Raw genomic sequence first — 51,598 nt, 5'->3', positions numbered from 1 at the left:
CAGAGTGGTTTAAACATTCTGCTGGTGGCCGCAGTTTCAGACCGTGCGTTAATGAGCGGCGGTTTATCCCACCAACCGGGGGCGTATCCCCAGATCACTGGATCAAGATGCAGCTGCTCATCACGTTCGCTCAGAAGCAGAACTTTTGTTCCTGGCGCTACATTGAATCTTCCGATGGGTTCTGAATCGTATGGAATATCGCGTACTGATTCATCAGCGAGCAGGGCAAGATAATCTTCACGCATCATTGACTGTGAAAAGCGTCCACACATAGAAACCTCCAGCCATATGTCAGACTGAAAGTATAGGGCAGTAAGAAAAAATGGTGCGCACCGTTAAAGATTTAAAAGGAGCTTGTAAGGTAAATCGGAATGATGGTTTTGTGAATTGATGAATTCCGAAAGTGAAAAGGTTACTTAATCTTTGTGTGGTAGCGATCCGGGGGGACATTTGACGGGATTATTCCCCCGTAATTCCCCGTTGCTTCCCCGTTCAGAAAACAGGCATAAAAAAACCAGCCGTAACAGGCTGGTTCTTAGAGGATTTTTTGTCGGCACGAGAGGATTTGAACCTCCGACCCCCGACACCCCATGAGGGCGAGCTACCATCTTAAGGGCAGCTTTGTGCCACAAGGGGACAGTAGACGCACTAGTTTAAAATTTAAGCTTCACCCCACCTTAATAACTTTAATAAAATAGTACAATGAGCGATACTACATAGACTAATTAATTAGATTTATTTTTCCTTTTTAAGGTGGCAACATGATGACCCGTGATGAAATCTCAAAAATAGAAAGTGGTTTTTTCTTACCTGTTTACGATACATTCGTAAAAGGATTGGTAAAAATAAACTCCGCTATTGAAGAGGATGGCAAAAAAATATCCCTGCACATTGAGGATAATTATAAACTTAATGCTCACGCAAAAAAAATAGACAATAATTTCCATATTGTTTTATTGAGTGGGTTGATACCAATAACGTTTGACATTCTTTCTGAAAATGTAGAATTCTTCATGAAAGAATATCCTGACTTGAAAGAAAAGGAATTTCCAGTTGCCTTGGGGTGTGTTTTTATTTGGCACCATATTTTCGGTCATGAATTTGGACATGTCGCTCGAGGACACCTATCATTAGTCAAAAGTAAAGAAATCAATTTGGTAGGTGATTATCAGGTTTTTTCAATGGGATACAATGTAGTCGATGAGAGTTTTAGTGAAGATCAGATTAAAACACTAATGGAATACGATGCAGATGTATTCTCAGCATACTTTGTTGCTGATGTCATTTTAAATACAATAAAAAAAGCCCCAGAGGAACAAATAGAAGAAAAAACACTTATTGGGTTATCTTTAACATCAATATTTTTTTTCTTTAACTTCCTATGTAAACTGGAAGGAAAGAAAAGTAAATATCCTCCCGCAATGGTACGCGCAAATGCCTTACAGACACATATAATTAAGCATTTAAGTAAGAAGACTAAATTAACTGATGAAGAACTGAAAGATATAATGGATATCTCTATTTTTAATGCACACTCCTATTTAGTAGATAACAAAAGATTCTTTCAATCTATGGATGATGTTAGTTTAAATGATTTGTATGAGCGTGAAAATAAAATACTAAGGCAATACCCTGCCTTTGATAAAGTCCTTACTGAAGGATTAGTGCCACATAACAATATATAACCCTTATGACTCTTGTCTGTTTATGATCAATTTTTGTATGTCCGCTCCTTGCTCATAGCGGACATTCACACCTGTAAATTCTTCACCATTGAGGTTATCCATTAGTTATAACCTTTTGAATATGAAGGGATGACAACATTGAAGCTATTGGCGAAAAAATGATGTAACGTATTGATAAAGCATGATAACACGCATGATTTAAAATCCCTTGGTTGTGAAGGTGCTTATAGGCATAGGCAGTTGTTTTTGACCTCTAAAATGGTTATCAAAACCCAAAAACATACATTGATAATCAATAGGTTAGGGGGAAGAACAATGCCAGCTTATATACAATAAAATTATAATATTGTTGTTATTTATCAGAAGGTTGTATTTGAACCATCTAACTACTGCTGCGCCACATGGGGTGGGTTGAAGCGGCTGACCTGATTGTTAAAGGTATGGAAGGCGCAATCAACGCCAAGACCGTAACCTATGACTTCGAACGTCTGATGGAAGGCGCTAAGCTGCTGAAATGTTCAGAGTTTGGTGACGCGATCATCGAAAACATGTAATCCAGATTCTGGGTTGTGTGAGAACGGGAGCCGAGAGGTTCCCGTTTTTTATGCCTGCAACATTGTTTCCCCAAAACGTTTCCCCAAAACTTTTCCCCAAAAAACAGGCGTGCTCACCCTGTTTTTACTTCGACAACTATCCAATCCTTACCCCTGTCATTGTGATATTTGTCTGTCATTACTCTTGATTTATGTTCCAATAATTTCTGGATATCAATCCCTTGTGCTTTATATCTTCTTTCTGAAAGTGATTGTTGCTTGTGGTTCGTAGTATATTGAAAGTATTCTTGGTTATTCGGTGCTCTGTATGTCCTATTCCATCGGTGAATTTGCGCGGCTTTGTGGAATAACCGCCACAACGCTGCGCGCCTGGCAACGTCGTTATGGACTTCTCAAACCACAGCGTACGGAGGGTGGGCACCGGTTGTATAGCGATGACGATATCCAACAGGCGCTTAAAATTCTCGATTGGGTGAAAAAAGGCGTACCGATAAGCCAGGTTAAACCGTTGCTGTCCCGCCCTGGTGCCCGGCGAACGAATAACTGGCTCGCTCTGCAAGAGAGTATGCTGCAGCGCCTGAACGAAGGGAAAATAGAATCTCTGCGCCAGCTTATTTATGATGCCGGCCGCGAATATCCCCGCCCTGAACTGGTGAGCGAGGTGCTGCGCCCTCTGCGAAGCCAGGTCTCAGCTAACGTGCCGGCTATCATGACGCTGCGTGAAATCCTCGATGGTATTATTATTTCTTACACCTCGTTTTGCCTGGAGGGGGATAAGCGTGCGCCGGGCGATAACTACCTGATTACAGGCTGGCATCTTACCGACCCCTGCGAGATCTGGCTTGAAGCGCTTGGTCGCACTGGACAGGGACATCGCATTGATGTGCTTCCTGTACCGCCCGCGATGCTTGCGCCTGAAATTTTCCCCGATCGCAAATGGCTGTTGGTGACGTCCGGCAAACTCACCGTAGCGCGCAAAAAACAGATAGACCTCTGGCAACAGCAGGTCAACTCCCTCGAAGTGATCCCGCTTTAATCCTCTGTCATTACCTTTCTTGTGTGTTGATTGGCCACTACCTTAGTGGCTTACGAATAAATTCTCTCAAAAATACTAAATTTTAATTTGTTGAATTAAATGAATTTATAATTATTTTTTAGTATAAACTTGGACAAATTAAAGTGTTTGTGTAAGTTTTAATTATACCGCCTACGTAATGTGTTTCACAAAAGGGTAAGAGCTATGCGCGCACCGCCATCCGTTATCGACAGGTTTGTGGATTACTACGCCAGTTTGGATCGCCAGCCCGTCCCCGCGCTTGCCGGGTTGTACGACGTGCACGCGGTACTTGTCGATCCCTTCGGGGAACATAACGGGCTGTTTGCCATTCAGCGCTATTTCTCGCATCTCCTGGCGAATGTGAATGCCTGCCGTTTTGCCATTGACCCTCCACTGTGTGAGACCGGGCGGTTTGCCGTGACGTGGACAATGTACTGGTCGCATCCGCGTATTGCTGGCGGAGAAATACGATCTTTGCCGGGATGTTCAATGGTCGAGACACATGGCGAGAAGATTTTTCGCCAGCGTGATTATTACGATGCCGGTGAGATGCTCTATGAGCATCTGCCGCTGTTGGGTTGGGCCGTTCGCCACGTTAAAAGGAGGGTGCGCGCATGATGACTGTCCTCATTACTGGCGCAAGTTCTGGGATTGGCGCCGGGCTTGCAAAATCATGGGCCGATGACGGCTGTCACGTGATTGCCTGTGGCCGCAATCCCGAAAGGCTGGAACAACTGCGCCAATCCCACGCCAACATCACAGTACGCCTGTTCGATATGACAGACAGGGACGCCTGTCGCCAGGCGTTGGCGGACTGCAAACCCGAACTGGTTATTCTCTGTGCCGGAACTTGCGAATATCTCGACCACGGCTGGATAGATGCAGGGAAGGTTGAACGGGTGATGGCGGCGAATTATCAGGGCCCCATCAACTGCCTGGCAGCGCTTCAGCCGCAGTTAACTTCCGGTAACCGCGTGGTGCTGGTCAGTTCGATGGCGCACTGGCTGCCGTTCCCACGGGCGGAAGCCTATGGTGCGTCTAAAGCCGCGCTAACCTGGTTTGCCAATAGTTTGCGTCTGGACTGGGAGCCAAAAGGTATTGCCGTGACCGTCGTTTCGCCAGGATTTGTTGATACCCCGCTTACCCGTAAAAACGATTTTCCTATGCCTGGGCAGGTGAGTGTAGAGCAGGCGGTGAAGGCTATTCGCCGTGGCCTGGCGAAAGGAAAAAATAGTATTGCCTTCCCGACAGGTTTTGGCGTGTTGCTGCGTCTGTTGGCCGGGCTGCCTGAGAGTCTCCAGCGCGCGTTGCTGCGCAGGATGGTGCGTTCATGAAAATTGCTATCATTGGCAGTGGTATTGCCGGATTAACCTGCGCCTGGCGTCTGGCCGGACATCATCAGGTGACGCTTTTTGAAGCGGCGTCGACCCCGGGCGGCCATACTGCGACGGTAGATATAGCGACTCCACAGGGGAATTTCGCGATTGATAGCGGCTTTATCGTCTACAACGACCGAACTTATCCGCGTTTTATGGGCTTGCTGAGTGAACTCGGTATCCAGGGGCAAAAAACGCAGATGAGTTTTTCGGTGCATAATACGCAAAGCGGTATGGAGTACAGCGGTCATACGCTGACTTCCTTGTTCGCCCAACGTCAGAACCTGCTCAAACCCGCATTTTGGGGAATGCTGAAAGAGATTGTCCGTTTTAATTGCCTGGCGAAACGGGCATTGAATGATGTCGATGCAAACGCCACGCTACAGACCTTCCTCGACCAGCACCATTTCAGTACGTTCTTTGCGCGTCATTATATTCTGCCGATGGGCGCAGCCATCTGGTCATCTTCGCTACAGGAGATGCGCCGTTTTCCGTTGCCGCTGTTCTTGCGCTTCTTTGAACACCACGGCCTGCTGGATATCTGGCATCGTCCGCAGTGGTTCGTGGTGCCAGGCGGATCGCGCGAGTACATTCGCGTTATGCTGGCGAAGCTGGGTGAGCGTCTGGCATTGCACCTCAATGCGCCTGTTCAGCAGGTTATTCGTCACGACAGCGGCGTCAAAATCCAGTTGGCAGGATCAGTACAGACGTTTGATCAGGTGATCTTCGCTTGTCATTCTTCGCAGGCTCTGGTCGTGCTTGGTGATGCCACCCCCGCAGAACGCGACGTGCTGGGCGCAATTAGCTGGCAGCGTAACGAGGTCGTATTGCATAGCGATCGCCGCTGGTTACCGGTACGCGAACGCGCGTGGGCAAGCTGGAATTATCGCCTGAGTGGGCAAGATCGCGCCAGCGCCTGCGTCACCTATAACATGAATATTCTCCAGGGATTACCCGAAGGAAGCCCGCTATTCTGCGTGACCCTCAACCCGGACACCCCTATTGACGAGCGATTCGTCTGGCGACGCTTTGTCTACGAGCACCCATTGTTTAATCCCGACAGCTGGCGCGCGCAGGCGCGCCGCACTGAGATCAACGGCCTGCGTCGGACCTGGTTCTGCGGGGCTTATTGGTACAACGGCTTTCATGAGGATGGCGTGCGCAGTGCGCTCGATGTAGTACACGGCATTGCCGCAGGAGAGGGGGGCTAAGATGAACAGCTGCCTGTACCACGGTGTTTTGCGCCATCGCCGCCTCCAGCCAGCAACACACCAGTTTAGTTATCAGGTGTTTATGGCGTGGCTCGATTTAGATGAACTCGCACAGCTTCCGGGCGTGGGCGTGAAATGTAATCGCTTCGCCGCGGCCGCTTTTCATGATGCGGATTACCCGCTGGGGGCACCGTTAAGAGAGAGCGTGTTGAATAAGCTTGCCTGCCTGACGGGCGAACATCCCGGGGGGCGTGTAATGCTTCTGACACAGCTGCGCTATTTCGGTTTTCATTTTAACCCGGTCAATTTTTACTACTGCTATGACCGTTCACAGCGTCTGCGCTGGGTACTGGCGGAAGTCCGCAATACACCATGGAATGAGCGACATTACTACGCTGTAGACGCACAGGAAAAGCGTCCGTCGGAAAAAGCGTTCCATGTATCGCCATTTAACCCGATGGATATGGTCTATCACTGGCGATTTAACCCGCCGGGTAAAACGCTGCATATGCATATCGAAAACCACCAGGCAGAGAAGATTTTTGATGCCAGCCTGATGCTCAAACGCGAGCCGTTGACGCAGGCGAGTTTACGCGCGTTGCTGCTACGACTGCCGTTGATGACGCTGAAAACGGTGTTCGCGATTTACTGGCAGGCGCTACGCCTGTGGCTCAAGCGAGTCCCTCTCTACAACCATCCCGTCAGCAGGAGTGAACGATCATGACCGATCCCGTCTTTGCGCTTGAACCTGATGTTCCGCGCAACCTGCGTGTGGCGCGTTGGCTTCTTTTCCGCATGCTGAGCGGCCTTCGCCAGGGTTCAGTCACGGTGCGGGAAGGGGAGCAGACCTTGCACTTTGGTGATGTTTCAACTGAATTACGCGCTGAAGTACATATTCTCTCGCCCACGGTGTACTGGCGGGTGCTGAAAGGCGGAAGTCTTGCAGCGGCTGAGGCCTGGATGGACGGAGAGTGGGAAACGCAACAGCTCACGCCGTTACTGCAAATATTTGCGCTTAACAGCACCCTACTGGGACGCCTGGAAAGCGGTTTTCGCCTGCTTGGCCGACCCGCCGAGCGTTTGCGTCACTGGACGCGTCGCAACCATCGACAACAAGCAAGAGAAAACATTGCCGCGCATTACGATCTCGGTAATGCATTTTACGCGCACTTTCTTGATGAGGATTTACTCTATTCCAGCGCTTTATTCACCTGCCCCGAGCAGTCTTTAGCGCAGGCTCAGCAGGCCAAAATGGCGCGGCTTTGCGAACAACTGGCACTGACCGCGAATGACCACCTGCTGGAGATTGGTACTGGTTGGGGGGCGATGGCGGAATACGCCGCCCGCCACTACGGTTGCCGTGTAACCACCACGACCCTGTCTCAGGAACAGTTTGCCTGGGCGAAAGCGCGGATTGCCCGCGCAGGTTTACAGGAGAGAGTCAACGTCCTGCTGTGCGACTACCGCGACCTGACCGGGGAATTCGACAAACTGGTGTCGGTTGAAATGATCGAAGCGGTTGGTCAGCGTTATCTGCCGACGTTTTTCCGTACCTGCCAGGCGCGACTGCGTCGTGGGGGAAAACTGGCGATTCAGGCCATTACCATTCAGGATCAGCGCTATCGCGAATACAGCAAAAGCGTTGATTTTATTCAGCGCTATATCTTTCCAGGGGGCTTTTTACCCAGTATCACCGCGATGAGCGGCCTGATGACAAAGCATACTGACTTTGTGGTTCGTAATCTGTTCGATATGGGGCCCGACTACGCCCGGACGCTTGCGCACTGGCGACAAGGATTTGTTCACGCCTGGCATGACATTGAAAAACTGGGATTTGATGAGCGTTTTCGTCGTATGTGGCTGTACTACTTCGGCTACTGCGAAGCCGGTTTTAACGCCCGCACGATCAGCGTGGTGCAATTGACGGCGGAACGTCCATGAACCGCCATTTACAGGTCTTTATCCTGGCTGTCGGGTTAGATCTGTACTGGCTCATGGTGGTGTTATTTCGTGAGCGCGGCCTGGCGTTATGGCTTGGGCTGGCTATTCTGGCCTGCTTCTTGCTGCCGTCTGCGCAACGTCTGTACGCGTTAATGCTGGCAGCGGTGGGTAGTGGTCTGGATGCGCTGTGGGCGTTGACGGGGTTGATTAATTTTCACGGCGAAGCATTGTTGCCGTTATGGATGGTTGCGCTTTGGCTCATGTTCGCTGTCCTGTGGACGCACCTTACCTGCTCGACTACCTTGCCGGGATGGCTGCTGGCCATAATGGCCACCGGTGGTGGGCCGATCGCCTATGTGATAGGAGAGCGTTTGGGGGCCATTACTTTTCTGGAACCAACATTTATTGTTGTTGGCTTAATGGCGACGGGCTGGCTGGTGTTGATGCTGTTTTTTCATATTTTCATGGGGAAACACTAATGAAACCTGCCTTATTGATACTGCTGGGCGTCATGGCGACGACGCCTTTTGCCGGTGCCGCTGACTGGTTAAGCTGGCGGCAAGTCGGCGATGCGACGCTCTCCTGGGGACCATTCACGATCTATACCTCACAACTGCGCACGCCGGATGGGCGCTATCGCGGGCTGAAAGAGGATCAAGCACTGATTATCACCTATCAGCGCAATATTGAACGGCAAGAACTGGTTAATGCCACCCGCGATCAATGGCGAGCGCAGGGTATTCTCGGGCGGGAAGCGCAGAGTGAGTCCTGGCTTCGCATGTTGAGTGAGATATGGCCAGACGTCGCGCTAGGTACGCAACTGGCTTTTGTATTGCAAGATAAGCAGGGGAAGTTTTGGTATCGCGCTTCAGCGGCTCAAAGGCACTTTATCCCGCTTGGCCCACCGCAGTCGGCGGCGTTCAGCGAAAACTTTCTCTCTGTCTGGCTGGGTTCCCGCACGCAATATCCTGAGCTGCGTCAGCAGCTTACTGGAGGTAAAAAATGAAACGTTTATTGGCCCTGAGCCTGCCCTTGCTGATGCAGGTGGCTGGTTGTAGCGCTGAAATTGCCGACTATCGGCAACAGCAGCCGACGCTGGATATCTTTCAGTATTTTCAGGGAGAAACGCAAGCATGGGGGATGATTCAGGACCGCAGCGGTAAACAGCTTCGTCGCTTCCATGTCGATATTAACGGCGATGTGGTGGGAGACACATTGACCCTCAACGAACGCTTTGTGTACGACGATGGAGAGAAACAGCAGCGGGTATGGCATATCCGTAAAGTTAGCGCCGATCGTTACGAAGGTATTGCCGGTGACATTGAAGGCGTGGCGAAGGGGCAAGCATCGGGCAACGCGTTCAACTGGCATTACAGCATGAATGTGAAAGCCAGCGGCAGAACCTGGTTGCTGAATTTTGACGACTGGATGTACATGCAGGATGCTAACCATCTGTTTAATAAAACGGAGATGAAGAAATTTGGCCTCACCGTCGGTACGGTGACGCTTTTCTTCTCCCGTAAAACGCGATAGTGAGGAAGAGGTCATGAAAATGCAACCCATCGTTGGGATCAGCGGCTGTTTAACGGGATCTGCCGTCCGCTTTGACGGCGGGCATAAACGGGCAGAATTTGCGATGGAGAAACTAGCCCAGTGGGTGACTTTCCAGCCTGTTTGCCCGGAGATGGCGATAGGTTTGCCTGTCCCTCGGCCAGCGCTGCGCCTGGTGCAAACGACTGTCGGGGATATTCGCATGCGTTTTAGTCACGCACCTCACGAAGACGTGACCGACGAAATGGCTGACTTCTGCCAGCGGTATCTGGCAGGGCTGGACACACTGTCCGGTTTTATCGTCTGTGCAAAATCCCCCAGTTGTGGCATGGAACGTGTGCGCTTATATGACGATAAAGGCAATCGCGGGCGTAAAGACGGGGTGGGACTGTTTACCGCCGCGCTGATGGAGAAATATCCGTGGCTACCGGTAGAAGAAGACGGGCGACTGCACGATCCGGTCCTACGCGAAAACTTCGTCGAAAGGGTTTTCGCGCTACATGAGCTCAATATGCTGCGCAAAAATGGCCTGACGCGGCGGGCGCTACTGGATTTTCATAGCCGTTATAAATTGCAATTGCTGGCTCACCATCAGGCCGGATACAGGCAAATTGGCCCATTTGTCGCATCACTGCATGAATGGGAGGATCTGGAGGCTTTCTTTGCGGTATACCGGAATAATTTAATGACAATTCTGAAGAAACCCACCTCACGTAAAAACCACACAAACGTGCTTATGCACATTCAGGGGTACTTCCGTAATCAATTAACAATGCGTCAGCGCGGCGAGTTGCGCGAGGTGATCCTTCATTACCGCGCAGGACTACTGCCCATCCTGGCCCCGATGACGTTGCTGAAACATTATCTGGCGGAATACCCGGACGATTATCTGCTGACGCAGAATTACTTTGATCCCTACCCGCAAGAATTAGCATTGCGACTGAATGTTAATTGATCATGACTGATAAATAGAACCGAGCAGAGTGATAATTTATGTCGTGTTCGAATCTTTAATTACCGCTCTTCGCTCATAGTAGACGTCAGCTTTACCTTTATCGGTATTGTGTATGTCTATAATTTAATCTTATTTCCCGATAAGTGTTACTTTTAACCTTCGTGAAAAAGAAACAAAATCATTCCTGCCATACAGTTTAAACAAATTGAACCATCGGTTCTTACCGAGATGATTTAGTTTGATTAATTGAGGTTTATAATGGTAGCACATTATAAAAATACCCTGATCATCATCCACAATATTGTTTTTAAACGTTGTCATTTGGCACTGACAAACCAATTCATAAAATTCTTTCCATTTATTTTGTGTTGCAACAATGGCACCGCCAATAATATAAGAGCGATTATTAATCATGTGATCGAAAACCTGATGAAGCGTTTTGACAGTTAACCCTTTTTTTACTGTGAATAAGTTAACTTTGTTGACGTCAAAACGATAATCCCAGCGAGATAATCCATCTATTACTTTCGCATTACGACAGTAACCAAAATCAACCCATGCAACCATATTATTATTTACAAGGTTTAACTCTATTGCCTTATTTACAAAGTATGTCTTCAGGTTGCAAACTAGTACGTAGTCTGAGGACCAGTATTCAGGGTTTATTAGTTGGCGAGTTTCAAGTTTATTTCTAAACTCATCATTTCTCTGGATCTGAGAAATCCTGTTTTTAATGTGTTGAAATTTTTTATTAATATCTAAGGGGATTACAACAGTACGTTTACCATTTCTAATTTTTTCTATTTTTGGTTTAAGATCGCAGGATGTAAATATAACCATGTCATTATCTAACTCAGACAAGTTTTTAAAATAATCGATGTAGGTATCAGATGTTCTCTCTAGATGAGGAGAGAAACCTTTATCACTCGTCCAGTTTCCGCGTCCTATATCGAAAAATGCTGTAACGATGGTAATAGATGAATTCATTTCTATGTAGTCCGTTTTTCAATCCAATAACCATTTGATTATGGGAAATATATTTTTGATATCTGTAATAATACGGTATTCTAACAGTATCAATATGAAGCAGGAAGCATAATGTGCTATGTAAAATGATAAATAATTGTTACCAACCGCGCAGATTGTACTTCTCCGGCAGTGAATTAAGGCGTTTAATCTGAAAGCAGCCACATATCGGCTTCTTCAAACATTTCCTGAACAGTGCGACTAATCTGTTCTTTCTCGTGCTTACTGGCGTCAGTGTTGATCGCTGGGAGAGTCAGCATCGGTTTAACCCGGACATCAGCATCTGGAAAGATCCGCTGTACTCTCTTTCTCAATTCGCCCAGAATGATCTCATTTGCGCCTGGTAGACCATCAAAATTCCTTTTGTCATAAACGAGTTCCACGAACATTGTTACTTGCCTTTATCTGTATAAACATACAGTGCTTATACTGTGTTTTTATCTGATATACAAGTGGCGACGTCAATACGAATTGACGTCGCCTGGTGATGATAATGTAATGAGGAGAGAGAAAGAAACATAAGCATTATGATGACTAATAAATAAACTAATGCTTTCTTGGTGTTTTAGTGCCTATGTTTCTAAGATTATTATTTCAGGTGTTTATGCTCAGGCATCATTCGTAAAAGGGTATTGTCCTTCTGTATGGCATGATGAAATAATGCCGCACCCGCATGGGCAGCAATCAGGAAATACCCTACATTTGCCAGAGTTTCATGAATAGTTTTTATAACGGCCTTTATTTCACCGTTGCTATGAAAGAAGGCGGGAATGTTTAGCCCTAAAAAATACCAACTCTTACCGCCGTAAGCCATCGTCAAGATACCTAATAACGGTAGCGCCAGAAAAGAGACATAGAGCATGATATGCATTAATTTGGCTGATATCCTCTGCCACTGGGGGGGCGTAGGTATGATAGCTGGATCGTCATACTTATGTTTGAGAATTAAACGTATTATCATTAAACACCAGACAAATACCCCAGCATTATAGTGTGTTTCTTTCATCAACAGATAGGGAGTGCTGCCTTTGGGAAACCAGCCGCGAAATTCCATTGCGGCATAGGTTATCGCGATTAACACCAGAGTTAACCAGTGCAAGCGAATCTGAAGCCTTGAGAATCTGTTCATTATTTTTCCTCGAATGATACGCCACCACAACCGTATCGTATTAAGCTTAACAAATCCTTATTTTCATTAAGAGATTAGGGTTTCGTTATGTCTGCTTCGGGTAACACGATCGGATAGTTGATTGGTGTGTTCACTGTGAGTTTGTCACGATTCATTTTTTGACGAGATTTTGTACGGGAAAACGTGTAGAGCATTGGCAGCAATTGGGTAAACGCCGAGGCTTTCTGTTCTGGCCTTGATTTCCTCAAATGGGAGTGAAGGAGACGGTTCCCGTCCTCCCCAGAGATTGATCCCTTCCGGAATGTCGTCTCTGCCGTATTCCTCGGCGATCTCAATCGTTTTGCCGTTATTCAATTCGATGACAACGCTTTTTCCATCTACAGGGATCAGATTTCCGTCATTATCAGTAATAAATATTTTCATTTGCTCGCCTCCTGGTTATGCCTTCATATGATAGCGCATTAAATGCGCTGCAATACTGCTATTGCACTGAAAATACTCAATGATTATTTACTATTAATCAATACGTTATGATGTGATTTAGAAAATGTGATTGGTTTCATGGCGATTTATGTTGCGGTCTACCATGCTCAGTAGAGACAAACTTGACTCAGTCAACGTTCGTTTTACGGGTTCATTTTTCGCCACAGGATATAAGAATGCGCAAAGTACCGTTAACGATACTTGCTGCGATATGTCTGTTCGTAATCGGCGTTTTTATTCTCAACATGCAGCTTTGGTATTCCTCATCGATGGAAGCTCTTGGGGAAGCACGATATGCCGCGAAAAAATGGATAACATACTTAATGAAGCTTTCCAGGCAACGGATACAGCTAAGCGCATCGCTGAGAAGAAATGCGATCTGGAGAGCTAATATCAGCTCGGAACTGAAGCCGCGCTTCGGCCTTATCTACGAACGTTGATTATTATTCGGCAAGGGAGGGTTTGGTGCACCTCACTGCCTGGTAATCGGATCCTGCTGAAGCAAATTCCCGTGATACCTGATACAAATTTGCTGTTGGCCCCAGCACAAAATACGGTGAATGAGATACCTGTTCTGCTTTATTAAACTCATTTTCAAACAAGTAGCATCATTATCACAATAAGTGGTGTGCATATCCGGGGCGCATTGAATGTCCCATTTAAAGGACTGTCCTATTCGTTGCGGGTGGGCGACAAAGTACTTGATTCATTGATGGAAGTGAGAATAGGGTTGAATTGGCCGTAGAAATCCTGTGTTTTTCTTTATCGTGAGATAAATCTCAGATCGCGCTATTCAAAAAATATATCCTTAGTCATGTGGTGGTTATTTGCATTTTTACATACAGCAAACGGATAACAGCATGACTGATATAGCATTTACCAGGGCACGCGATTCAAATCGTGGAGTGAAAGTAGTACATAAGAAAAAATTGGATGTGCGCAGTAACGGTAAGTACACAAACCGGGACCAACTAGCAATCGCCGCTGTTCTGTTTTTAGGCGGTATCGCCGGAGCTATTGTTTTGGCAATGTACTTAATGATGCAGGAGGGCGTTTTTCTGTACTGATTGTTTAATTTTTCTTATGTTTTATTAAGGCGTGTATTGAGTCGCTACTACCATCTCTCAGTAATGTTCAATATTATTAACCATCAATTAAGTTAAGCAGGTATTCCTGAAAATACCTGCTTAAAATATCACTTAGAACAATACACTCTGGCTTCACGAGGGGTATAGATGCCAATCGTGATGATGCGCAAGAAAACATCCATACCCGACTCCTGAACTTCAGTGCGAACAACCTTGTCTGCACCGCCGCAAACAGAAGCTGCATCGATGGTTTGTGACTGGCCAATACCATTAATAAAAAAATTCTGTCTGGTTTCCTGTGTGGGTTTTTCTGCAATACCGTTGTTAATTTTAAAGGTTTGCTGAGCGCAACCGGATAAAGCTGTTGCAGCAATAATCGCAAGCATTAACTTTTTCATTTTTACCATTCTCAAGTGTTGGATACTGAGAAAATGATCTTCTTTAATGTCGCTGGTACATATCCGACCAGCGTTTATGCATGACAGTATTGTGCTGGCTGTTTATTTATTATTTAGTTAGATAAATTTTTTGTTTATGCTTTGTAGGTCATTGTTGATAACTTACGGTATCAACTCACATTTTATTAATATCAACATTAAGCACGCACAAAAATAGGGGTGTGTTAATGTTGTTTAGACGAGAATATCTAATTCATATACGCGAGGAAGATATCAGTTGCATATTGGAACAGGACTATCAGAGATAGTCCTGCCAATAAAACATTTTAAAATTAGAACTGATAGTTTAACGAAACCCAGTAGTTACGACCCGGATTTACGTAGCCGGTAGTGGATTGTGCAGTCTGATAGTAGTCACCTGCGTAGGTGCTATTGCGACCAACCTGATACAGTTTAACTTCGCTGAAGTCTTTATCCAGTACGTTATTGACTGCCGTATTCAGCGTCAGGTCTTTGGTCAGCTTATAAGACATTCCCATATCGAGAACGGTCCAGGCTTTTAAATTCGCGCCTTTGTCGTCATACACCGCCTTTTGTACCGCGCTGAGGTTCTCATAATTTTCGGTAAAGCGTGGCGCCTTACCGCGATAACGGGCGCTCAACCAGGCGTTCATATCTTCTGTAGCCTGCCAGTTCAGGCGGGCGTTAGCCATATGTTTGGGGGTATAGCTCAACGGTGCGCCTTTATTATCACCATCTTTTTGCTTGCTTTGTGTGTAGGTGTAGTTAAGAGATAAACTCAGTACGTCCGACCAGAGAGGGAAGGTGCTGGCGAATTCAATACCATCGGTCCTTGCCTTACCGCTATTGGTATAGCTGTTGGTATTATCATCGATAGAATACGAGACAATTTTATTTTTATATTCGGTATAGAAGCCGGTAACGTTGGCGTTCAGTCCGGCCTCGTTTTCATAATATAGCCCGGTTTCGTAGCTGATACTTTCTTCCGGCTTGAGGTCAGGGTTACCGACAGTATTAACAGTTCCTTGCGCAGTTACGCCGCTAATGCCGTTATGCAACTGGCTGAGTGAGGGCGCTTTATAACCTGTAGTGACACCGCCTTTGAGCGTCCACTCATCGGAGACATCCCAAACCATATAGGCGCGAGGACTCAGGTGGCCGCCAAACACATCATTATGCTCATAACGGGTACCTGCGGTTAACGCCAGTGAGTCTAGAATATGCCATTCATCTTCCGCATAGGCAGCCCACGTTTTTTGGTGGAACGTCTCGCCGGTATTGGCCAGTACGACACCGTCTTTCATTCGCGCATCCCAGTATTCTCCACCAAGAGTTAACAGGTGTGAGTCACCTAATGGCGTCAGTAGCACCGAGTCCAGAATGACGTTAGTGTTCTTGAGTTCTCGCGCATCACCGGCACGGCCCGCGTTTTCCGGCGTGAGCGCGGAGGAGACCAGTTGTCGGCCTTTGTTCTCGGTTTCATTCCAGCCGAGGGAAGATTTCCAGGTGCCGAACGTTAAAGCAGTATCGTGGCCGAGAGTCACTTTGTTGCGCTCATAGCGCAGCGTTTTATCATAACCTCCCGTCAGGTTGCCCAACTGTCCATCGTCATTGTCATAGCGCTGTCTGGCAGAGTCGAGATCTAACCACAACGTGTTGTTCTCATTGGTTTTCCAGTCCAGGCGCGTGCCGATATTATAGTTCTCAGATTCAGTTGGATAGGGTACGCGAGTAGAGGCGGTATCGCTCAAAGAGGTGACGCTTGAGCCCTGGCGCTGCGTTGTGCTCCCGCGAACCTGCATATCCAGCACGCCTGCGATTAACGGACCGCTGGACCAAAAGTTGGCCACCGTACTGTTACCCCATTTATTACTCTCTTGCAGGTTAACGCCGGTATTGATGGAGGTGCTCCATTTATCGGTACTTTTTTTGGTAATGATGTTCACCACGCCACCGATTGCGTCGGAGCCATACAGCGTCGACATTGGGCCGCGGATCACTTCGATATGATCGATTGCCGCCAGCGGAGGCATAAAGCTGGTATTCATGGCAGAGAAGCCGTTTGGCGTTACATCGCTGCTGCCGTTTTGACGAATACCGTCAATCAGGATCAGGGTATAGCTCGCAGGCATGCCACGGATGCTGATCTCCAGACCACCGGTTTTACCGGTGCTGCTTTCGACATCCACGCCCTCTACTGAACGCAGGGCTTCACCTAAATCATTATATTTATTGGTTTGTAACTCTTGCTGCGAAATCACGGAAACACTGGCTGCTGCATTGGTAATTTTCTTTTCGTAACCGGAGGCGGTGACTACCATGACATCTTCGGCAAAAACCAGGGGGCTGGTAAAACCCATACAGGACAGAACGACAGAGGCAATCGGTTTTAAACGCATAGTCAAACTTCCTTTGTTAAAATTCAAAGGCAGTAAGATAATTGATGAAAATGATAATACAAATAATTATCATTATAGATTTACATAACTTGTCATTTCTGGTGTTTTTCTTGAATAAATAGACATAAATTGTCATTGATTTAGCGTAAGGGAATGGTGGTTAAGATAATAGTCTTTATGGTAATTATTAGAATCGAATTAATATGTTATCGAATGAATGGTTGAATTTTAAACAATTTCTGGGGGTCACATCGTACTCATAACGGAGTATCAGAAAAAAGTATGATAATTTTAGAAAATCGTCATACTTTTCTGCGCCGCATCATTTTTTTCGCCAATTCTCTTCGCCATAATCCCTTTCCCAGGAGACTGCTTAACGACAATGCATCGTTAAGCGGCATAAACATAACGCAAATCTGGATAACATAATGATCAAAGGCAAGCTGGCACTCCTGACGTGTGCATTAACTCTAGCATTAACCTCACCACTCCTCGCCGCGCAGAATGCGGGCGCAGGTCAGACGTTAAAACTGGCGATTGGACCGGAGCCAACGGAAGGGTTTGACCCAATGTTGGGCTGGAGTCATGGCAGCTATTTGCTTTTGCATGCGCCGTTATTAAAACAAAATGCAGATATGAGCTGGGGAAACCTGCTGACGGAGAAGGTGGTGACCAGTGCTGACGGCAAAACCTGGACGCTGACGTTAAAACCTGACCTTAAATTTTCTGATGGGTCGCCGCTAACCGCTGAAGATGTTGTGTTCACTTATAACAAAGCAGCAAAAAGTGGTGGAAAAATTGACATGGGGAACTTCGCTCATGCCACTTTGAAAGATAACCGCACGGTCGAAGTGACGCTGAGCAGCCCGCAGAGCACCTTTGTGAATGTGCTGGGATCTTTAGGCATTGTTCCGGCAAAGCTTTATAACGAAAAAACATTCGCCAAACATCCGATTGGCGCAGGTCCTTATCGGTTGGTGAGTTTCCAGCCTGGGCAGCAGCTGATTGTGGAGGCTAATCCCTGGTATGCCGGTAAGAAAAATGATTTCAGTAAGCTGGTGTTTGTTTTCCTTGATGAAGATAACGCTTATGCCGCAGCACGCAGTGGGCAACTGGGATTAGTACGTATTGCGCCTTCGATGGCGGTCGCCCCTCAGCAGCAGAATTTGAAACTGTGGGTGCGTGACAGCGTGGAGAATCGGGGCATTGTGTTCCCGATGATTCCTGCAGGTAAAAAAGACGCCAATGGTTATCCGATTGGTAACGATATTACAGCCGATGTCGCGATCAGACGCGCCATCAATCACGCCATTGATCGTAAGCAGCTCGCCGATCAGGTTATGGAAGGTCATGCGATCCCCGCCTATAGCGCGGTTCAGGGCCTGCCATGGCAGGGGCAGTCAGTCGCGTTCAAAGATGGCGACAGCGAAAAAGCACGGACGATTCTGGAAGACGCTGGCTGGAAAGTGGGTAAAGACGGTGTACGAGTGAAAGATGGCAAAGAGGCGCGCCTGACTTTATGGTATGCCAGCGGTGACAGTACGCGTCGGGATTTAGCCGAAGCCGTACGTGCGATGCTGGAGCCTGTGGGTATCCAGGTATCATTGCAATCCGGAAGCTGGGAAACCGTTGAGCGTCATATGCATGCCAACCCGACGCTGTTTGGCTGGGGAAGCCTGGATCCCATGGAGCTGTTCCATCATTACAGCAATCAGGCTGCGGGCGTGGAGTATTACAACCCCGGTTACTACAGTAATTCTGTCGTTGAAGAGCATCTCAAACAGGCTATTGATGCACCGGACTGGCAAAAAGCGCTGCCTTTCTGGCAACAGGTTGAGTGGGATGGCAAGCAAGGCGCTGGTGTACAGGGCGATGCCGCATGGGCATGGTTATTGAATATTCAGCACACTTACCTGGCAAATCCATGTATTGACTTAGGCAAAGGCGCACCGGAAATTCACGGGAGCTGGTCACTGCTCAATAATCTGGATGAATGGACCTGGACCTGCCGTTGATGAAGTCTGTAGTGGGCCATTTTCTCCGGCTGATGGTGTTATTAGTGCTGGTTGCGGCTGGCACTTTTGTGCTGCTCAGCTTTTCTCCGGTCGATCCGATTCGTGCTTATATTGGCAACGATCTCCTGCACGTGCCACCGGAACAATATGCACGTATCGCCGCACGCTGGGGATTGGATCAGCCGCTGTGGGAGCGTTTTGGTAACTGGTTTATACGGGTATTGCAGGGCGATCTCGGCTACTCGATGTTGTTTAATGCGCCGGTTGCCAGCGTGATCAAGGAGCGCTTTGCTACCTCGTTTGCGCTGCTTAGCGGCGCATGGCTGCTCTCCGGTATAGTGGGGACGGCAATGGGATTTGTCGCCGGACGCTACCTGAATCGCTGGCCGGATAAAGCAATTTGTCGCCTCAGCTATCTGCTTTCCTCGTTACCGACCTTCTGGATTGGCATGCTGCTGCTGGCGTTATTTGCCGTTCGTTGGCCGATATTCCCGGTCTGCTGTGCGTGGGAGCCTGGCAACAACAGCGATATGGCGACACTAACCGAGCGTCTGCGCCATCTGGTGCTTCCCGTTTGCGCGCTAAGTTTACTGGGGCTGGGGCAGATTACGCTTCATACGCGGGAAAGTATCGCCAGCGTAATGAAGAGCGAATTTGTCCGTTTTGCGCGCTCTCAGGGCGACAAAGGTTGGTCACTGTTACGCCATCAGGTTCTGCGCCACGCTATCACGCCCGCGCTGTGCCTGCAGTTCGCCTCGCTGGGAGAACTGTTGGGGGGCGCGCTGCTGGCAGAAAAGGTCTTTGCTTATCCCGGACTTGGGCAGGCGACCATTGATGCCGGCTTGCGGGGCGATCTACCGTTACTGATGGGGATCGTCTTGTTTAGCACCGTGCTGGTTTTTATTGGCAATTCACTTTCTACCTGGTTTGTACACGTGTTGAACCGTGCTCTGGAGCGACCCGATGCTCTATAATCCGACGCCGACGCTTATTCGTCTGGTGCTCTCTTTTAGTTGTCTGCTATTCATTGCGGTTTATGGTGCGGCCACGCTGGATAACCCGTTGAATGTGAATCTGCTTGCCCGTCATCTGCCCCCTGATGCGCTGTACTGGTTTGGCACCGATAACCTCGGTCGCGATCTGTGGGTGCGTTGCTTTCAGGGGGCGTTAACCAGTCTGCAAATTGGTATTGGCGCAGCCTTGTGCAGCGGCTTCATTGCGTTAATGATGGCGGCGTTGTCGCGCCTGCATCCACGTCTGGACGTGCTTATGCGTCTGATAACTGATGCCATGCTGTCGATGCCGCATCTGCTGCTGCTTATTTTGATTTGTTTTACGCTGGGCGGTGGGAAAAGTGGGGTGATCATGGCAGTGGCGCTAACCCACTGGCCGCGCCTCGCACTGATTCTGCGTGCAGAGGCCGAACGTGTTGCCCATAGCGATTATCTGACGCTGACATGGCGTCTGGGACATGGTCATTTTTACTGCTGGCGACATCACTATTTACCGGCATTGTTACCCCAATGGCTCACGGGGACATTGCTGATGTTCCCTCATGCGGTGCTGCACAGCGCGGCGTTGAGTTTCCTCGGGTTTGGACTGGCGCCGCATGAACCGTCGCTGGGGCTGCTGCTGGCGGATGCGCTGAGGTTTATCAGTCATGGGGACTGGTGGTTAGTGCTGTTTCCGGGGCTGATGTTATTCAGCCTGGTGATGTTATTCGATCAGCTCGCGAGGGCAGTGCATCGTTTATGGTTGCGAGGTGACATATGTTGAGTTTAAGACAGGTCTCGCTGGACGTGGCGCGTTATCGTTGGTTCGGGGCGAGAAAATGGTCTCCGCTGTTGCAGAATATCTCTTTCGACGTTGCGCCCGGTCAGATGGTGGCCTTAGTTGGGGGAAGTGGTGAAGGGAAAAGTCTGCTCCTGCAATGTCTGCTCGATCTGTTACCGGAAAATTTGCGTCTGCACGGCGCCATAACCCTTGATGGCAAAATGCTGAACAGTCATGACATCCGCGAATGTCGGGGCAATACCTTCAGCTATGTCCCGCAAGGCGTTCAGGCCCTGAACCCGCTGCTCTCAATTGAAAAGCATTTGCGCAGAGCAAGTCAGCTCTCCGGCCAAACCTGGAATGCCGGAAAAATAGAAAAATTGCTCCAGCGCAGTCAACTGGAAACCAGCGTATTAGATGCCTTCCCGCGTCAGCTTTCAGGCGGTATGGCGAAACGTGTTCTGGCCTGTCACGCGTCGCTGAGTCAGGCCCGCTATATTCTGGCTGACGAAATTACCGCCTGGCTTGATGCGCCATTGGCTAATCAACTGCTTGAGCAGTTGCGTGGTTTATGTGAGCAAGGGGCTGGTGTTTTATGGGTGACGCACGATCTCACGCTGGCGGCCCAACATGCGGATCGCATCGTCGCGCTGTATCAGGGAAGCGTGTCGGATAACGTTAGTCGTGAACAGCTGTTGCGCGGGGAAATTAGCGAGCATCTGCAACGTCAATGGCGGGCTCTGCCTGAGAGAAATCAATTATTTGGAGTGCGCGATGCTGTGCTGTCGTGATGTCGTGATTCGCCAGGGAGGGAAGGTGCTGTGGCAAAACCTTTCTTTCTCTTTGTACCCCGGTGAACGTATTGGGATTTGTGCGCCCAGCGGAACCGGCAAAACGACGTTGGGGCGCGTGCTGGCGGGCTGGCAAAAGCCGACCTCGGGCGACATTCTTATCGATGACCAGCCGCTACCGATGCATCAATATTGCCCGGTGCAACTGGTACCGCAGCATCCGGAATTAACTTTTAACCCACGGCGTAGCACCGGCGATGCGGTTTATGACGCCTGGCGGCCCGGCGCGGAACTCCTTATCCGTCTGCATATCAAGCCGGAGTGGCTAACCCGTCGCCCCGGACAGCTTTCTGGTGGTGAACTGGCGCGAATCGCCATACTTCGCGCGCTGGACCCGCGGACCCGTTTTCTTATTGCCGATGAGATTACCGCCCAGCTCGATCCTTACATTCAAAGAGATATCTGGGGGCTGCTGCTCGAAGAATGCCAGCGTCGATCGTTAGGCATGCTGATTATCAGCCATCAGCAGGCGCTGCTTGATCAGATTTGCACACGAGCGCTACTCACGCCGTGATTTTCCCCGCTCCGGTGAGTGACGACGTTGATTAAATGGCTATGTTATATTATAACATTTCACTCGCAAACGATTTGAGGGTGAAATTTTGGCTATTCATTTTAAAAAACTGGCAATCGCTCTGGGGATGATTTTGGTCAGTGGTCAGGTTTTGGCACACGGTCACCATTCACATGGTGTTCCGATGAGTGAAACAGAACAAAAGGCGTCAGAAGGCGTGTTTGATGATGATCAGGTACAGAACAGAGCGCTGACTGACTGGGATGGCATGTGGCAATCTGTCTATCCGTATCTGGTCAGTGGCGAACTTGATCCGGTATTCAAAAAGAAAGCGGAGAAAGATAAAAGCAAAACGGCAGAACAGATTAAAGATTATTACCGTCAAGGCTATGCAACTAACGTAGACACCATCGGCATTGAAAATGGTGTGATGGAATTTCATACCGGTAATCAGGTTACATCATGCAAATACGATTATGCCGGATATAAAATCTTGCACTATAAATCAGGCAAGAAAGGTGTACGTTATTTGTTTGAGTGTAAAGCTGCTGATAGCAAAGCGCCTAAATACGTCCAGTTCAGCGATCATATCATTGCTCCGCGCAAGTCAAGCCACTTCCATATTTTTATGGGAAATACCTCGCAGGCAGCCTTGCTCGAAGAAATGGAGAACTGGCCTACCTACTATCCTTATCAGTTGAAAGGCGAAGAGGTGGTGGATGAGATGCTGCACCATTAATCCGGCCTAAGTTAACGGTACATACCCGCCGCCGGTGGCGGGTATTTTAATTAACAACCTTCTCTTTCCATCCCCCTGCGCATTCGTTAGCATATTGTCTTGCAGCAAGTGCATGTGTTTTTTCAGGAAGAGGTTAACGTGTTTGCAGAGTATGGAGTTCTGAATTACTGGACATATCTGGTGGGGGCTATTTTTATCGTGCTGGTTCCCGGGCCAAATACGATATTTGTGTTGAAGAATAGCGTTGGTCGGGGAGTGAAGGGCGGTTATCTCGCCGCAAGCGGTGTGTTTATCGGTGATGCTGTGTTGATGTTTTTGGCCTATGCCGGTGTTGCCGCCTTGATCAAAACCACGCCTGTTTTATTTAATATCGTTCGTTATCTCGGCGCTTTTTATCTGCTGTATCTCGGTGCGAAGATCCTGTACGCCACACTGAAATCAAAGGCAAGCGACGCCGCGGCTGAGGAAGTCCCGTTTGGCGCCATTTTTAAGCGCGCCTTAATTCTGAGCCTGACTAATCCGAAAGCAATCCTGTTTTATGTTTCGTTCTTCGTGCAGTTCATTGATGTCAATGCGCCGCACTCAGGGCTGTCATTCTTTATCCTGGCTATAACGCTTGAGATAGTGAGCTTTTTCTACCTGAGTTTCCTTATTTTTTCCGGCGCGTTTGTGACCCAGTACATTCGTACCAAGAAGAAGTTGGCTAAGGTGGGTAACTCCCTTATCGGTCTGATTTTCGTTGGTTTTGCTGCCCGTCTGGCGACGCTTCAGTCGTAATCATTGGCCCGCTGAATATGGCGGGCTTCAATATTAAGCTTTTCTTCCCCACACATATCAGCTAATGGTTATAACCAATAAATGGTATTTTAAATGTATATTTTGAGGCGTACTCTGTACACAGCAGCGGTTCAATAAGACTCGCTGGTTGTCGACTGGAAAAGGGAAGAAAAATGCTTCAAATTCCACAGAATCATATCCATACACGCTCAACTCCGTTCTGGAACAAACAAACTGCACCTGCCGGAATTTTCGAACGCCACCTTGATAAAGGCACCCGTGCCGGGGTTTATCCTCGACTGTCAGTTATGCAGGGGGCGGTCAAATATCTCGGCTACGCAGATGAACACAGCCCAGAGCCAGTAGAGGTGATGGTTATTGAGGCCGGTCAGTTTGGCGTTTTTCCGCCGGAAAAATGGCATAACATCGAAGTGATGACCGACGACACTTACTTTAATATCGATTTTTTCGTTGCCCCGGAAGTACTGATGGAGAGTGCAAATCAACGAAAAGTCGTGCGCACTGGCAAGGAGTAAATCATGGGCAAAGCAACCTATACCGTCACAGTAACCAATAACAGCAACGGTGTGTCTGTTGATTACGAAACCGAAGCACCGATGACATTATTGGTTCCGGATGTCGCGGCAGAAGTGGTCAAAGACCTGGTCAATACCGTCCGTTCATACGATACCGAAAATGAGCATGAAGTCTGCGGATGGTAGGGCTTTCACTTCTGATACCGTTTGAACTGATTGATTCTTAACTTGAAAACCGCACTGCATTTTGATAACGCAGGGCGGTTTTTTATTTGCGCCGGATAGATCGCAGTCTGGAAAAAGATTTCTTAAGAATACCTTAAGAAATTCGCATCGTTTGCTAATAGTTGAACATTCATAGGGGTTATGATCGTGAAATAGTAACAATACAGAACTTCGCGCTTATGAAATTGAATACCCGACTTACATTATCCGCATTCATTCTTGGACTGGTCCTCGTCGCGATCCCGTTCACCGCAAACTGGCATCTTCCTCTGCTCAATGGCGCGGTTGTCACATGGATTGAAAATGGCCAGGCGCTATGGTTATTGTTTGGTGCTGTATTTACTGTCTGCTACATCCGGCCTTTATCGCGTCCTGCAGGCGAGAAGCAATTTTGGCTTTGGGCGGCGGTATGGTGGCTGGTATTACTGGGCCGAAGCACCAGTTGGGGCCGTGATTACTTCCCGGAGCATCCTAAACTGCTGTTCAGAGCTATCTCAGTCGTGTTAATTGCGATGATTATTCTGCCGGTCCTGCTGTCGAAGCACCTACGCCAGGATATTGCCCGGCGCTTGCGTAATGAACCGCTACCGCTGTGGCTACTGGCGATCACCGTCTGCGCATTTTTGATTTCCGATACAGTGGAGCATCATCGCCTGCTGGCGCCTGTCTTTTTGCATAACGCCAGTTACGGCGATTTGATTGAAGAATTGTACGAACTGCCGTTTATGGTGGGATTGTTTCTGATGAACCTCGGTTTTATGCAGCGGGATAAACAGCATGAGCCTGCCGCTATTTGCTTCAGTGAACCGCATCTGGCGAAGTAGTTGGAAAAGGCCTGAGTCTGGAAGGCCAGACTCAGGCGGTCAGGACGATAATTTACGCAATGGCCTCACACAAGCGTGATTTCATTTCGCTGTACGTTTGTGCGGCATACTTCTCCGCCCATCCCTGATCGGTAATGTGCTCAATTTTGACAGCACAATATTTGGTTTCCGGCGTTTTCGAGATCGGATCAAGGTTATCCTGTGTTAGCTCATTACACGCGCCAATCCACCATTGATAGGTCATATACACTGTGCCGGCATTAATACGCTCGGAGACATCCGCACGGCTGATGACCTTGCCTCGGCGCGAGCTTACCCACACCAGGTCACGATGACGGATACCCAGTTTTTCTGCATCATCGGTGTTGATTTGAACATACCCTGGCTCATCAGCCAGCGCCTGTAATGCCGCGCAGTTGCCGGTCATGGAGCGGCAGGAGTAGTGTCCGACCTCGCGCACAGTACACAATACCAGCGGATAGTTCTCATCAGGGACTTCAGCAGGAGCGCGCCACGGAGCGGCAAACAGTTTGCCTTTGCCATTCGCGGTATCAAACTGGCTGTGTGCGTAAAGATACGGTGTACCCGGGTGATCGAGATCCGGACAAGGCCACTGAACATGGCCCATCTCACCCATTTTCTCATAGGTCACGCCATAGAATAGCGGGCACAGTTCGCGCATCTCATCCCAGATTTGCTGATTATTTTGATACTGCATCGGATAGCCCATTTCGCTGGCCAACAGACTGATAATTTCCCAGTCACGTTTAACATCCCCGTGGGGTTCAATCGCTTTCTCAAAACGCTGGAAACCACGATCGGCGCAGGTAAAGACGCCACCGTGTTCGCCCCATGATGTTGCAGGCAACAGGACGTCGGCCATCTCTGCCGTTTTGGTCATGAAGATATCCTGCACGACGATAAAATCGAGCGCGTTAAATCCTTCCCGGACCAGCCCCAAATCAGCCTCGGTTTGCAGCGGATCTTCGCCCATGATGTAGTAGGCTTTTATTTTGCCCTCAATCGCCAGATGCGGAACTTCGGTGATGCGCGTTCCGACCTTGTCATCCATCTGATTAACGTCAATCCCCCAGGCGGTGGCGAATTTCTCCCTGACGGCAAAATCGGTCACGTCCTGATACCCCGGAAACTGGTTAGGCAGTACGCCCATATCACATGCGCCCTGCACGTTATTTTGCCCGCGTACCGGGCCAACGCCGACGTTTGGACGTCCCAGATTCCCGGTCAGTAAGGCCAGGCTCGACAGTCCACGCACCACATCAACGGCCTGGCCAAACTGCGTGACGCCCATCCCCCACATCACGGTTGCCGATGGCGCCGCGGCAAATGTACGCATCGCCTGACGAACCTGTTGTGCAGGGACGCCGGTTAAATGTTCTACGGCTTCAGGGGCATAGTCCTTAACGGTTTCCCAGTATGTTTCCAGACCTTCGGCATGTTTATGCACGTACTCGCGATCGTAAAGCTGCTCTTCAATAAGCACATGGCCAAAAGCGTTGACCAGCGCCATGTTGCAGCCATTTTTTAACTGCAAATACTGATCGGCGATACGCGCGGTTTCAATACGGCGAGGGTCGCAAACAATGATTTTCGCGCCGTTCTGACGAGCTTTAATCACCCGACGGGCCACTATGGGGTGTGAGTCCGCGCAGTTATAACCAAAGATGAGCAGGCATTTTGAGTTTTCAATGTCGCTGATGGAGTTGCTCATTGCGCCATTGCCCAGCGTTTCCTGTAGACCCGCAACGGAAGGGCCGTGACAGACGCGGGCACAGCAGTCGACATTGTTGGTGTTGAGCACCCCACGGGCGAATTTTTGCATCACGTAGTTGGTCTCATTGCCTGTTCCTCGGGAGGAACCTGTCGTCATGATGGCGCGAGGACCATAGGTATTTTTGATTTCAGATAAGCGTTTAGCGGTGTAACGAATGGCCTCATCCCAGCTAACGGGAGTGAATTTTCCACCTTTTTCATAACGGATCATCGGGCGAGTCAGACGGGGAGTCAGAAGGCGGGTGTCGTTCAGAAAGTCCCAACCATAATAGCCTTTCAGGCATAACTGATTTTGGTTCGTTACACCCTCAGCGGCTTCGGCGCGGATGATTTTGTTATTTTCAACAACAAGCTTGAGCTTGCACCCGGCCCCACAGTATGGGCATACACTGGTGATTTTTTTCATCAATAACAGACCTGTTAAATGCTGAAATAGCGCGAATTGTAGACGAAGCCACGTGAATAGATATCACGGGCTACGATGTGTCGTAGTGACGGGTTGTTAAAGCATAAAGCATGCCAAAAATGAAAACCCAGCATTGGCAGGGGGTGCTGCCCAGAGAGCAGAGAGGAATGACTGTCGATTCGTCACTATTGACGAGAAGCGTCAAAAATATCACCGTTTTGTCGTTGGTCTAACTCTATGAAACATCAGAAAAAGATGAAAATTACAGGTGATGCCGATCACAAATTATAATTTTTCAGCGCTATGCTATGCTTTTATACAACGAGTCAATCGTTAACTTAGAAAACATAAGTGAGGAAAATAATGGGCATTATTTCATGGGTGATTTTCGGTCTTATCGCGGGGATTTTGGCAAAATGGATTATGCCGGGTAAAGATGGCGGCGGATTCTTTATGACCATTATCCTGGGGGTTGTTGGTGCGGTGGTTGGCGGCTGGATCAGTACCTTCTTTGGCTTTGGCAAAGTTGATGGTTTCAACTTCGGCAGTTTCGTCGTAGCGGTTATCGGCGCGATCGTGGTGCTGTTTATCTACAGAAAGATCAAAAGCTAACTCAATATACAGAGAGGAAAGGCCACTGATATGTGGCCTTTTTATTAGTTACCACCAGCCCAGTTCCGTTCCCAGAACCACGATGATAGCCACGCCAATCATTATGAGCGTTGTTTTTTTCATCGTTATGCACCCGGCGCAGCGTAGCCGCCAACAAAAAACCAGGATAAGAAAACGACAGCGGAAATAAAAATAATGACGGGGAAAATAATACCGAGTCGCATAGGATTATCTGCCAGAGTTATTTAAAGACGAGCCAGCATAGCAGGGCTTAATGTACGACAAAAGTGGTTTTATCCTGTCGCTTTTTATCTTTGTACATTGCGCTGTCTGCCATGTGGAGCGCACAGTTTACATCGGTCTCATGCGGATCAATTTCCACCACGCCCAGGCTGGCGCCAGGATAAAACAGATGGACGCTGCCCAAGTGATAGTCGCCGCAAATGCGCTGTTGCAGCTGATTTTTCACCTTTTGCAGGCGCTCACACCGATCGCTTTCATCTTCCGGCGACAGGCTAACGACTAAAAATTCGTCACCGCCCAGTCGACCAAGGATATCATTGTCGCTGCATTCGTGGAGCAGGCGCTGTCCGATCTGGATCAGGAACTGGTCGCCAACTTCATGACCAAAGCGGTCATTAATCAGTTTGAAATCATCCAAATCAATATAGGCAACGACGACCTTCTGCCGGAGATGTCGGGCAAGCGAAAATAGGGTTTCAACATTTTCAAAAATCGAGCGCCGGTTCGGTAACCCGGTCAGCGCATCGGTGTAGGAATACGCAATCAGCGCGGCGTTGGCTTCGCGTAACTGAGCGACCAGCGACTCTTTTTGAATAGACTGGGCGATCAGGCCGGCAAACAGATTCAGCACCTGTTCACCTCGCTCGCTCAATGCCTGCTGGCGGCGACTGGTGGCGCAGAGCGTACCGTAAAACGTTCCGTCCGGAAGATGAACAGGCGTGCTGAGAAACGTAGTGATTTCCAGCGCGCGGGCTGCGCTGCATTCCGGCCAGCGTGCGGGCACGTTGTCGCTATACAGACAGTTATCTTCGATGGCGCGTTTGCATAGCGTCTCATCCCACGGGACGGACAGCCCTTCCGGGATCTGCATTTGTTTGCTATTGCGCGCGTACAAAATATGCTGCAGGCGAGCATCTAAATCGACCTTGGTTAAATAGGTTGATTCCATCTCTGTCACCACCTCCAGCATCTCCAGAAGTTGCCGAACCAGACTCTCAACAGACTGCTCCGTGGCTAAGGATTGTGAGACTCTGGCGAGGATCATGTCCGACATGAGGTGTAAATACTCCTGAGTAATGACAAGGCTGGCGTTGCCCGCATGATAGAACATCAAGGTGAAAGATGAAACACGTGCTCCCGGTTAAAATGTAAACATAAAATTGAAGCCCGGTGGTAAAACATGGAGATATATGAGGAGTCGGGGTAATCTTGCCGGATAACGTTCTTAGCAGGAGTTGATATGAAACTGGCGTCTGTTATTTTGCCCGGCATGCTGGTGCTGGCAGGGTGTAGTGCCCCACAACCGGAAGCGCCAATGCCACCGAAAATTGGCATGGCGAATCCGGCATCGGTGTATTGCGAACAAAAGGGCGGCTCGCTGATTACGGTGCAGACTCCGCAAGGGGTAAGGTCTGACTGCAAACTCCCCGGAGGGGAAGTAATAGATGAATGGGAACTCTGGCGTAGAGATCATCCGGCAGCGGGGAAGTGATCCGCTGTTAGCATTGACGTAGCCATTCAGCCAGCACCAGCGCGTGGTTTTGCTGAGTATTCTTCGCCGCATACAGTAGCGTTAAGGTTTGCTGCCGGGCAATCTCTGCGAGGCGCTTCCCTTCCTGCTGCTGTTGGGCCAGTTCGCTACGGTACTGCTGGGAGAAGTGAGAAAAATCAATCAGCTCTGCGTGGAATGCTTTACGTAAATCTGATGACGGCGTCAGCGCTTTATTCCATTCATTGAAAGCAAGGTCGGTCTTTTTTATCCCCCGTGGCCACAACCGATCGACCAGAACGCGATAACCATCGCTTGTTTCTGCCGGGTCATACACGCGTTTACACTGAATATTCATCTTTTCATCCGCTCCATTAAGCCGCCGCGTTGGTATTTAGCATCATTTTTAGGACGGTTAAATAAGATCCTAAAACGTGACCATTATAGCATTTTGCCAGCCTGGACTCCCAATTTAAGGGATTGTGATACCGATGAAAAGTCGGTAGGCTGAGGCTCCTTATGTTGTCCCTTATTGTCTGGACATAAGGAAACCTTAATGGACATTTCCCCGATAAAAGATACGCTTCGCATTGCGCTGGTGGGCGATTACAACCCAGATATAGTGGCGCACCAGGCGATTCCCCTTGCCATTGATGATGCTGCTGCCGTGCTGGAGTTGGTGGCTGATTATGACTGGCTAACCACTTCCGATATCAACAGCAGCGAAGATCTGATTGGCTATGATGCCATCTGGGTCGTGCCAGGCAGCCCCTATCGACACCCGGAAGGGGCGCTGATTGCGATACGCTACGCACGCGAGAACAGCATTCCATTTTTAGGCACCTGTGGTGGTTTCCAACACGCCATACTGGAGTATGCCCGAAACGTACTGGGCTGGAGTGATGCCGCGCATGCTGAAACGGATACCGCTGGGCGAATGGTGATCGCGCCGTTGACCTGCTCGTTGGTTGAAAAAACGGATGATATTGAGCTCCGGGCCAATACGCTGATTGCGAAAGCCTATGGACGCGATGCTATCACGGAGGGGTATCACTGCAACTATGGTGTGTCGGACGCTTTTGCCACCGAGCTTGAGAGCGGCGATCTCCGGGTGACCGGTTGGGATGACGCCGGGGATATTCGCGCCATTGAACTGGTAACGCATCCTTTCTTTGTTGGCACACTCTTTCAGCATGAACGTGGCGCGCTGGCGGGAAAACCCGTGCCGTTAGTCCAGGTGATGCTCCGCGCCGCGCGGGGATAAAATGCCGGGCAGGAGGTTAGCTAACCTGCCCGCTACATTATGCGTTCGCGATCTCCCGATCGCGCCCAGCGCACAGACCAAACACGGCCATCAGCATCGCTAACGCGGCGACACCCGCTAATGGAATCAGCCAGCTACCGTTGAGGTCGTGAATTTTACCCATCAAGGGCGGCCCGCAGGCGGCCAGTAAATAGCCGACAGACTGCGCCATTCCGGACAACGCCGCGGCCTGATGTGCGGAACTTGCGCGCAGGCCAATGAAGGTCAAGCCGAGGATCATGGTCGCACCTGAGCCAAAGCCAAACAGAATGGTCCACAGTAAAGCCTGGTCGGGCATTATGGCGAATCCCGCCGCGCCAATGGCGCACATTACTGAAACCAGGGCGGCGATGGCACGCTGATCCTTAAATCTGTTCAGGACGAGGGGAATCAATAACCCTGGCGCGGCGGTCGCCAGTTGCAGCAAACCGTGCAACGAACCGGCCTGCGCCTCGCTGTAGCCGTGGCTGATTAAAATGGCGGGTAACCAGCCGATGATCACGTAATAGATAAGCGAGTTGATTCCCAGAAACAGGGTCACCTGCCAGGCGAGGCTGGAGCGCCAGATAGCACGGGAATGTAATGCGCGTGAGTTACTCAAGCTGGCATTGCCCGTCTGACGACATTGGGGTAACCAGATAACCAGCGCCAGCAGCGGAAAAATCATCAGTACCATCAGTGCGCCGCGCCAGCCAAATCCATTCAACGCCAGCGGAACAACCATGGCTGAACCCAGCGCCGCCGCTGCGCCCATGGTCAGCGAGTAAGCACCAGTAAGTTTTGCCACATGCTGGGCATAATCACGCTTAATCAGCCCTGGCAACAGGACATTTCCCAGGGCGATTCCGCACCCGATGATAGCGGTGCCGCTAAACAGCAATTCCGGTGAGGGCAGCGAGCGTATCGTAATACCTGCGCAAATCAGCAGCATAGCGGCAAACAGGCTGCGTTCGATGCCCCAGCGGCGCGCAACGGCTGCGGCCAGAGGGGATACCAGCGCGAAGGCCAGCAGCGGAAGGGTGGTCAACAGTCCCGTTTGGGCAGTGCTCAGACCGTAGTCGGCACGAATTGCATCTAACAGCGGGGCGGCGCCGGTAAAGGTAACGCGCAGCGTGGTGGCAATCATCAGGATACCCGCGATCAGCAAAGCAGCGTTTTTACCGCGGGAGGAAGGCGTATTTATCATTTTTTTCTCATCTTGTCAGGCGAGGCGATACCTTAGCGTTTTTACGCCATGAGTGAATCAAGCTAAAATGACAGTTTATCGCTAAAATCGGACATTCTTATGTTGGGACTAAGATTGGATGGGTATGAACCTGACCTTCACCATGATGCCGCGGTGGCGTTCTGCATTCAGGCCCGGGAAGATGAACTCTTTAGTCCGCTGCATCAGCATCGTAAGGGGCAGTTGATTCTGGCTTTGCATGGCGCGATTACCTGCGAGGTCGAAAATGCCATGTGGATGGTGCCTCCCCAATATGCGGTGTGGATCCCTGGTGAAATTCCGCACAGTAACCATGTAACCGTAGGCGCACAATTGTGTTTCTTGTTTATTGAACCTCATGCCGTCGTGATGCCTGAGCGTTGTTGTACGCTAAAGATATCTCCCTTGTGCCGGGAGCTCATTCTCTCGCTGGCGTCGAAAACGGACGACCAACGACTGGAACCGTCAACTCAGCGACTGACGCAGGTGTTGTTTGATGAACTCCCGCAGCAACCGCAGGAGCAACTGCAGTTACCGGTTTCCGATCATCCGAAAATCCGCAGAATGGTCGCGACAATGGCGCGAGAGCCTGCCCAATGGCAGACGCTGGGGCAGTGGGCCGACGTATTTGCGATGAGTGAGCGCAACCTTGCCCGGCTGGTCGTCAAGGAAACGGGATTGAGCTTTCGCCGCTGGCGTCATCAGCTGCAGTTGATTCTGGCGCTGCAGGCGCTGATCGATGGTCATAATGTTCAGCAGGTCGCGCAAATGCTCGGTTATGATTCAACCACCGCATTTATCACGATGTTCAAAAAAGGCCTGGGGCAGACCCCAGGCCGTTATCTGAGCTGACTTGCTACTGCTTCCCAACAATCAACGAGACCAGACCTGCCGCAATAAGCGGCCCCACCGGTACGCCGCGAAACAGCGCCACGCCCAGCACCGTACCGACCAGTAAACCGGCCACAAGCTGGGGCTGGCTGCCCATCAACGTGACGCCGCGCCCGCCAAGCCAGGAGACAACCACGCCGACGGCAATCGCGACCAGTGATTTCCAGTTTACAAAGGAGTGAATGAGCGTGGAGGGCGGTAGCGTTCCGCTGGCGATCGGTGCCATTACGCCGATAGTCAGAATAATAATCCCGATGGTCAGTCCCTGTTTTTCAATCCACGGAAAGAACGTATTCAGAGGGGTTACACGGACGATGATCAGCACCAGAATTGAAACAGCGACAGTGGTGTTGTGGCTGACAAAGCCCAGAGCTGCCAGTCCGAGGAGGATCAGCAGAGTGACATCAAACATCGTAGTTTCCTTGCCAAAAGAAAAAATAAGCCTGCTTACTGTACGCGTAAACGCGTGACGGAACAGGCTTTATTTAATAATTATGATTTTTTTGAGCTAATGCACGATGCGGCGTTATTTGCTGCTAACTCGGCTGTTATTGAACGCGGCGGAACGAAATTAATTCCGGTTGTGCAATTCGCAGGTAATCAGCAGTATCCATGATCACGGATTTTTCCAGCATTCCGGCATTGAACGCAATTTCAGTAAAACGTTCAAACAACAGCGGATCGGCGACCAGTTTGAGATTCGGATGGAAACTAAATGGTGGGATGGCGCCAAATACGCAACCCGTCAGTTCATCGACTTCCGCCGGGCTGGCGAGCGACGCTCTCAACCCGCCGATATGGCCGGCCAACAGGCTCAGGTCGGCCTGCTGGTCGGCAGAGAGAATCGCCAGAACATGCTGATTAACGCCGTTACCCTTTACTTTACAGACCAGCGCTTTTGCCCCCTGGCCCAGTGCAGTACCGCGAATTTCAGAGACCGCTTCACATTTGCCGACGGCTTCATGGCTAACCACGCGATACGTCGCGCCTTGTTCTGATAATAACGAAATTAAACGCTGATGCGTTGCGTTACCTTTGTTCACTTCCGTCATGACTTGCTCCTGGTACAACAATGAAAATCCTGGCTGAAAAATGATTACGCATCGGTGCGTTTTTTCTGTTTGTTCAGATAGAGTTGGGCATCCGATGCTTTGTAAGCATCATCAATGGTGTCGTTTGGCTGCATATTATAAATCCCGGCAGAGAAGCTGATTGATATATCTTGCGCAATAATTTGTAAGTTGTAGCGAATCCGTTCCAGCACGCGGTGCGTTAATTCACTGGGATGATTGATGAGGATAATGCAAAATTCATCCCCGCCGAGTCGGATGGCATAGTCGCTTTTGCGAATCGAGGTTTGAATGGCTTTAGCCAGAAGGGTGATAATGCGATCGCCTTCCTTATGCCCCAATGTGTCATTAATCACTTTAAGCTTATCGCAATCAATGGCGATAAAGGTCACGAGGGTTCCCGTGTTCACCAACTGCTGCAAACGCTGTTCGAGCATCGGCGTCAAAATTTTACGGTTATAGAGTCCAGTCATCGCATCGCTGATATTTTCCCGCGTGACGTTGTGATACAACCGAAAATGAGTTCTGACCATATTCAGCAGCAATATCGTTGCCAGAAGATAAAAGGCAAATATTTTCCATGATGAGACGATAAAGTACATAAAATCAAGAGATAACGTGACGCGTATGCCGCCAGGGATGTCCTTCTCGTAGTGAACGTAGCGGAATAAATGGGTCTCACTTTGGTGAACAATAATCTCTTTTCCTGAGCTGATATCCGAGAGCGTCACGTTAAGAAAACGCCAGACGAGAGGGCGATCGCTGGTATAAAAGATATTTTTTAAATTTTCTTTGTTAATATCCACCATCACCACGCCTTTTAGCTTACCGGCATAGTAGACCGGCGTTAAAAAGCTCATCACCTTTTTCTCGGTCAGGTTATCCTCATAAATACTGGAGATCACCGTTCGACCAGTGAAAATACCGTCAATATCATTCTGATCGATTCCCAGCGAGCCTTTTTGCAAAAATGTCCAGTTGTGTATCGCAAATTTCCGTGAGTCGATCAGGTCATAGAAATAGACGTAGTTATTTTTCAGATCGACGTAGTAGCGAAATTTATACTCCAGCGTCCCTAATCCCTGCCCATAATCCTTTTGCAGGCGATTGACGTTCACCGCCCGGTCAAAAGAGGGTAACAGGAATACGTCTTCAAGTTGCCCGCTACATTTCGTAGAGGTGGTCTGCAACGTACCGTGTAATGGCAGATAATTATGCGCTGTGAGATTGAGCCCATGTGTACCGTTAACGCTATCGAAAGCATCGCAGAACGCTTTTTGTTGTTCGACAGATGCGGGTTCCTTAGGGGATGAAAATGTGCGCATCAGATGGGCTGCAATACTCTGATTGGTGTACTTATCATAGAGAAAGGAGGAGTCGGCTTTCTCATTGATATAGCGCATATAGGCATTCATTGCCTTATCGCTGGCAATGAGTTCATAAACTAAAAAAGAAGATGTCAAAACAACAACGCTGACTGAGATAAAGAGCCTGAGCGCTTTATGATGCAACTTCATAATGAATTACAGCCCATAGGTTAGAGATGCGATTTTACCACATGCTCCACATTCGCTCTAACGAAGCGGCGGGATAAACCATTGCAAAATGTCACGATCATGATACAGGGTAATGTAATCAGCCGAAGCCTGAGCCTCGGCCGAAAGTGGTTACTTAATTATTGCTGGTGGTACTTTGCTTATGAAACAGTTCGCGGAATACCGGATAAATATCATCCTGATCGCGGATATGCTGCATCGCAAAATTTTCAAAGGTTGATTGCAGATGTTCATATTCACGCCATAAGGTCTGGTGCGCGCGGCGGGTAATTTCGATATAGCTGTAATATCGCACTACCGGCAACAGTTTTTTCGCCAGAATCTCGTGACACAACGGTGAATCATCCGCCCAGTTATCACCATCCGACGCCTGTGCGGCATAGATATTCCACTGAGCAGGGTCGTAGCGGTCTTTCACCACTTCATCCATTAACTTCAGCGCGCTGGAGACAATAGTTCCCCCGGTTTCCTGAGAGTAGAAGAACTCATGCTCATCTACCTCTTTCGCCTGGGTGTGGTGGCGAATATAAACCACTTCCACGTTCTTATAGGTGCGGCTTAAGAACAGATACAGCAGAATATAAAAACGCTTTGCCATATCTTTGGTCGACTGATCCATCGAACCGGAGACGTCCATCAGACAGAACATCACCGCCTGGCTGGAAGGATCGGGCCGTTTTTCATAATTCTTGTAGCGTAAGTCAAAGGTGTCGATAAACGGCACGCGTTCGATTTTTGCCCGTAGTTCGGCAATTTCTTTGCGTAACCGTTCCTCTTCCAGCAACTGAGCCGGTTCACTTTTCGCGATGGTCTCAAGATCCGCTTCGAGCGCATGCAGTTCGCGACGCTTACCTGCCGTCATTGCCGTGCGACGCGCCAGTGAATTTTGCAGGGAGCGCACCACGCTGATGTTGGCCGGCACACCGTTAGAGGTAAAACCAGCCCGGTGCGTTTTGTACTCCGTTAGCTGACGCTGCTGATTCTGTTTAAGGTTTGGCAGTGCTAAATCTTCGAAAAGCAGATCGAGATATTCATCTTTAGAAATCTGGAAGACGAATTCATCCTGACCCTCGCCATCCTGACTCGCCTGGCCTTGCCCGCTTCCCGAACCGCCGCCTCCGCCCTGTGGACGTTCAATACGGTCATTCTGCACAAAATGGTCATTACCCGGATGCACACGATGGCGCAAGCCACCGCGCCCCTGATGAAACATCGGTTCGCTAATATCATCAGTCGGAATAGAGACAGATTCGCCGCTATCCACATCAGTCACCGAACGCTTGTTAATGGCCTCGGAGATCGACTGTTTAATTTGCGATTTATAACGGCGTAAGAAGCGCTGGCGGTTTACCGTGCTCTTGTTTTTGCCGTTAAGACGCCGGTCAATAAACCAGGTCATAAGCCCCCCGTACTGCATTTGCCAACTTACGCTTCATCCTTCAAGTTGTCTCCGCGTTGGCTGCATTCGCTCACCCAGTCACGTACTTATGTACGCTCCTGGGAATTCACTCATTTGCCGCCTTGATACCTCTTGAATGGTTTCGCGTACAGAAGAAATATTGGCCCGGTAAACGGAAAAATTTTCCGGGCCATTTATGCTCTTAAGACGATTTACGTACGCGCAAATACCATTCGCACAGTAAACGCACCTGTTTACGCGTGTAGCCTTTTTCCATCATACGGTCGACAAAATCGTCGTGTTTTTTCTGCTCGTCAGTCGAGGTTTTGGCGTTGAACGAAATAACCGGCAGCAACTCCTCGGTATTGGAGAACATTTTCTTCTCAATCACCGTGCGCAGTTTTTCGTAACTGGTCCAGTTTGGATTGCGACCGCTGTTATTCGCTCTGGCGCGCAGAACAAAGTTGACGATCTCGTTACGGAAGTCTTTCGGGTTACTGATACCCGCCGGCTTCTCAATTTTCTCCAGCTCTGCGTTCAGCGACTCGCGATCGAACAGTTGACCGGTATCCGGGTCGCGGTACTCCTGATCCTGAATCCAGAAATCCGCGTAGGTGACGTAACGGTCGAAAATGTTCTGTCCGTATTCGGAGTAGGATTCGAGATAAGCTGTCTGAATCTCTTTGCCAATAAATTCAGCATATTTAGGGATCAGGTAGCCTTTCAGGAACTCAAGATAACGTTCTGCCTGCTCCTGAGGGAACTGTTCACGCTCGATTTGCTGTTCCAGGACGTAGAACAGATGCACCGGGTTCGCTGCGACTTCGGCATGATCAAAGTTAAAGACGCGAGAGAGGATCTTAAACGCGAAACGCGTGGACAGACCGTTCATTCCCTCATCGACCCCGGCGTAATCCCGATACTCTTGATAGGATTTCGCTTTTGGATCGGTATCTTTCAGACTTTCGCCATCGTAAACGCGCATCTTCGAGTAAATGCTCGAATTCTCAGGTTCTTTCAGACGAGAAAGAATGGTGAAACGGGAGAGCGTTTCCAGCGTGCCTGGCGCGCAAGGCGCATGGGTCAGCTCACTGTGATTAAGCAATTTCTCGTAAATTTTGATCTCTTCGGAGATCCGCAAGCAATAAGGCACTTTGACAATGTAAACACGGTCAAGGAACGCCTCATTGTTTTTGTTGTTGCGGAACGTCACCCATTCAGACTCGTTCGAGTGGGCAAGAATAATTCCGTTAAACGGCAGGGCAGAGATACCTTCCGTCCCGTTGTAGTTTCCTTCCTGGGTGGCGGTCAGCAGAGGATGCAGCACTTTAATCGGTGCTTTAAACATCTCTACGAACTCCATAATCCCCTGGTTAGCGCGGCACAACGCCCCCGAGTAACCGTAGGCATCAGGATCGTTCTGGGCGTGGTGTTCGAGTTTACGAATATCCACTTTCCCGACCAGCGCAGAGATATCCTGGTTGTTTTCATCGCCAGGTTCCGTTTTGGCGATAGCGATCTGCTCCAGAATAGACGGCCAGACTTTGACGACGCGGAATTTTGTAATGTCCCCGCCAAATTCGTGCAGGCGTTTCGCCGCCCATGGCGACATGATCGTCCCGAGGTAGCGACGCGGGATCCCATACTCTTTTTCCAGGATCTGCGCATCTTCCTGTGGATTAAACAGGCACAACGGATGATCGTTAACCGGGCTACGTTCGCCATTGGCGCTCAGGACATAAATCGGAACTCTCTGCATCAGCGACTTGAGTCGCTCAGCGAGAGATGATTTCCCCCCTCCCACAGGCCCCAACAGATACAGAATCTGTTTCTTCTCTTCTAACCCCTGAGCCGCATGTTTCAAATAAGAAACAATCTGCTCAATGGCGTCTTCCATGCCGTAAAACTCTTCGAAAGCGGGATAGCGTGCAATTACCCGATTCGAAAAGAGTCGAGAAAGACGAGGTTCGTGGGCAGTGTCAACCATGACAGGCTCACCAATAGCCATTAATAGCCGCTCTGCCGCGTTGGCATAAGCACTGCGATCTTGCCGACAAGTGGTAAGAAACTCCTGCAGCGTGAACTCTTCGTCCTTGGCAGCTTCGTAACGCTGGCGATAGTGATCGAATATATTCATGGTATGCCGTCCTTTCGTTTTTTAGCACATGTTAAGAGCCGTTCATATGAATAGTAGAGGCCCCTGAAGAGGTAAACTGAACGACGTCGCTGCTGAAGAAATAAGCAACTCTCATGCCATTTTGATGGTCAGGAGATCAACGTATTCGGTGATACACCTTCTAAAATTAAGCGTAGATGGCATTTGCAAAACTTGCCTGGGTGCGCAAATGAATTTCAATGGCATATCAATAACTCATCAGCAAAAAAAGCACATCTTATGTAAAGAAATGGGGCGGGATTCATGTGGTGTTCACTATCCTGCAAGCAAAATGTCATCACTCGCTGAGAAATTAGGGGGTTACATTCCTGGACTAATACGTAAAATAGTTGGGCTGAAGCGTATTGGCGGTTACACTTTGACCGCTACACATTTGAATAAGGAATTATGGATTGTGACCAAACTCAAACTTCTGGCACTTGGCGTGCTTGCCGCAACCGCAGTTAGCACCGCACACGCGGAAAGTCAGTGGACTGTTGGTGCAGGTGTCGGCGTGATTAACAGCCCGTACAAACAGTATGACCGCGATGTTTATCCCGTTCCGGTTGTCACCTATGAAGGCGATAACGTCTGGTTCCACGGTCTGGGTGGCGGCTACTATCTGTGGAATGATACGGCAGATAAGCTCTCCATCATGGCGTACTATGATCCGACGCATTTCAAGCCGGGTGACAGCGACAGCCATGCTTTGCGCCAACTCGACAAGCGTAAAAGCAGTCTGATGGCTGGCCTCTCGTATGTACATAACACCCAGTATGGTTTCCTGCGTACCGCTCTGGCGGGTGATACCCTGGATAATAGCAACGGCTTTATCTGGGATCTGGCCTGGCTCTACCGTTACACTAACGGTGCGCTGACTTTGACGCCGGGTATCGGTGTGCAGTACAGCAGCGAAAACTACAACGACTATTATTATGGCGTGTCCAATCACGAGTCTCGCCGCAGTGGTCTGAAAAGCTACAGCGCTGACGATGGATGGGATCCATACCTGGAGTTGACTGCAAGCTATAACTTCCTTGGCAACTGGAACGTATACGGCACTGGCCGTTATGTGCGTTTGAGTGATGAAGTGAAGGATAGCCCGATGGTCGATAAATCCTGGTCTGGCATCTTCTCGGTGGGTGTAACCTACAAGTTCTGATGCTATTGCGTGTCAAATACAAGCCTGCAGAGATGCGGGCTTTTTTATGCTTCGTGGGGATGAATATTGATCTAAAACATGAGATTGCATTTTTATAGTGGTTTTATGTTTCGCCTGGCCGCAACGATTATTTAACCTGGTATTTCTTTTGCCGTTACTAAAAATAAACCTCTCATTTGATTAGCCTGATAGCTATTGTTTTTTTTGCATGAGGTAATATCACCATGTCTTAATGATTTATTGCTCTGGGCTGTCGTTTTCTGGGTTCATAATTTATTGATAATACTGTGCTTTATTGTATTGCGATGCGCGGGGTATTTATTCTCAACTGGCATAAAGATAACTGATAACTATTTTGGCTTATTTTGAATGTTAACTTTCAGGTGAAAAAATAAAAAATTAATCATTTGTTTTTATTTTACATCCTTTAGGTATTTGTCTGAAAAAATTAAAATTGACATTAAATATCCTATTGCCGATATTCATTAAACTTTAAAAGTAGTGATAGCAACTCTCGTGGTAAGGCCTTAAATATGCCACGGGGATATCTTGAGTAAAAACCTGGTATAAATAATGAAAAAGTTAATCATGATAGCTGTGATGGGCGGGGTCCTGGCTGGATGCACCAGCGAGGCTTCACGCATGAGTGCATGCGAAAACAAAGGGATCAGCCGCGATGCCTGCTACATCGCCGAACAAAACCATCAGGCGACAATCAATGCCGCGGCTGAAAAACAGGCCCTGGAAAACGCGCAAAATCTGTATAGCTCTGATGGCACCCATTCCGACCATCACCACAAACACGATAAATACTAAGGTTTAACTCATGAAGAAATTGATTATTATCGCTGCGCTGGTGGCTTCATCTGCTGCGCCTGCTTATGCTATCAGCGAAGCATATCGTCAGCAATTACAGCATGAACACAAAACTCAGGTCAGCGACGCTAATGCCCCGGTGCACGCCAGCAAAACCACATCCGTGCATGTGAATAAGCTGGGCGTGGACTTTACACGTGGCGCTGATGGTATTGCATATATTAATGGCAACCCTGCGGCAAATGATGAAAACAATGCCGATGCACAAACTTACAGTGCGGGTTTGATTTCCGTCATCGTCTATAAAAACGGAAAAATTAACGCCATGAAAGAGGGCAAATATTTAGGTCGGTTGAAATAAGCGCTGGTTAGTGAAAATTTTGCATTATTTAGGTCCGGGATCTGCATCAGATCCCGGGCCATTTATTTTAATCGCATTAACGGGCGACACGCCAAACTATGATGGTGCAATTTGTGCACCATAACAGGACATATGTCTGTTGTTTTGCTTTACTGTGGTGCATTAACACAGGAGGGTGCGATGACAGCGAAACAGGTGATGTTTACGGAGCAGGTATCGCTTCCTGCGATTGGGCAGGGAACATGGTACATGGGCGAGGATTCAGGCCGACGTCGGGATGAAGTCGCCGCGTTACGGGCTGGGCTGGATCTTGGCCTGCGATTGATTGATACGGCCGAAATGTACGCAGATGGTGCAGCGGAAGAGGTGGTTGGCGAGGCGCTGGCAGGTCGGCGTGAAAGCGCTTTTTTAGTCTCGAAGGTTTACCCATGGAATGCCGCGGGCAAGAAAGCGATTGCCGCCTGCGAAGCCAGCCTGCGTCGTTTGAAAACCGATTATCTGGATCTCTATTTGTTGCACTGGACGGGAGACTTTTCATTTGCTGACACCGTCGACGCTATGGAAACGCTTATTGCGCAGGGCAAAATCCGCCGCTGGGGCGTCTCTAATCTTGATTACGATGATATGCAGGCATTATGGCAGGTTGCGGGTGGACGACACTGTGCAACTAATCAGGTGCTCTATCATTTAGCATCGCGCGGCATTGAATATGATTTACTGCCATGGTGCCAGCAACAGCAGATGCCGGTTATGGCCTACAGTCCGCTGGCTCAGGCAGGGCGGCTCCGGGGGGACTTGCTTTCTAACCCAGTGGTCAATGACATTGCGCGCGCCCACAATGCCAGCGCTGCGCAGATTCTACTGGCATGGGTTATTCGTCTTCCGGGGGTGATAGCCATTCCGAAAGCCGCGAATGTGGCGCATGTCGAACAGAATGCCGCGGCACTGGAGATAACGCTCTCTGCCGATGAGTTGAAGCAGTTAGATAAGGCATATCCGGCGCCAAAAGGTAAAACGGCGCTGGATATGGCCTGATTTGCCGCATGGCGCGCTGAGTTGCCTGATGGCGCAAACACTATCAGGCAACTGACACGATCTTAGCGCTTAGCAACACGAATCGTTTGTGCCAGACGAGACGGTTTTTCTTCGGTGGTTTTCTGCGGTGCCGTGGCGTAAGCCGTTTCTACGCAAACAAATGTTTTGTAGCCGACATCCGGCATGTCGCCCATGCTGACAGACAGCGCCGGGCCTGGGTTCCAGCCCACGACATTCAGATGGTGGTGGTGGATGACGTCAATATTGCGATTCAGCGCATCATCATGAATGACGCTGCACGCTTCCGGATTCAGATAGACACGATCGGTACGGTCCGGGAAGGTCTGGATACCATCAGCCAGTACGTCTTCTTTGGCATCATTCACTTTATCGATCAGACGATCGCCAAGACCGCTGACTTTCACCGCCGCAATATCACCCACATTGAAATAAGTATGCAGCGCGGAGGTGGTTTCAAACTCACCGTGCGCTTCCAGCTCCATCTCGCAGGTGGCGCCCACTTTGAAACGGGCCAGCAGGCAGAACTCATGCGGCCAAAGCTGACGCGTTTCAGCGCTGCTTTGCAGTTCGAACGTCAGTACGACACCTTTCTCGTCTTCGTTATGCGCCTTCAGCGTCCAGGGCAGGTTACGGGCAAAACCATGAGACGGTAGGCCTGGCTGAGCGGCAGGGCCAAACCACGGCCAGCAAATCGGTACGCCGCCACGCAGCGCAACACCGGTTTTAAACGGCGTATTGTTACTTAACCACAGGACTTCTTCTTCACCGTTTGGTTTCCAGGAAAGAAGATGTGCACCCTGCAGCGCAAAAGAGGCTTTAACCTGCGGGTGATCGACAACAATGACCTCAAGCTCATCAAGCTGACGGCGGGAGAGTACCGGGGCAATTTGTTCGACTACCGGAAGTGCAAAAATTTTATTAATCATTACGCAATCCTTTCTTCAGGCAAAAAAAAGAGCGACCGTAGTCGCTCTTACAGATTACTGTTTCATCTCAACTTATTTGGAGATGTGAGCAATCAGATCCAGAACTTTGTTGGAGTAGCCGGTTTCGTTGTCGTACCAGGATACCAGTTTCACGAAGTTGTCGTTCAGTGCGATACCTGCTTTAGCATCGAACACGGAAGTGCAAACTTCACCGTTGAAATCGGTAGATACTACGTCGTCTTCGGTGTAACCCAGAACGCCTTTCATCGGGCCTTCGGAAGCAGCTTTGATTGCTTTCTTAATTTCTTCGTAAGAAGCAGCTTTTTCCAGACGAACGGTCAGGTCAACAACGGATACGTTCGGGGTAGGAACGCGGAACGCCATACCAGTCAGTTTGCCGTTCAGTTCTGGCAGTACTTTACCTACAGCTTTAGCAGCGCCGGTAGAGGACGGGATGATGTTCTGGGATGCGCCGCGGCCGCCGCGCCAGTCTTTGTGAGACGGGCCGTCAACGGTTTTCTGAGTAGCGGTGGTCGCGTGAACAGTAGTCATCAGACCTTCGATGATGCCGAAGTTGTCGTTGATAACTTTAGCCAGCGGAGCCAGGCAGTTAGTGGTGCAGGAAGCGTTAGAAACGATGTCCTGACCTTCGTATTTGTCAAAGTTAGCGCCTTTAACAAACATCGGAGTGTTATCTTTGGACGGACCAGTCAGAACCACTTTTTTCGCGCCAGCAGTGATGTGCTTACGAGCGGTTTCATCTGTCAGGAACAGGCCAGTAGCTTCAGCTACTACGTCAACACCAACTTCGTCCCATTTCAGGTTAGCCGGATCACGTTCAGCGGTAACACGGATTTTTTTACCGTTTACGATCAGATGACCGTCTTTCACTTCAACGGTACCGTTGAAACGGCCGTGAGTGGAGTCATATTTCAGCATGTAAGCCATGTAGTCAGCGTCTAACAGGTCGTTGATTGCAACGATCTCGATGTCAGAGCGTTCTTGAGCAGCACGGAAAACAATGCGACCGATACGGCCAAAACCGTTGATACCTACTTTGATAGTCATATATTCCACCAGCTATTTGTTAGTGAATAAAAGGTTGCCTGTAAAATTACAAAAACCTTACGCAGCGTCAAGCGGAATCGTGTCAATCATTGCGACAAATCAATCTGCTGCCTAAGCTTTGCGCAACTGACTCGCCTCACTCTTCCTTTGGGCTTGAAACCACATGGGGTCGGCGGCCCGAATTTTAAAGGGCAATCAAGATAAAAACGTGATTCTGATCACGAATTGCAGGCTGCCATTTCGCAAGGATCAAGTTTAGAACAAAAGTTCGCACTCCGGTGTTAATGTTTTGTTAGAATCTGTCTCGCGATGTGAGTTTAGATAAAGCGAGATGTGAGCAAATGGCTAATCAACCTTCTCCAGAAGAACTGAAAAAAAATTTAACAGAAATGCAGTTCTACGTGACGCAGAATCACGGGACAGAACCGCCATTTACCGGGCGTTTGCTGCATAACAAGCGTGACGGCATCTACCACTGTTTGATCTGCGATAAACCGCTATTTCGTTCCGAGACAAAATATGACTCTGGCTGCGGCTGGCCCAGTTTTTACGAGCCGGTCAGCGAAGAGGCTATCCGTTACATAAAAGATACCTCGCATGGTATGCAGCGCATTGAAATCCGCTGTGGGAACTGTGATGCGCACCTGGGACACGTCTTCCCGGATGGCCCAAAACCTACCGGTGAGCGCTACTGTGTCAACTCAGCCTCTTTGAACTTTACCGATGGCGAAAACGGTGAACAAATTAAGGGCTGAAGAAACGATTCAGCAAATTATTCTACGGAGAGGGGATTTAACATGAATCTTGATGAGATGATCAACAGCATGACGCCGGAAGTTTATCAGCGCTTATCTACCGCCGTTGAACTCGGAAAATGGCCGGATGGCGTGGCGCTAACGGCAGAACAAAAAGAGAACAGCTTACAACTGGTGATGTTATGGCAGGCGCGCAACAACATTGATGCGCAACATATGACGATTGATACCAATGGTGAGATGGTGATGAAGAGCAAGCAGCAGCTAAAGGTTGAATTTGGTATTACGCCTGAGCCTATAGCAACCTTCAAATCCTGATAATCCTGGCCCGGCAGTCATGATGTCGGGCCCGCAGTCGCTGTTATTTTTTGTTCATCATCGCCTTCAGATCGGCAAACGGATTATATTTCGCTTCGCCAACAGCCTTCTGCGCATCTTCTCCGGCAACCACCGTTGAACCATACTGGTCCGCTTCCGTATATTTAGAATGCTCGTGATCGTGACAATACAGGCACAACATTTCCCAGTTGCTACCATCTTCCGGGTTATTGGAGTGATCGTGATCGATATGGTGTACCGTCAACTCGCGCAAATTTGAATAGACAAACTCGCGGGAACAGCGTCCGCAGACCCAGGGGAAGAGCTTAAGCGCTTTTTCCCGGTAACCAACTTCCAGACGAGCGTAATTTTTAGGGATAAAAGCCATAAAAGCTCATGCCTCCAATAGAAAATGAATAGCTGCGCCAAAGGCTGGCGCAGCGTAATTCGGTAATCATAACCTATTGTGTCAGGCGTTGGGATCAGTGTTTGATGCCCAATGAATCGGCTAACTGTTTAGCCAGTTGATTGTTGTCATCCGCACCGTATTCCCAGAACATGGCGCCTCCCAGCCCCTTACTCTTGATGTAGTCGGCTTTAATCGCCACCGAGCGCGGGTTTTCATAGGAGAGGGCAAAGAGCGCTTTTCCGTCTGCTGACTGTACCGACAGCCACGGTACTTTCGCCTCATCATCCCAATGCTGGCTAAAGCGCTTCTGCGGATCGTTGATCAGCTTCGCCACGATATCGTTGTACTTCACATAGGTATCTTTGCTCAGATCGACGCCCAGTGATTTGAACAACGCAATTTGTGCTGCTTCGAAATAGGGCTGGGTGGCAGGGTTCTTCTGCGCGTCAGGTTTGCTCCAGTCAATTCCCGGTTCAACGGCGCGTTTTGGTACGCGTCCATAAAAACCAATACCCAGATTCATCTGGCTCGGTTTTAACCCGGCGGCGAGATAGTTATTGACCACAAAATCCGCACTGTACTTATCTGCGGCGGCGACAGTCGGCCATTTCGTCGAATCATACAGGTTGGAGTTGAAATATTGAGTGCCGTAGGCCATGTCATAGGTCATCAAATTGATGTAGTCGAGTGATGGCGCAATGGCTTTTACATCCACCCAACTTTTCGGACTTTCCGCATTCGCACCCACGGCAATGGTCAGTAGCTTTTTATGCCCTAATGCTGCCCGCAGCTCTTTTAACAGCGCGGTAAAGTTAGCGCGATCGGTTGGTTGGCTTTCGACCAGTCCCCATGCGCCATTGACCGGATATTCCCAGTCGAGGTCGATGCCATCCAGACCGTATTTCTCAATGATTTCCTGCGCAGACTGAATGAATACCGCTCGTGTTTCTTTCGTTGCTGCCGCGCCTGAGAATCCACGCGCCCCCCAACCCCCGACAGAAAGCAGAACTTTCAGATTCGGATTCTGCTTACGCAGCTCCGGGATTTTCTCCAAATCAGCCTGTACTTTCTCTGAAAGCCAAATCTGATGCAGCTTGCTGGCGTCTTTTAGGGCGTCATTGGTTTCGTCTTTCTCGTTGTTGTAGACAAGACCAAACGAATAGTTGAGGTGGGTTATCTGGCGCACATCCAGTTTATTGATATCGCCGCCTGGACCGGCAGTGACATCGCCACCGCCATTAAAGTAGCCAACTGACATCAGTGAATTGGCGGAAACAACGCTGGCGCAGAGCAGGGGGAATGCTGCCAACAAAGGCAATAGTTTCATCGGTGTTCCTCTTTGACATTTAAACAAGTAAACACGCCACGGAAAGGCGTGGCGAAAAAAACAGCTCTTACAGATTAACCGTTTCATAACAGAAAAAATGCGAAGGGGTTCACGGCGTACAGGCGAAGCGGCCTCCACGTTTCTGTAGGTTTCAATACATCTTTGCACTTATTTGTGATCTGAGTTGTGGAATGCAGATCTTAATCTGTGTTTTAAAGATTTTATGTTGACCTCAAAAATTACATGGATAAGTATGATGACCACTGATGCAAAACTAAACACAAAGGAAAATTCAATGAAAGCACTGGCAAGATTTGGCAAGGCCTTTGGTGGCTACAAGATGATTGATGTTCCGGAGCCGGTATGTGGTCCGGATGACGTTGTGATTGAAATCAGGGCAGCTGCTATCTGTGGCGCAGATATGAAGCACTATAACGTTGACAGTGGTTCCGACCAGTTTAATTCGATTCGTGGTCACGAATTTGCCGGTCGAATTGTCCAGGTCGGCGACAAGGTTAAGGACTGGAAAGTGGGTCAGCGCGTGGTTTCTGACAACAGCGGGCACGTTTGCGGCGTCTGTCCTGCCTGCGAACAAGGTGATTTTCTTTGTTGTACAGAAAAGGTGAATTTAGGCCTGGACAACAATACCTGGGGCGGTGGGTTTTCGAAATATTGTCTGGTTCCTGGGGAAATCCTCAAAATTCACCGTCATGCGCTGTGGGAAATCCCGCCTGGTGTTGATTATGAAGAGGCGGCAGTCCTGGACCCCATCTGTAATGCCTACAAATCTATCGCCCAACAGTCCAAATTTCTCCCAGGTCAGGACGTGGTGGTTTTCGGTACTGGCCCGCTAGGTCTCTTTTCCGCGCAAATGGCACGCATTATGGGGGCCGTTAATATCGTCATGGTCGGGCTGGAAGAGGATGTCGCGGTGCGCTTTCCTATCGCCAAAGAGTTGGGGGCGACGGCGGTCGTCAACGGTTCGAACGAAGATGTGGTCGCCCGTTGTCAGGAAATCTGCGGCAAAGACAATCTGGGATTAGTTATCGAATGTTCCGGCGCCAATATTGCCCTGAAACAAGCTATTGAAATGCTGCGTCCCAACGGTGAAGTTGTCCGCGTAGGGATGGGTTTCAAACCACTCGACTTCTCCATTAATGATATTACCGCGTGGAACAAAAGCATTATTGGTCATATGGCTTACGACTCCACTTCCTGGCGTAACGCCATTCGTCTGCTTGCGAGCGGTGCGATTAAAGTCAAACCGATGATCACTCACCGTATCGGCTTATCGCAATGGCGCGAAGGTTTTGACGCCATGGTCGATAAAACCGCGATTAAAGTCATCATGACTTACGACTTTGATGAATAACATGTTTATTAAAGGGACGTTATCGCATGGAACAGATTGCAAAACCGCACTGCGGCGCCAGGCTGGACAGGCTGCCTGACTGCCGCTGGCATACGTCGATGTTCGCTATGGTAGCCTTCGGATTACTGGTTTGCTGGAGTAATGCCGTTGGCGGATTAATTCTCGCGCAGCTAAAAGAACTTGGTTGGACCGATAATTCTACCACCGCCACGTTTTCCGCCATTACTACGGCGGGTATGTTTCTTGGTGCGCTGGGTGGCGGAATTATCGGTGATAAAACCGGGCGTAAAAACGCGTTTATCCTGTATGAAGCGATTCATATTATTTCCATGGTAATTGGCGCGTTTTCACCCAATATGACCTTTCTGATCGCCTGTCGTTTTGTTATGGGGGTGGGTTTAGGCGCGTTGCTGGTAACCCTTTTTGCCGGGTTTACCGAATATATGCCAGGACGGAATCGTGGCACTTGGTCCAGTCGGGTCTCGTTTATCGGCAACTGGTCTTATCCGCTCTGTTCACTGATTGCGATGGGGTTAACACCACTGATCAGCGCGGAATGGAACTGGCGCGTACAGTTGTTGATTCCGGCTGTGCTGTCGCTCATTGCAACCGTTATTGCATGGCGCAGTTTCCCGGAGTCGCCCCGCTGGCTGGAGTCTCGCGGACGCTATCAGGAAGCTGAACAGGTGATGCGGGCCATTGAAGACGGTGTCATTCGACAGACAGGTAAGCCACTACCGCCGGTCGTGACAGAAGATGATGACAAACAACCGCGTTCAGTGCCGTACTCCGCCTTATTAACGGGAGTTTTATTAAAGCGGGTGATTCTGGGCTCCTTTGTTCTGATTGCCATGAACGTTGTGCAGTACACCTTAATTAACTGGTTACCGACAATATTTATGACTCAGGGGATTAATCTGAAAGACTCCATAGTCTTAAATACCATGAGTATGTTCGGTGCGCCGTTTGGGATTTTCATCGCCATGCTGGTAATGGATAAAATTCCGAGGAAAACGATGGGGGTGGGGTTATTAGTGTTAATTGCCGTGCTGGGTTATATCTATTCGCTGCAAACCAGCATGTTGCTAATCACATTAATTGGTTTCTTCCTGATTACCTTTGTGTATATGTACGTTTGCTATGCCTCCGCGGTATATGTTCCAGAGATATGGCCGACTGAAGCGAAGCTGCGCGGGTCTGGGCTTGCTAACGCGATAGGGCGTATCAGCGGTATCGCCGCTCCTTATGCGGTCGCTGTATTACTTAATAGTTATGGCGTGACGGGCGTATTTGTACTGCTGGGCGCAGTCTCAATTATTGTCGCTGTTGCTATTGCCACCATTGGAATTGAAACAAAAGGCGTCTCTGTCGAGAGTCTCGGTATTGATGCCGTTACCAGCAAATAATATTGACGGGAAATAAAATGAAAAATTCAAAAGCGATATTAAAAACGCCGGGCACGATGAAAATCATTGCCGCCGATATTCCGGTACCTAAAGAGCATGAAGTGCTAATTAAAGTTGAATATGTTGGTATTTGCGGTTCAGATGTTCACGGTTTTGAATCGGGCCCCTTTATTCCGCCGAAAGATCCCAATCAGGAAATAGGTCTTGGGCATGAATGCGCCGGTACGGTGGTGGCAGTGGGAAGTCGCGTTAGTAAATTTAAACCGGGCGACCGGGTCAACATTGAACCCGGCGTGCCGTGTGGCCACTGCCGCTACTGTCTGGAAGGGAAATACAACATCTGTCCTGACGTCGATTTTATGGCCACACAGCCAAATTATCGCGGTGCGCTAACGTACTATCTGTGCCACCCGGAAAGCTTTACTTACAAGCTGCCGGACAATATGGACACCATGGAAGGCGCTCTGGTAGAGCCTGCGGCGGTAGGGATGCATGCCGCAATGCTGGCGGACGTTAAGCCGGGCAAGAAAATCGTCATTCTGGGGGCTGGCTGTATTGGTTTAATGACCCTGCAAGCCTGTAAATGTTTGGGGGCTACCGACATCGCTGTTGTTGATGTCCTGGATAAACGTCTGGCGATGGCCGGGCAGCTTGGCGCGACGGTCGTGATTAACGGTGCGAAGGAGGACACCGTTGCCTGCTGCCAACAGTTTTCCGGCGATATGGGGGCTGACATTGTTTTCGAAACTGCCGGTTCGGCCATCACGGTTAAGCAGGCGCCATATCTGGTAATGCGCGGTGGGAAAATCATGATCGTGGGCACGGTGCCTGGCGATTCAGCGATTAACTTCCTCAAAATTAATCGTGAAGTATCAATACAAACTGTTTTCCGCTATGCCAATCGCTACCCGGTCACCATTGAAGCCATCTCCTCCGGGCGTTTCGATGTGAAGTCGATGGTGACGCATATTTATGATTATGCAGATGTTCAGCGCGCGTTTGACGAATCCGTCAATAACAAACGCGAGATTATTAAAGGCGTTATTAAAATTAACCATTAATTTAAATAGGGAGAAACACCATGCTGGCAGATATTAAATATTGGGAAAACGATGCTCAGAATAAACATTATGCGATTGCTCACTTTAACGTGTGGAATGCGGAAATGCTAATGGGGGTCATTGATGCGGCAGAAGAGGCTAAATCGCCGGTAATTATCTCTTTTGGCACCGGATTTGTGGGGAATACCTCGTTTGAAGATTTTTCGCACATGATGGTTTCGATGGCGAAAAAGGCCTCGGTACCGGTTATTACTCATTGGGATCACGGACGTAGCATGGAGATTATTCACAACGCCTGGGTTCATGGCATG

General features: G+C 49.1%; 57 protein-coding genes, 1 tRNA gene and 4 pseudogenes (1 of these 62 only partly in view). 38 read left to right on the top strand and 24 right to left on the bottom strand.

Going from position 1 to position 51,598, the window contains the following annotated elements:
• A partial coding sequence (locus tag OGV69_RS08100; RefSeq protein WP_286469228.1) for an SOS response-associated peptidase family protein occupies window positions 1-272 on the bottom strand: 272 nt, incomplete at its 3' end.
• Window positions 273-551: 279 nt separating this feature from the next.
• Window positions 552-628: transfer RNA gene (locus tag OGV69_RS08095), tRNA-OTHER, on the bottom strand.
• 133 nt (window positions 629-761) lie between these two features.
• Between OGV69_RS08095 and OGV69_RS08090 the strand changes: the two genes are divergently transcribed.
• Both OGV69_RS08090 and OGV69_RS08085 read left to right on the top strand, forming a co-directional pair.
• Entirely contained in the window at window positions 762-1,685 is a 924-nt protein-coding gene (locus OGV69_RS08090; protein ID WP_069324323.1) for a M48 family metalloprotease, read from the top strand.
• A gap of 386 nt (window positions 1,686-2,071) precedes the next feature.
• A pseudogene (locus OGV69_RS08085) lies at window positions 2,072-2,239 on the top strand (isocitrate/isopropylmalate family dehydrogenase); the annotation flags it as partial.
• A 113-nt stretch (window positions 2,240-2,352) separates the two neighbouring features.
• On the opposite strand, the pseudogene OGV69_RS08080 reads toward OGV69_RS08085, so the two are convergent.
• Window positions 2,353-2,508: pseudogene (locus OGV69_RS08080) on the bottom strand (integrase); the annotation flags it as partial.
• A gap of 38 nt (window positions 2,509-2,546) precedes the next feature.
• Between OGV69_RS08080 and OGV69_RS08075 the strand changes: the two are divergent.
• From OGV69_RS08075 to OGV69_RS08030, 10 genes are all read left to right on the top strand, one after another.
• Window positions 2,547-3,275: a MerR family transcriptional regulator gene (locus OGV69_RS08075; RefSeq protein WP_038639917.1), complete on the top strand. Its 729-nt coding sequence runs from the start codon at window positions 2,547-2,549 to the stop codon at window positions 3,273-3,275.
• Window positions 3,276-3,479: 204 nt separating this feature from the next.
• Window positions 3,480-3,914, top strand: coding sequence for a nuclear transport factor 2 family protein (locus OGV69_RS08070; protein ID WP_038639921.1), 435 nt, complete (start codon window positions 3,480-3,482; stop codon window positions 3,912-3,914).
• Window positions 3,911-4,630: an SDR family NAD(P)-dependent oxidoreductase gene (locus tag OGV69_RS08065; RefSeq protein ID WP_069324322.1), complete on the top strand. Its 720-nt coding sequence runs from the start codon at window positions 3,911-3,913 to the stop codon at window positions 4,628-4,630. Before OGV69_RS08070 ends, OGV69_RS08065 begins: the two co-directional genes overlap by 4 nt.
• On the top strand, window positions 4,627-5,883 hold the full coding sequence (locus OGV69_RS08060) for an NAD(P)/FAD-dependent oxidoreductase (RefSeq protein ID WP_069324321.1): 1,257 nt from the start codon (window positions 4,627-4,629) through the stop codon (window positions 5,881-5,883). The genes OGV69_RS08065 and OGV69_RS08060 overlap by 4 nt, the downstream gene beginning before the upstream one ends.
• A 1-nt stretch (window position 5,884) precedes the next feature.
• Entirely contained in the window at window positions 5,885-6,607 is a 723-nt protein-coding gene (locus tag OGV69_RS08055) for a DUF1365 domain-containing protein (RefSeq protein WP_069324320.1), read from the top strand.
• Window positions 6,604-7,824: an SAM-dependent methyltransferase gene (locus tag OGV69_RS08050; protein WP_069324319.1), complete on the top strand. Its 1,221-nt coding sequence runs from the start codon at window positions 6,604-6,606 to the stop codon at window positions 7,822-7,824. Before OGV69_RS08055 ends, OGV69_RS08050 begins: the two co-directional genes overlap by 4 nt.
• A complete protein-coding gene (locus OGV69_RS08045; protein WP_069324318.1) occupies window positions 7,821-8,303 on the top strand; it encodes a DUF2878 domain-containing protein in 483 nt (160 codons plus the stop codon). The genes OGV69_RS08050 and OGV69_RS08045 overlap by 4 nt, the downstream gene beginning before the upstream one ends.
• Window positions 8,303-8,830, top strand: coding sequence for a hypothetical protein (locus OGV69_RS08040; protein WP_069324317.1), 528 nt, complete (start codon window positions 8,303-8,305; stop codon window positions 8,828-8,830). The genes OGV69_RS08045 and OGV69_RS08040 overlap by 1 nt, the downstream gene beginning before the upstream one ends.
• Window positions 8,827-9,357: a DUF3833 domain-containing protein gene (locus tag OGV69_RS08035; RefSeq protein WP_069324316.1), complete on the top strand. Its 531-nt coding sequence runs from the start codon at window positions 8,827-8,829 to the stop codon at window positions 9,355-9,357. The genes OGV69_RS08040 and OGV69_RS08035 overlap by 4 nt, the downstream gene beginning before the upstream one ends.
• Before the next feature lie 13 nt (window positions 9,358-9,370).
• Window positions 9,371-10,330 carry a YbgA family protein gene (locus tag OGV69_RS08030; RefSeq protein WP_069324315.1) on the top strand — a complete coding sequence of 320 codons (960 nt, stop codon included), beginning with the start codon at window positions 9,371-9,373 and terminating at the stop codon, window positions 10,328-10,330.
• 129 nt (window positions 10,331-10,459) lie between these two features.
• On the opposite strand, the gene yibB is transcribed toward OGV69_RS08030, so the two are convergent.
• The 4 genes from yibB to OGV69_RS08010 all read right to left on the bottom strand — a co-directional run bounded on the left by yibB (window position 10,460) and on the right by OGV69_RS08010 (window position 12,908).
• Entirely contained in the window at window positions 10,460-11,317 is an 858-nt protein-coding gene (yibB, locus tag OGV69_RS08025; protein ID WP_069324314.1) for a protein YibB, read from the bottom strand.
• A 185-nt stretch (window positions 11,318-11,502) separates the two neighbouring features.
• A complete protein-coding gene (locus tag OGV69_RS08020; RefSeq protein ID WP_069324313.1) occupies window positions 11,503-11,745 on the bottom strand; it encodes a DinI-like family protein in 243 nt (80 codons plus the stop codon).
• Between the two features lie 200 nt (window positions 11,746-11,945).
• The gene (locus OGV69_RS08015; protein WP_069324312.1) at window positions 11,946-12,485 is read right to left on the bottom strand and encodes a cytochrome b; all 540 of its coding nucleotides are present in this window, start codon (window positions 12,483-12,485) and stop codon (window positions 11,946-11,948) included.
• 144 nt (window positions 12,486-12,629) lie between these two features.
• Window positions 12,630-12,908: a hypothetical protein gene (locus OGV69_RS08010; protein ID WP_038639964.1), complete on the bottom strand. Its 279-nt coding sequence runs from the start codon at window positions 12,906-12,908 to the stop codon at window positions 12,630-12,632.
• Between the two features lie 236 nt (window positions 12,909-13,144).
• Here OGV69_RS08010 and OGV69_RS08005 point away from each other — a divergent pair.
• A pseudogene (locus OGV69_RS08005) lies at window positions 13,145-13,671 on the top strand (CSS-motif domain-containing protein); the annotation flags it as partial.
• A gap of 157 nt (window positions 13,672-13,828) precedes the next feature.
• Entirely contained in the window at window positions 13,829-14,035 is a 207-nt protein-coding gene (locus tag OGV69_RS08000) for a hypothetical protein (RefSeq protein WP_038639967.1), read from the top strand.
• Between the two features lie 128 nt (window positions 14,036-14,163).
• Here OGV69_RS08000 and OGV69_RS07995 read toward each other — a convergent pair whose 3' ends face one another.
• Together OGV69_RS07995 and OGV69_RS07990 are read right to left on the bottom strand one after the other, a co-directional pair.
• On the bottom strand, window positions 14,164-14,454 hold the full coding sequence (locus OGV69_RS07995; RefSeq protein WP_069324330.1) for a Bor family protein: 291 nt from the start codon (window positions 14,452-14,454) through the stop codon (window positions 14,164-14,166).
• A gap of 332 nt (window positions 14,455-14,786) precedes the next feature.
• The gene (locus tag OGV69_RS07990; protein ID WP_038639972.1) at window positions 14,787-16,874 is read right to left on the bottom strand and encodes a TonB-dependent receptor; all 2,088 of its coding nucleotides are present in this window, start codon (window positions 16,872-16,874) and stop codon (window positions 14,787-14,789) included.
• 428 nt (window positions 16,875-17,302) lie between these two features.
• On the opposite strand from OGV69_RS07990, the gene OGV69_RS07985 reads away from it, so the two are divergent.
• The 10 genes from OGV69_RS07985 to OGV69_RS07940 all read left to right on the top strand — a co-directional run bounded on the left by OGV69_RS07985 (window position 17,303) and on the right by OGV69_RS07940 (window position 25,128).
• Complete coding sequence (locus OGV69_RS07985) at window positions 17,303-18,889, top strand: ABC transporter substrate-binding protein (RefSeq protein ID WP_069324311.1); 1,587 nt, start codon at window positions 17,303-17,305, stop codon at window positions 18,887-18,889.
• Window positions 18,889-19,863, top strand: coding sequence for an ABC transporter permease (locus OGV69_RS07980; RefSeq protein WP_069324329.1), 975 nt, complete (start codon window positions 18,889-18,891; stop codon window positions 19,861-19,863). Before OGV69_RS07985 ends, OGV69_RS07980 begins: the two co-directional genes overlap by 1 nt.
• Window positions 19,853-20,665 (top strand): ABC transporter permease, encoded by an 813-nt coding sequence (locus tag OGV69_RS07975; RefSeq protein WP_069324310.1) that lies wholly within the window; start codon window positions 19,853-19,855, stop codon window positions 20,663-20,665. Before OGV69_RS07980 ends, OGV69_RS07975 begins: the two co-directional genes overlap by 11 nt.
• Window positions 20,659-21,453, top strand: a complete 795-nt coding sequence (locus OGV69_RS07970; protein WP_069324309.1) for an ATP-binding cassette domain-containing protein — start codon at window positions 20,659-20,661, stop codon at window positions 21,451-21,453. The genes OGV69_RS07975 and OGV69_RS07970 overlap by 7 nt, the downstream gene beginning before the upstream one ends.
• Window positions 21,437-22,027 (top strand): ATP-binding cassette domain-containing protein, encoded by a 591-nt coding sequence (locus OGV69_RS07965; RefSeq protein WP_069324308.1) that lies wholly within the window; start codon window positions 21,437-21,439, stop codon window positions 22,025-22,027. Before OGV69_RS07970 ends, OGV69_RS07965 begins: the two co-directional genes overlap by 17 nt.
• 88 nt (window positions 22,028-22,115) lie before the next feature.
• The gene (gene zinT, locus OGV69_RS07960; RefSeq protein WP_069324307.1) at window positions 22,116-22,766 is read left to right on the top strand and encodes a metal-binding protein ZinT; all 651 of its coding nucleotides are present in this window, start codon (window positions 22,116-22,118) and stop codon (window positions 22,764-22,766) included.
• Window positions 22,767-22,904: 138 nt separating this feature from the next.
• The gene (gene leuE / locus OGV69_RS07955; protein ID WP_032940118.1) at window positions 22,905-23,543 is read left to right on the top strand and encodes a leucine efflux protein LeuE; all 639 of its coding nucleotides are present in this window, start codon (window positions 22,905-22,907) and stop codon (window positions 23,541-23,543) included.
• Between the two features lie 173 nt (window positions 23,544-23,716).
• Window positions 23,717-24,079, top strand: coding sequence for a DUF1971 domain-containing protein YeaR (yeaR, locus tag OGV69_RS07950; RefSeq protein WP_038640001.1), 363 nt, complete (start codon window positions 23,717-23,719; stop codon window positions 24,077-24,079).
• 3 nt (window positions 24,080-24,082) lie between these two features.
• Entirely contained in the window at window positions 24,083-24,265 is a 183-nt protein-coding gene (locus OGV69_RS07945; RefSeq protein WP_003832433.1) for a DUF1869 domain-containing protein, read from the top strand.
• Window positions 24,266-24,483: 218 nt separating this feature from the next.
• Window positions 24,484-25,128, top strand: a complete 645-nt coding sequence (locus tag OGV69_RS07940; protein ID WP_069324306.1) for a hypothetical protein — start codon at window positions 24,484-24,486, stop codon at window positions 25,126-25,128.
• Between the two features lie 52 nt (window positions 25,129-25,180).
• On the opposite strand, the gene fdhF is transcribed toward OGV69_RS07940, so the two are convergent.
• Window positions 25,181-27,328 (bottom strand): formate dehydrogenase subunit alpha, encoded by a 2,148-nt coding sequence (gene fdhF, locus OGV69_RS07935; protein ID WP_069324305.1) that lies wholly within the window; start codon window positions 27,326-27,328, stop codon window positions 25,181-25,183.
• Between the two features lie 363 nt (window positions 27,329-27,691).
• On the opposite strand from fdhF, the gene OGV69_RS07930 reads away from it, so the two are divergent.
• Entirely contained in the window at window positions 27,692-27,940 is a 249-nt protein-coding gene (locus tag OGV69_RS07930; protein ID WP_005120370.1) for a GlsB/YeaQ/YmgE family stress response membrane protein, read from the top strand.
• 48 nt (window positions 27,941-27,988) lie between these two features.
• Here OGV69_RS07930 and yoaJ read toward each other — a convergent pair whose 3' ends face one another.
• Genes yoaJ through OGV69_RS07915 form a run of 3 tightly spaced genes read right to left on the bottom strand, consistent with a single transcriptional unit; the run spans window position 27,989 to window position 29,237 of the window.
• Complete coding sequence (gene yoaJ / locus OGV69_RS07925; RefSeq protein ID WP_099530266.1) at window positions 27,989-28,063, bottom strand: protein YoaJ; 75 nt, start codon at window positions 28,061-28,063, stop codon at window positions 27,989-27,991.
• A 2-nt stretch (window positions 28,064-28,065) separates the two neighbouring features.
• Window positions 28,066-28,164 (bottom strand): YoaK family small membrane protein, encoded by a 99-nt coding sequence (locus OGV69_RS07920; RefSeq protein WP_038640017.1) that lies wholly within the window; start codon window positions 28,162-28,164, stop codon window positions 28,066-28,068.
• A 47-nt stretch (window positions 28,165-28,211) separates the two neighbouring features.
• Complete coding sequence (locus tag OGV69_RS07915; protein ID WP_038640019.1) at window positions 28,212-29,237, bottom strand: sensor domain-containing diguanylate cyclase; 1,026 nt, start codon at window positions 29,235-29,237, stop codon at window positions 28,212-28,214.
• A 186-nt stretch (window positions 29,238-29,423) separates the two neighbouring features.
• Between OGV69_RS07915 and OGV69_RS07910 the strand changes: the two genes are divergently transcribed.
• Window positions 29,424-29,675, top strand: coding sequence for a putative hemolysin (locus tag OGV69_RS07910; protein ID WP_069324304.1), 252 nt, complete (start codon window positions 29,424-29,426; stop codon window positions 29,673-29,675).
• A gap of 7 nt (window positions 29,676-29,682) precedes the next feature.
• Here the strand turns inward: OGV69_RS07910 and OGV69_RS07905 are convergent, their stop codons facing one another.
• Window positions 29,683-30,030 carry a DUF488 domain-containing protein gene (locus tag OGV69_RS07905; protein ID WP_038640022.1) on the bottom strand — a complete coding sequence of 116 codons (348 nt, stop codon included), beginning with the start codon at window positions 30,028-30,030 and terminating at the stop codon, window positions 29,683-29,685.
• A 198-nt stretch (window positions 30,031-30,228) separates the two neighbouring features.
• Between OGV69_RS07905 and OGV69_RS07900 the strand changes: the two genes are divergently transcribed.
• A complete protein-coding gene (locus tag OGV69_RS07900) occupies window positions 30,229-30,936 on the top strand; it encodes a CTP synthase C-terminal region-related (seleno)protein (protein WP_069324303.1) in 708 nt (235 codons plus the stop codon).
• A 37-nt stretch (window positions 30,937-30,973) separates the two neighbouring features.
• Here OGV69_RS07900 and OGV69_RS07895 read toward each other — a convergent pair whose 3' ends face one another.
• Window positions 30,974-32,161, bottom strand: a complete 1,188-nt coding sequence (locus tag OGV69_RS07895) for a CynX/NimT family MFS transporter (protein ID WP_069324302.1) — start codon at window positions 32,159-32,161, stop codon at window positions 30,974-30,976.
• A gap of 99 nt (window positions 32,162-32,260) precedes the next feature.
• On the opposite strand from OGV69_RS07895, the pseudogene OGV69_RS07890 reads away from it, so the two are divergent.
• A pseudogene (locus OGV69_RS07890) lies at window positions 32,261-33,053 on the top strand (AraC family transcriptional regulator); the annotation flags it as partial.
• Here OGV69_RS07890 and OGV69_RS07885 read toward each other — a convergent pair.
• From OGV69_RS07885 to yeaG, 5 genes are all read right to left on the bottom strand, one after another.
• Window positions 33,036-33,482 (bottom strand): DUF441 domain-containing protein, encoded by a 447-nt coding sequence (locus OGV69_RS07885; protein ID WP_085049524.1) that lies wholly within the window; start codon window positions 33,480-33,482, stop codon window positions 33,036-33,038. The pseudogene OGV69_RS07890 and the gene OGV69_RS07885 overlap by 18 nt on opposite strands.
• 136 nt (window positions 33,483-33,618) lie before the next feature.
• Window positions 33,619-34,122 carry a YbaK/prolyl-tRNA synthetase associated domain-containing protein gene (locus OGV69_RS07880; RefSeq protein ID WP_038640035.1) on the bottom strand — a complete coding sequence of 168 codons (504 nt, stop codon included), beginning with the start codon at window positions 34,120-34,122 and terminating at the stop codon, window positions 33,619-33,621.
• 44 nt (window positions 34,123-34,166) lie between these two features.
• On the bottom strand, window positions 34,167-35,657 hold the full coding sequence (dgcJ, locus tag OGV69_RS07875; protein WP_038640038.1) for a diguanylate cyclase DgcJ: 1,491 nt from the start codon (window positions 35,655-35,657) through the stop codon (window positions 34,167-34,169).
• 154 nt (window positions 35,658-35,811) lie between these two features.
• A complete protein-coding gene (locus OGV69_RS07870; RefSeq protein WP_038640041.1) occupies window positions 35,812-37,095 on the bottom strand; it encodes a YeaH/YhbH family protein in 1,284 nt (427 codons plus the stop codon).
• Window positions 37,096-37,297: 202 nt separating this feature from the next.
• On the bottom strand, window positions 37,298-39,232 hold the full coding sequence (gene yeaG / locus OGV69_RS07865; RefSeq protein WP_038640044.1) for a protein kinase YeaG: 1,935 nt from the start codon (window positions 39,230-39,232) through the stop codon (window positions 37,298-37,300).
• Between the two features lie 433 nt (window positions 39,233-39,665).
• On the opposite strand from yeaG, the gene OGV69_RS07860 reads away from it, so the two are divergent.
• The 4 genes from OGV69_RS07860 to OGV69_RS07845 all read left to right on the top strand — a co-directional run bounded on the left by OGV69_RS07860 (window position 39,666) and on the right by OGV69_RS07845 (window position 42,624).
• Complete coding sequence (locus OGV69_RS07860; RefSeq protein WP_038640047.1) at window positions 39,666-40,412, top strand: MipA/OmpV family protein; 747 nt, start codon at window positions 39,666-39,668, stop codon at window positions 40,410-40,412.
• A 573-nt stretch (window positions 40,413-40,985) separates the two neighbouring features.
• On the top strand, window positions 40,986-41,228 hold the full coding sequence (locus tag OGV69_RS07855; protein WP_069324300.1) for a hypothetical protein: 243 nt from the start codon (window positions 40,986-40,988) through the stop codon (window positions 41,226-41,228).
• A 10-nt stretch (window positions 41,229-41,238) separates the two neighbouring features.
• Window positions 41,239-41,589 (top strand): hypothetical protein, encoded by a 351-nt coding sequence (locus tag OGV69_RS07850; RefSeq protein ID WP_069324299.1) that lies wholly within the window; start codon window positions 41,239-41,241, stop codon window positions 41,587-41,589.
• A gap of 180 nt (window positions 41,590-41,769) precedes the next feature.
• Complete coding sequence (locus OGV69_RS07845; protein ID WP_069324298.1) at window positions 41,770-42,624, top strand: aldo/keto reductase; 855 nt, start codon at window positions 41,770-41,772, stop codon at window positions 42,622-42,624.
• A gap of 62 nt (window positions 42,625-42,686) precedes the next feature.
• Here OGV69_RS07845 and OGV69_RS07840 read toward each other — a convergent pair whose 3' ends face one another.
• Together OGV69_RS07840 and gapA are read right to left on the bottom strand one after the other, a co-directional pair.
• Window positions 42,687-43,571 carry a D-hexose-6-phosphate mutarotase gene (locus tag OGV69_RS07840; RefSeq protein ID WP_069324297.1) on the bottom strand — a complete coding sequence of 295 codons (885 nt, stop codon included), beginning with the start codon at window positions 43,569-43,571 and terminating at the stop codon, window positions 42,687-42,689.
• A 72-nt stretch (window positions 43,572-43,643) separates the two neighbouring features.
• Window positions 43,644-44,639 carry a glyceraldehyde-3-phosphate dehydrogenase gene (gapA, locus tag OGV69_RS07835; protein WP_003030697.1) on the bottom strand — a complete coding sequence of 332 codons (996 nt, stop codon included), beginning with the start codon at window positions 44,637-44,639 and terminating at the stop codon, window positions 43,644-43,646.
• Window positions 44,640-44,980: 341 nt separating this feature from the next.
• Here gapA and msrB point away from each other — a divergent pair, with 341 nt between their 5' ends.
• Together msrB and OGV69_RS07825 are read left to right on the top strand one after the other, a co-directional pair.
• Window positions 44,981-45,394 (top strand): peptide-methionine (R)-S-oxide reductase MsrB, encoded by a 414-nt coding sequence (msrB, locus tag OGV69_RS07830; RefSeq protein WP_006684886.1) that lies wholly within the window; start codon window positions 44,981-44,983, stop codon window positions 45,392-45,394.
• 42 nt (window positions 45,395-45,436) lie between these two features.
• Window positions 45,437-45,712: a YeaC family protein gene (locus OGV69_RS07825; RefSeq protein WP_003030693.1), complete on the top strand. Its 276-nt coding sequence runs from the start codon at window positions 45,437-45,439 to the stop codon at window positions 45,710-45,712.
• Window positions 45,713-45,755: 43 nt separating this feature from the next.
• Here OGV69_RS07825 and yajD read toward each other — a convergent pair whose 3' ends face one another.
• Entirely contained in the window at window positions 45,756-46,100 is a 345-nt protein-coding gene (gene yajD, locus OGV69_RS07820) for an HNH nuclease YajD (protein WP_003832478.1), read from the bottom strand.
• A 94-nt stretch (window positions 46,101-46,194) separates the two neighbouring features.
• Window positions 46,195-47,448, bottom strand: coding sequence for a chitinase ChiD (gene chiD / locus OGV69_RS07815; RefSeq protein WP_069324296.1), 1,254 nt, complete (start codon window positions 47,446-47,448; stop codon window positions 46,195-46,197).
• Window positions 47,449-47,743: 295 nt separating this feature from the next.
• Here chiD and OGV69_RS07810 point away from each other — a divergent pair, with 295 nt between their 5' ends.
• The 4 genes in view from OGV69_RS07810 to OGV69_RS07795 are tightly spaced (at most 26 nt apart) and all read left to right on the top strand, a layout consistent with a single transcriptional unit that may run on beyond the window.
• On the top strand, window positions 47,744-48,820 hold the full coding sequence (locus OGV69_RS07810; RefSeq protein WP_069324295.1) for a zinc-binding dehydrogenase: 1,077 nt from the start codon (window positions 47,744-47,746) through the stop codon (window positions 48,818-48,820).
• A 26-nt stretch (window positions 48,821-48,846) separates the two neighbouring features.
• Window positions 48,847-50,226 (top strand): MFS transporter, encoded by a 1,380-nt coding sequence (locus OGV69_RS07805; RefSeq protein WP_085049516.1) that lies wholly within the window; start codon window positions 48,847-48,849, stop codon window positions 50,224-50,226.
• Window positions 50,227-50,243: 17 nt separating this feature from the next.
• A complete protein-coding gene (locus OGV69_RS07800) occupies window positions 50,244-51,287 on the top strand; it encodes an NAD(P)-dependent alcohol dehydrogenase (protein WP_069324293.1) in 1,044 nt (347 codons plus the stop codon).
• 20 nt (window positions 51,288-51,307) lie between these two features.
• Window positions 51,308-51,598, top strand: partial view of a ketose-bisphosphate aldolase gene (locus OGV69_RS07795; RefSeq protein WP_038640077.1) — the 5' end (the start) only. It continues 546 nt past the right edge of the window; 291 of the gene's 837 nt are visible here — the first part of the coding sequence; its start codon is at window positions 51,308-51,310; its stop codon lies off the right edge, out of view.

The sequence above is a fragment of the Citrobacter sp. Cc139 genome (genome assembly GCF_030334645.1).
In the GTDB taxonomy this organism is placed as follows: domain Bacteria; phylum Pseudomonadota; class Gammaproteobacteria; order Enterobacterales; family Enterobacteriaceae; genus Citrobacter; species Citrobacter werkmanii.
Note: the sequence above shows the minus strand (reverse complement) of the source record. Positions and strands in the feature narration are given on the sequence as shown.

What these genes read in the sequence shown, in the direction of transcription:
- OGV69_RS08055 (WP_069324320.1), top strand. Translation starts at nt 5,885, where the DNA reads ATGAACAGCTGCCTGTACCACGGTGTTTTGCGCCATCGCCGCCTCCAG.
- yajD (WP_003832478.1), bottom strand. Translation starts at nt 46,100, where the DNA reads ATGGCTTTTATCCCTAAAAATTACGCTCGTCTGGAAGTTGGTTACCGG.
- dgcJ (WP_038640038.1), bottom strand. Translation starts at nt 35,657, where the DNA reads ATGAAGTTGCATCATAAAGCGCTCAGGCTCTTTATCTCAGTCAGCGTT.
- OGV69_RS07880 (WP_038640035.1), bottom strand. Translation starts at nt 34,122, where the DNA reads ATGACGGAAGTGAACAAAGGTAACGCAACGCATCAGCGTTTAATTTCG.
- OGV69_RS07975 (WP_069324310.1), top strand. Translation starts at nt 19,853, where the DNA reads ATGCTCTATAATCCGACGCCGACGCTTATTCGTCTGGTGCTCTCTTTT.
- OGV69_RS07905 (WP_038640022.1), bottom strand. Translation starts at nt 30,030, where the DNA reads ATGAATATTCAGTGTAAACGCGTGTATGACCCGGCAGAAACAAGCGAT.
- OGV69_RS07895 (WP_069324302.1), bottom strand. Translation starts at nt 32,161, where the DNA reads ATGATAAATACGCCTTCCTCCCGCGGTAAAAACGCTGCTTTGCTGATC.
- OGV69_RS08030 (WP_069324315.1), top strand. Translation starts at nt 9,371, where the DNA reads ATGAAAATGCAACCCATCGTTGGGATCAGCGGCTGTTTAACGGGATCT.
- OGV69_RS07855 (WP_069324300.1), top strand. Translation starts at nt 40,986, where the DNA reads ATGAAAAAGTTAATCATGATAGCTGTGATGGGCGGGGTCCTGGCTGGA.
- OGV69_RS07995 (WP_069324330.1), bottom strand. Translation starts at nt 14,454, where the DNA reads ATGAAAAAGTTAATGCTTGCGATTATTGCTGCAACAGCTTTATCCGGT.
- OGV69_RS07990 (WP_038639972.1), bottom strand. Translation starts at nt 16,874, where the DNA reads ATGCGTTTAAAACCGATTGCCTCTGTCGTTCTGTCCTGTATGGGTTTT.
- OGV69_RS08040 (WP_069324317.1), top strand. Translation starts at nt 8,303, where the DNA reads ATGAAACCTGCCTTATTGATACTGCTGGGCGTCATGGCGACGACGCCT.
- OGV69_RS07985 (WP_069324311.1), top strand. Translation starts at nt 17,303, where the DNA reads ATGATCAAAGGCAAGCTGGCACTCCTGACGTGTGCATTAACTCTAGCA.
- OGV69_RS07900 (WP_069324303.1), top strand. Translation starts at nt 30,229, where the DNA reads ATGGACATTTCCCCGATAAAAGATACGCTTCGCATTGCGCTGGTGGGC.
- OGV69_RS07965 (WP_069324308.1), top strand. Translation starts at nt 21,437, where the DNA reads ATGCTGTGCTGTCGTGATGTCGTGATTCGCCAGGGAGGGAAGGTGCTG.
- OGV69_RS07810 (WP_069324295.1), top strand. Translation starts at nt 47,744, where the DNA reads ATGAAAGCACTGGCAAGATTTGGCAAGGCCTTTGGTGGCTACAAGATG.
- OGV69_RS07920 (WP_038640017.1), bottom strand. Translation starts at nt 28,164, where the DNA reads ATGCGACTCGGTATTATTTTCCCCGTCATTATTTTTATTTCCGCTGTC.
- OGV69_RS07930 (WP_005120370.1), top strand. Translation starts at nt 27,692, where the DNA reads ATGGGCATTATTTCATGGGTGATTTTCGGTCTTATCGCGGGGATTTTG.
- OGV69_RS08010 (WP_038639964.1), bottom strand. Translation starts at nt 12,908, where the DNA reads ATGAAAATATTTATTACTGATAATGACGGAAATCTGATCCCTGTAGAT.
- OGV69_RS08060 (WP_069324321.1), top strand. Translation starts at nt 4,627, where the DNA reads ATGAAAATTGCTATCATTGGCAGTGGTATTGCCGGATTAACCTGCGCC.
- OGV69_RS08000 (WP_038639967.1), top strand. Translation starts at nt 13,829, where the DNA reads ATGACTGATATAGCATTTACCAGGGCACGCGATTCAAATCGTGGAGTG.
- OGV69_RS07940 (WP_069324306.1), top strand. Translation starts at nt 24,484, where the DNA reads ATGAAATTGAATACCCGACTTACATTATCCGCATTCATTCTTGGACTG.
- OGV69_RS08075 (WP_038639917.1), top strand. Translation starts at nt 2,547, where the DNA reads ATGTCCTATTCCATCGGTGAATTTGCGCGGCTTTGTGGAATAACCGCC.
- OGV69_RS07805 (WP_085049516.1), top strand. Translation starts at nt 48,847, where the DNA reads ATGGAACAGATTGCAAAACCGCACTGCGGCGCCAGGCTGGACAGGCTG.
- OGV69_RS08090 (WP_069324323.1), top strand. Translation starts at nt 762, where the DNA reads ATGATGACCCGTGATGAAATCTCAAAAATAGAAAGTGGTTTTTTCTTA.
- OGV69_RS08015 (WP_069324312.1), bottom strand. Translation starts at nt 12,485, where the DNA reads ATGAACAGATTCTCAAGGCTTCAGATTCGCTTGCACTGGTTAACTCTG.
- OGV69_RS07850 (WP_069324299.1), top strand. Translation starts at nt 41,239, where the DNA reads ATGAAGAAATTGATTATTATCGCTGCGCTGGTGGCTTCATCTGCTGCG.
- OGV69_RS08045 (WP_069324318.1), top strand. Translation starts at nt 7,821, where the DNA reads ATGAACCGCCATTTACAGGTCTTTATCCTGGCTGTCGGGTTAGATCTG.
- msrB (WP_006684886.1), top strand. Translation starts at nt 44,981, where the DNA reads ATGGCTAATCAACCTTCTCCAGAAGAACTGAAAAAAAATTTAACAGAA.
- OGV69_RS08035 (WP_069324316.1), top strand. Translation starts at nt 8,827, where the DNA reads ATGAAACGTTTATTGGCCCTGAGCCTGCCCTTGCTGATGCAGGTGGCT.
- OGV69_RS07800 (WP_069324293.1), top strand. Translation starts at nt 50,244, where the DNA reads ATGAAAAATTCAAAAGCGATATTAAAAACGCCGGGCACGATGAAAATC.
- OGV69_RS07970 (WP_069324309.1), top strand. Translation starts at nt 20,659, where the DNA reads ATGTTGAGTTTAAGACAGGTCTCGCTGGACGTGGCGCGTTATCGTTGG.
- OGV69_RS08050 (WP_069324319.1), top strand. Translation starts at nt 6,604, where the DNA reads ATGACCGATCCCGTCTTTGCGCTTGAACCTGATGTTCCGCGCAACCTG.
- OGV69_RS08020 (WP_069324313.1), bottom strand. Translation starts at nt 11,745, where the DNA reads ATGTTCGTGGAACTCGTTTATGACAAAAGGAATTTTGATGGTCTACCA.
- OGV69_RS07915 (WP_038640019.1), bottom strand. Translation starts at nt 29,237, where the DNA reads ATGTCGGACATGATCCTCGCCAGAGTCTCACAATCCTTAGCCACGGAG.
- OGV69_RS07870 (WP_038640041.1), bottom strand. Translation starts at nt 37,095, where the DNA reads ATGACCTGGTTTATTGACCGGCGTCTTAACGGCAAAAACAAGAGCACG.
- OGV69_RS07980 (WP_069324329.1), top strand. Translation starts at nt 18,889, where the DNA reads ATGAAGTCTGTAGTGGGCCATTTTCTCCGGCTGATGGTGTTATTAGTG.
- OGV69_RS07885 (WP_085049524.1), bottom strand. Translation starts at nt 33,482, where the DNA reads ATGTTTGATGTCACTCTGCTGATCCTCCTCGGACTGGCAGCTCTGGGC.
- OGV69_RS08070 (WP_038639921.1), top strand. Translation starts at nt 3,480, where the DNA reads ATGCGCGCACCGCCATCCGTTATCGACAGGTTTGTGGATTACTACGCC.
- chiD (WP_069324296.1), bottom strand. Translation starts at nt 47,448, where the DNA reads ATGAAACTATTGCCTTTGTTGGCAGCATTCCCCCTGCTCTGCGCCAGC.
- OGV69_RS08065 (WP_069324322.1), top strand. Translation starts at nt 3,911, where the DNA reads ATGATGACTGTCCTCATTACTGGCGCAAGTTCTGGGATTGGCGCCGGG.
- gapA (WP_003030697.1), bottom strand. Translation starts at nt 44,639, where the DNA reads ATGACTATCAAAGTAGGTATCAACGGTTTTGGCCGTATCGGTCGCATT.
- OGV69_RS07825 (WP_003030693.1), top strand. Translation starts at nt 45,437, where the DNA reads ATGAATCTTGATGAGATGATCAACAGCATGACGCCGGAAGTTTATCAG.
- OGV69_RS07945 (WP_003832433.1), top strand. Translation starts at nt 24,083, where the DNA reads ATGGGCAAAGCAACCTATACCGTCACAGTAACCAATAACAGCAACGGT.
- fdhF (WP_069324305.1), bottom strand. Translation starts at nt 27,328, where the DNA reads ATGAAAAAAATCACCAGTGTATGCCCATACTGTGGGGCCGGGTGCAAG.
- OGV69_RS07910 (WP_069324304.1), top strand. Translation starts at nt 29,424, where the DNA reads ATGAAACTGGCGTCTGTTATTTTGCCCGGCATGCTGGTGCTGGCAGGG.
- yeaR (WP_038640001.1), top strand. Translation starts at nt 23,717, where the DNA reads ATGCTTCAAATTCCACAGAATCATATCCATACACGCTCAACTCCGTTC.
- yibB (WP_069324314.1), bottom strand. Translation starts at nt 11,317, where the DNA reads ATGAATTCATCTATTACCATCGTTACAGCATTTTTCGATATAGGACGC.
- OGV69_RS07840 (WP_069324297.1), bottom strand. Translation starts at nt 43,571, where the DNA reads ATGATTAATAAAATTTTTGCACTTCCGGTAGTCGAACAAATTGCCCCG.
- yeaG (WP_038640044.1), bottom strand. Translation starts at nt 39,232, where the DNA reads ATGAATATATTCGATCACTATCGCCAGCGTTACGAAGCTGCCAAGGAC.
- OGV69_RS07845 (WP_069324298.1), top strand. Translation starts at nt 41,770, where the DNA reads ATGACAGCGAAACAGGTGATGTTTACGGAGCAGGTATCGCTTCCTGCG.